General features: G+C 73.2%; 13 protein-coding genes (1 of these 13 running past the window's edge). 7 read left to right on the forward strand and 6 right to left on the reverse strand.

The window, feature by feature from the left end:
- Positions 1-124: 124 nt before the first annotated feature.
- Entirely contained in the window at positions 125-1189 is a 1065-nt protein-coding gene (locus AC07BS_RS27525; RefSeq protein WP_478934822.1) for a DMT family transporter, read from the reverse strand.
- A 74-nt stretch (positions 1190-1263) separates the two neighbouring features.
- Between AC07BS_RS27525 and AC07BS_RS27530 the strand changes: the two genes are divergently transcribed.
- Positions 1264-2193 (forward strand): LysR family transcriptional regulator, encoded by a 930-nt coding sequence (locus AC07BS_RS27530; protein ID WP_478647660.1) that lies wholly within the window; start codon positions 1264-1266, stop codon positions 2191-2193.
- Here the strand turns inward: AC07BS_RS27530 and AC07BS_RS27535 are convergent.
- Entirely contained in the window at positions 2190-2690 is a 501-nt protein-coding gene (locus AC07BS_RS27535) for a pyridoxamine 5'-phosphate oxidase family protein (protein ID WP_478934823.1), read from the reverse strand. The two genes, AC07BS_RS27530 and AC07BS_RS27535, sit on opposite strands and share 4 nt — an antisense overlap.
- Positions 2691-2794: 104 nt before the next feature.
- Here AC07BS_RS27535 and AC07BS_RS27540 point away from each other — a divergent pair, with 104 nt between their 5' ends.
- A complete protein-coding gene (locus AC07BS_RS27540; protein WP_478647656.1) occupies positions 2795-3439 on the forward strand; it encodes a cysteine hydrolase family protein in 645 nt (214 codons plus the stop codon).
- Positions 3440-3511: 72 nt separating this feature from the next.
- On the opposite strand, the gene AC07BS_RS27545 is transcribed toward AC07BS_RS27540, so the two are convergent.
- Together AC07BS_RS27545 and AC07BS_RS27550 are read right to left on the reverse strand one after the other, a co-directional pair.
- A complete protein-coding gene (locus tag AC07BS_RS27545) occupies positions 3512-4018 on the reverse strand; it encodes a Rieske (2Fe-2S) protein (protein WP_478934824.1) in 507 nt (168 codons plus the stop codon).
- A gap of 211 nt (positions 4019-4229) precedes the next feature.
- Positions 4230-4880: a 4'-phosphopantetheinyl transferase family protein gene (locus tag AC07BS_RS27550; RefSeq protein WP_478647652.1), complete on the reverse strand. Its 651-nt coding sequence runs from the start codon at positions 4878-4880 to the stop codon at positions 4230-4232.
- Positions 4881-5017: 137 nt separating this feature from the next.
- On the opposite strand from AC07BS_RS27550, the gene AC07BS_RS27555 reads away from it, so the two are divergent.
- Entirely contained in the window at positions 5018-6085 is a 1068-nt protein-coding gene (locus AC07BS_RS27555; protein WP_478934825.1) for a glucose-1-phosphate thymidylyltransferase, read from the forward strand.
- Positions 6082-7092, forward strand: a complete 1011-nt coding sequence (rfbB, locus tag AC07BS_RS27560) for a dTDP-glucose 4,6-dehydratase (RefSeq protein ID WP_478934826.1) — start codon at positions 6082-6084, stop codon at positions 7090-7092. The genes AC07BS_RS27555 and rfbB overlap by 4 nt, the downstream gene beginning before the upstream one ends.
- A 113-nt stretch (positions 7093-7205) precedes the next feature.
- On the opposite strand, the gene AC07BS_RS27565 is transcribed toward rfbB, so the two are convergent.
- Both AC07BS_RS27565 and AC07BS_RS27570 read right to left on the reverse strand, forming a co-directional pair.
- Entirely contained in the window at positions 7206-9275 is a 2070-nt protein-coding gene (locus AC07BS_RS27565) for a 3-hydroxyacyl-CoA dehydrogenase NAD-binding domain-containing protein (protein WP_478934827.1), read from the reverse strand.
- A gap of 70 nt (positions 9276-9345) precedes the next feature.
- Entirely contained in the window at positions 9346-10536 is a 1191-nt protein-coding gene (locus AC07BS_RS27570) for a cytochrome P450 (protein WP_478647646.1), read from the reverse strand.
- 659 nt (positions 10537-11195) lie between these two features.
- Here AC07BS_RS27570 and AC07BS_RS27575 point away from each other — a divergent pair.
- The 3 genes in view from AC07BS_RS27575 to AC07BS_RS27585 are tightly spaced (each overlapping or abutting the next) and all read left to right on the forward strand, a layout consistent with a single transcriptional unit that may run on beyond the window.
- Positions 11196-38999, forward strand: a complete 27804-nt coding sequence (locus AC07BS_RS27575) for an SDR family NAD(P)-dependent oxidoreductase (protein ID WP_478934828.1) — start codon at positions 11196-11198, stop codon at positions 38997-38999.
- Positions 38996-52696 (forward strand): SDR family NAD(P)-dependent oxidoreductase, encoded by a 13701-nt coding sequence (locus tag AC07BS_RS27580; RefSeq protein ID WP_478934829.1) that lies wholly within the window; start codon positions 38996-38998, stop codon positions 52694-52696. Before AC07BS_RS27575 ends, AC07BS_RS27580 begins: the two co-directional genes overlap by 4 nt.
- Positions 52693-57671, forward strand: partial view of an SDR family NAD(P)-dependent oxidoreductase gene (locus tag AC07BS_RS27585; protein WP_478934830.1) — the 5' portion only. 12433 nt of this gene lie beyond the right edge of the window; the window shows 4979 of its 17412 coding nt (coding positions 1-4979); it begins with the start codon at positions 52693-52695; its stop codon lies off the right edge, out of view. Before AC07BS_RS27580 ends, AC07BS_RS27585 begins: the two co-directional genes overlap by 4 nt.

Consider the following 57671-nt stretch of genomic DNA (forward strand, 5'->3'; position numbering starts at 1 on the left):
CCCCCCCCCCCCCCCCCCCCCCCCCCCCCCCCCCCCCCCCCCCCCCCCCCCCCCCCCCCCCCCCCCCCCCCCCCCCCCCCCCCCCCCCCCCCGGTTCCGGCGGGCCGCTACGACTGAGGGCGGGCTACGACGACCGCGCGGCCCCGGCCTCCGCGGTGTCCGCCCCGACGGCCCGCGCGGCATCGTTCGTCGCGGCGTCGCCCGTCGTGGCGTCGTCCTCCGCCGTGGTGTCGGCCGAGCGGGCCGCCGTCCTGGAGGCGCCGCCCGCCGTGCCCCGGCTCTGGGTGAGCGCCGCTCCGGCCAGGACGATCAGCGCGCCGACGGGCGTGTTCCAGGACAGGTCCTCGCCCAGGAGGCTGACGCCCGCCGCGGTCGCGACGACCGGGATGAAGTACGTGGTCATGGTGGCCGTCGTCGGCCCGACCTCGGCCACCAGCGCGTACTGCAGGAGGAAGGCGAGGCCGGTGCCCAGCGCGCCCAGCGCGAGGACGGCCAGCAGCGGCACGACGGGGAAGGAGGTCGGCAGCGGGCTGATCATCGGCGCCACCACGGCGAGCTGGGCGGCGCCCAGCAGCAGCTGGCCGCCGGACATCGACAGGTGCGAGTCGCCGGTGTCCGACAGGGTGCGCCGGACGTAGATCCAGCCCACGGCGTAGCTGAGCGAGGCGATCAGGGCCAGCAGGGTGCCCTTCGGGTCCTGACCGGAGAAGCCCTGCCAGGCGCCGAGCACGGTGAGCACGCCGATGAAGCCGAGGCCCAGCCCGGCGAAGCGGCGCCGGGTCGGCCGGTCCTCGGAGAGGGCCACGAGCGACAGCACCATGCCCCACAGCGGGGTGGTGGCGTTGCAGATGCCGGCCAGCGTGGTGGAGATGGTCAGCTCGGCGTAGGCGAAGAGCGTGAACGGCAGCGCGTTGCACAGGAAGGCCGCGACGGCCAGGTGTGCCCAGGTCCGGCCCCGGCGCGGCAGCCGCCCGCGGGTGACGAGCAGCGTCAGCAGGAGCACCACCGCGCCGAAGAACATCCGGCCGAAGGAGACGTACGCCGGGGCATAGCCGTCGGTTCCGAGCTTGATGAAGAGGAAGCTGAAACCCCAGATGAGGGACAGGACGCCGAAGCGTACGCGCCAGTCGACGGTGGGTCGGGCGGGGGAGGGAGGGGCGGAGGATCCGGATCCGGCGACGCTGCTCATGCCGTCCACCATGCCGGGTCGAACAAGTTAGAACAAGCAAGAATATTTACGGGAGAACGCGTAGCATCGCTTACATGTTGAACCTGGAGCGCCTGCGCACCCTCAGTGCCGTCGCCCGCCACGGCTCCGTCAGCGCCGCGGCCGACGGGCTGCACGTGACCACCTCGGCCGTCTCCCAGCAGCTGGCCAAGCTGGAGCGTGAGACCGGTCAGCGGCTGCTCGCCAAGAACGGCCGCGGAGTGCGCCTGACGGACGCCGGACGGCTGCTCGCCGATCACGCCTCGCGCATCCTCTCCCAGGTGGAGCTCGCCCAGGCCGATCTGGAGGCCCAGCAGGGGCAGGCCGTCGGGGAGCTCCTGCTGGGCGCCTTCCCCACCGCCGCCCGCGGCTTGCTCCCCGCCGCGCTCACCGCGCTGCGCCGCGAGCACCCCCAGATGAGCCCGCGGCTGGAGGAGATGGAGCAGGACGAGGCCGTGCCGCGCGTGGTGCGCGGCGACATCGACCTCGCCGTGGTCCTCGACTGGTACAACAAGCCCCTGCCGGTCCCCGCCGGGCTCGCCAAGGAGCCCCTCCTCGACGACCCCGTCGACGTCGTCGTGCCCGCGGACCACCCGCTCGCCGACCGGGAGCACGTCGCGCTGGAGGACTTCGCGGACGACGAGTGGATCTCCTGGCCCAAGGGCGAGTTCTGCCACGACTGGCTGCTGCTCACCCTGCGCGGCAGGGGCGTCGAGCCCCGCATCTCGCACATGGCCGAGGAGCACCACACCCAGCTCGCCCTCGTCGCCGCCGGCCTGGGCGTCGCCGTCGCGCCGCGGCTCGGCCGGGGGCCGGTGCCGGAGGAGGTGCGCGTGGTGCCCGTACGGCACACGATCTGCCGCCATGTGTTCGCGATCTGGCGCACCGACGCGGGCCGGAGGCCCTCGATCCGGGCCGCCGTCGCCGCGCTGCGGGAATCCGGAGCCGCCGTGGCCCGCCGCGACGGCGCCGCCGTCACCGGCTAGGGGACCGGTCCCGTCGGGCCGGCGGGGGAGGGCGGTGCCGGGAGCTTGCGGAAGTCCCAGGAGGCGACGGCGTCCGGCACCAGCCGGAGCCAGGCGTGGCGGCCGTCGTGCGGAAGGGTGGTTCCGCCGAAGTACTTGGCGGCGAAGAGCCGCTCCGCCTCCTCGGCCTCCGGGCACGGCGCCCCCGAGCGCGGTGCCTCGCCGACCCGGGTCACCGTGCCGGACAGCTCGGCCCCGCGCAGCTCCCCGTACGCGTGGCCGTCGTCGACCACCACCGCCGCGCGCGGGTCGCGCCGCAGGTCGGCCCACCGCCGGCTGCGGACGAGGGAGTACAACCACAGGGCCCGGCCGTCCCACGCGAACCACAGCGCGCCGACGTGCGGGCGGCCGCCCGGGCCGGCCGTGGCCACCCGGCAGACGCGCTGCCCGGCGAGGAACGCGTCCAGCTCGGCGGGCGTCATCATGATCCGGCGGCCCCGCCGCTGTGTGCCCGTCATCGCGCACCCCGCTTCCCGTGTGCCCTGGCGCCATTCCTGACGGAACGTCAGAAGAATGGCTCCTCTTCCCCCGCCGCGCAATGCCCGTTACGCTCGCGCGCACCATGGCGCCGCAGGAACCGCCCGCCGGCGAGAGCGACCCGGCGACCACCGTGCTGCTGACCGTCGAGTGCCAGAGCGGCGTCGTCGGTCCCGACAGCGCCATGCCCGAGCTGGCGGCCGTCGCCCGCGCCTCGGGCGCCCTCGTCAACGTCGCCCGGCTCGTCGCCGGGGCACACCGGGCCGGCGTCCAGGTCGTGCACGCGATCGCCGAGCGCCGCCCCGACGGCCGCGGCGCCGGGCGCAACGCGCCGCTCCTGCGCGCCGTCGAACGGCTGCCCGTCCAGCAGCTGACCGGCAGCCTGGCCGTCCGGGTCGCCGACCCGATCCCGGTCGGGGACGGCGACCTGGTCGTACGGCGGCTGCACGGGCTCTCCCCGCTGGCCGGCACCGGCCTGGACGCCCTGCTGCGCAACCTCGGCTGCCGCACCCTGGTCGTCACCGGCGTCTCGGCCAACGTCGCGGTCCCCAACGCCGTCTTCGACGCCGTGAACCTCGGCTACACCGCCGTCGTCCCCTCCGACGCCATCGCCGGGGTGCCCGCCGACTACACGGCGGCGCTGGTCCGCCACACCCTCGCGCTGGTGGCCGCGGTCACCACCACCGACGCCCTGCTCCGCACATGGCGGCAGCGGCGGCCGCGCGGCTGAACCCGCCGCCGGCCGCCGCCCAGCCCATCGAGAGCCACGTCCCGTCCTACCGGGGAGGGCCCGGGGCCGGCCTCAGTCCAGGGTCAGCGAGTCGCCCTTCACCTTCACCTGCCGCGCGGGCAGCGGCGCGCGCGCCGGGCCGCCGCGCACGCTGCCGTCGGTGACCGAGAACCTGCTGCCGTGGCAGGGGCAGTTGATGGTCCCGTCCGCGACGTCCTTCACCAGGCAGCCCTGGTGGGTGCAGACCGCGGAGAACGCCGTGAACCGGCCCTTCGCCGGCTGGGTGACCACCACCTTGCGGTCCGGGAAGACCTTCCCGCCGCCCACGGGGATGTCCGACGTCTTCGCCAGGGCCGCGCCGGCCCCGCCCGGCGCCGCCTGCCCGGTGGCCTGCCCGGGCTGCCCGGGGGCCGTGGAGCCCTGACCGGACGTCCCGGGCGGCTCCGTCCGTTCCGGGGTCTTCTCCTGGCCGTCCGAACCGCCGCAGGCGGCGAGCAGAGCGGCCAGGCCGGTCACCCCGGCCGTCGCGACGACCGTGCGGCGGGCCGGTCCGGAGGGTGCCGATGCGGATTGCGTCATGATCGATCCTTTGCTGTGTCCGGTGGGGCAGCTGGGTCGAGGACTCATACGGACCGGAGGGCCCCGGCGTTCAGGGGCCGGGCGACCCGCCGAGCAACCCGGTACGAATGCTCCCCCACGGCACGGCCCCCCGCCATGTGGCACCCCTGTGCGAGGGCGGACGTTCCCCCGGCGCGGACGGCTCTTTCAGCGCTCCGTCTCCCCGGCTCTTTCAGCGCTCCACGGCGATCGCCGTCAGCACCAGCCCGTTCCCGGCGGCCCAGCGGCCCGAGAAGCCGGTCAGCGGCCTGCCCCGCAGGTCCGGTGCGGGCACCAGCACACGGGCCGTGAAGGTGCCGTCCGGAAGGATGGCGACCGAGGCCTCGTGGAAGTCCAGGAGCCGCCGGCCCACCGGGAACCACGCCTTGTACACGGACTCCTTGGCGCTGAACAGCAACCGGTCCCAGGCCGGGCCCCCGGAGGGCAGGGCGGCCAGCGCGGTGAGGTCCTCGGGGCGGGCGATGCTCGCCAGCAGACCGTCCGGAAGGGGTTCGTCCGGCTCCGCGTCGATGCCGAGCGCGGCCACCTCGTCGGCCCGGGCCACAACGGCGGCGCGGTAGCCCGGACAGTGCGTCATGCTGCCCACGACACCCTCCGGCCAGCGGGGCGCACCCCGTTCTCCCGGCAGGAGCGGCGCCGGCGGGTGTCCGAGCTTCGCCAGCGCGTCCCGCGCGCACGCGCGGACCGTGGTGAACTCGGCACGCCGCTTGGCGACGGCCCGGGCGATCACGGCCTCCTCCTCCGGGAACAGCGGGGTGTCGAGCCGATCGGTGAAGCTGTGGACGTACACCGCGCCCGGCGGCAGCAGGCTCTCGATCGTCATCCGGCCAGCATAATTCGGTGCCCTCCGGGCACTTGAACGGGTCGGGTTCCGTAGGTCAGTTAGATGATCCAACAAGAAAAGACCTCATGGGAGCCATAAGGCCAGCACGCGTGTTCGGCGGCCTAGACTGCGCCGGTATGAAGGCTCTCGTACTGTCCGGCGGGGCCGGAACCCGCCTGCGGCCCATCACCCACACCTACGCCAAGCAGCTCGTCCCCGTGGCCAACAAACCCGTTCTCTTCTACGGGTTGGAGGCCATCGCGGAGGCCGGTATCACCGAGGTCGGCATCGTCGTCGGTGACACGGCCCCCGAGATCCAGCGGGCGGTCGGCGACGGCTCCGCCTTCGGCCTCGACATCACCTACATCCGGCAGTCCGCACCCCTCGGCCTCGCCCATGCCGTCCTGATCGCACGGGAGTTCCTCGGCGACGAGGACTTCGTCATGTATCTCGGTGACAACTTCATCGTCGGCGGCATCGCGGATCTCGTGGACGAGTTCCGGGACAACCGCCCCGACGCGCAGATCCTGCTCACCAAGGTGGCCGACCCCTCCGCCTTCGGCGTCGCCGAACTCGACATCTCGGGAAAGGTGGTGGCCCTGGAGGAGAAGCCGGCCGCCCCGCGCAGCGACCTGGCCCTGGTCGGCGTCTTCCTGTTCACCCCGGCCGTGCACGAGGCCGTACGGGGGATCGAGCGGTCCGCGCGCGGCGAGTTGGAGATCACCGACGCCTTGCAGTGGCTCATCGACCACGGACGTGACGTCCGTTCCACGACCATCTCCGGTTACTGGAAGGACACCGGGAACGTCATCGACATGCTGGAGGTCAACCGCGCCGTCCTGGAAGGCGTCGAGGGCCGCGTCGACGGCTCGGTCGACGGGACCAGCGAGGTCATCGGCCAGGTCATGATCGAGGCCGGCGCCGAGATCCGGGGATCGCGGATCGTGGGGCCGGCCGTGATCGGCGCGAACACGGTGATCGTCGATTCCTACGTCGGCCCGTCCACCTCGATCGCGTCGGACTGCCGGATCGAGGCCAGCGAAATAGAGTTCTCCATCGTCCTGGCCGGGGCCACGATCCAGGGGGTCCGCCGCATCGAGAGCTCGCTGATCGGGCGGGACGTCGAGGTGACCCCCGCCACCGGGGTACCGGCGGCCCACCGGCTGGTGCTCGGGGACCACAGCAAGGTGCGGATCTCGTCATGACCACCACCAGGATCCTCGTCACCGGCGGTGCCGGCTTCATCGGCTCCCACTACGTCCGCACCCTGCTCGGCCCGCACGGACCGGCCGGGGTACGGGTCACCGTGCTCGACAAGCTGACCTACGCCGGCAACCCGGCCAATCTCGACCCGGTACGCGAACACCCCGGTTTCTCCTTCGTCCAGGGGGACGTCCGCGACGCCGCGACCGTGGACCGGCTGGTCGCCGAGCACGACCAGATCGTGCACTTCGCCGCGGAGTCGCACGTGGACCGATCGATCCTGGGCGCCGCCGAGTTCGTCCGGACCAACGTCGGCGGGACGCAGGTGCTGCTCGACGCGGCGCTGCGCCATCACGCCGGCGGCCGGGGCGTCTTCGTCCACATCTCCACGGACGAGGTGTACGGCTCCATCCCGCACGGGTCCTGGCCGGAGACGCACCCGCTGTCCCCCAACTCGCCCTACGCGGCCTCGAAGGCGGCCGCCGACCTGATCGCCCTCTCGTACCACCGCACCCACGGACTCGACGTCCGGGTGACCCGCTGTTCGAACAACTACGGCCACCACCATTTCCCCGAGAAGCTGATCCCGCTGTTCATCACCCGGCTGATGCGGGGCCGCACGGTCCCGCTGTACGGGGACGGGCTCAACGTCCGCGACTGGCTGCACATCGACGACCACGTCCAGGGCATCGAACTGGTCCGCACCAAGGGCCGTCCCGGCGAGGTCTACAACATCGGCGGCGGCACCGAACTCACCAACAAGGAGCTGACCTCCTTGCTGCTGGAGGCGTGCGGGGCCGGCTGGGAGTCGGTGGAGTACGTGGCCGACCGCAAGGGCCACGACCGCCGTTACTCGGTGGACTGCGCCAAGATCACCCGGGAACTGGGCTACCGGCCGCGCAAGGACTTCGCCACCGGGCTCGCCGAGACGGTCTCCTGGTACCGCGAGAACCAGCACTGGTGGGAGCCGCTGGAGCGGCGCGCCGAGCTGGGAGCGGGAGCCCGGTAGCCGCCCCGGCACCCGGTCGCCGGGTGCTACGGGACCGCCCCGGCGGCCGGCGGTGAGGCCGGTTGCCGGGGCGGCACGGTGGAGGCGCGGAGGGTTGCCCGGGTCCGGGGCGGCTACTCCTCGGGGACGCCGGCGACGCCCGGCGGCAGGAACCGCCGGCCGGTCACCCGCTCCGACACGCCGGCCCGGTCGAGGTACGGAGTGATCCCGCCGAGCCAGAACGGCCAGCCGACGCCCAGGATCAGGCACAGGTCGACGTCCTGCGGTTCGGCCACCACACCCTCGTCCAGCATCCGCCGGATCTCGTCGGCGAGCGCCGCCGACGTACGGTCCAGCAGCCCGGCCCCGGTGGACGGCGACGAACCGGCCCGCCACAGCGCCGCGACCTCGGGGTCGAGGGTCCTGGTGCCCTCGGCGTCCCGGAGCCACACGGAGGTCTTTCCCGCTTCGGCGAGCCGCCGCAGGTTCCCGCTCACGGTGAACCGGTCGGGGAACGCCGTGTGCAGGGTCTCGGCGACGCGCAGGACGACCGCGGGGCCGACGAGCCCCAGCAGGTCCAGCGGCGCCATCGGCAGCCCCAGCGGGTCGAACGCCCGGTCCGCCACTTCGAACGGCGTCCCCTCGTCCAGGGCCGCGACGACCTCGCCCAGGAACCGGGCGAGCACCCGGTCGACCACGAACGCGGGCGTATCCGCCACCAGTACGCAGGTCTTCCCCAGGCCCTTGCCCAGCGCGAACGCCGTCGCCAGCGTGGCGTCGTCGGTCCCGTCGGCGCGTACGACCTCCAACAGGGGCATGGCGGCGATCGGGTGGGCGAAGTGGAGGCCCACCACCCGCTCCGGGTGCCGCAGTTCGCCAGCCGCATCCGCGACCGATACGGAGGACGCGGCGGTCGCCAGAACGCATCCGGTCGACACGTACTCCTCGATCTCCGCGAACCCCCGCCGCTTCTCCGGCAGATCGCCGTCCGGGGCCTCGACGACGACGTCGGCCCCCCGGAGCACCTCCCGGCCCGGCGAGCCGGACACCAGGGCCTTGACGCGGTCAGCCGCGTCCCGCGACAGCTGCCCGCCGCCGAGCAGCGCGTCGACCTCGGTGCGCACCCGGGCCACGCCGTCGTCCACGCGTGCCCGGTCGGTGTCGGCCAGCACGACCGGGACGTCCAGCTGCCGTGCGAACAGCAGGGCCAGCCGCGAGGCCTCGGGACCCGTACCGAGGATCCCGACGCTGTTCACGGGACGCGCCAGTGACGCGTCGGGTACGCCCGGCTGCTGGGTCGCGCGCCACTGCACCAGGCTGAACGCGTACAGACTGGCCCGCGACTCGTCGCCCATCAGGACCTCGGCCATGGCCTCGGACTCGGCCGGGTAGCCGCGGTCCAGGTCGTTGTGGCGGGCGAAGTCCAGCAGCTCCACGGCCCGCAGCGGTCCCGGCGACGCGCCGTGGGTCCTGGCGTCGACGAGGGCGCGCGCCCGTGCGATCGCCGCGTCCCAGCCCGCGCCGCGGTCGAGTTCGGGGCGGGACACCGCGATCTCACCGTTGACCACACCGGCGAGCCAGCGCAGTGACGCGTCGAGGTAGTCGGCCGGGTCCAGCAGCACGTCCGCGATGCCCAGCTCGACGGCCTCCGCGGCCTGGAGCATCTTGTTGTCGAACGCGTTCTCGATGATCACGGTGACCGCGCGGTCCGGACCGATCAGGTTCGGCAGCAGCTGCGTGCCGCCCCAGCCCTGGAACAGGCCGAGGGCGCACTCCGGGAAGCCGATCGCGGGGACGTCCGCCGCCACCGTCCGGTACTGGCACGACAGGGCGAGTTCCAGTCCGCCGCCGATCGCCACCCCGTTGACGAACGCGAACGTCGGGATCGCGGAGTCGGTGAAGCGGCGGAACGCGTCGTGGCCGAGCTTGCCGACGGCCAGCGTGGTCTCGCGGTCCATACCGACGGCGGCCAGGTCGGCGCCGACGGAGAAGCAGAAGGGCTTGCCGGTCACGGCGATCGCCGCCGGGTCTGCGGCCAGCGCCGCGTCGAAGGCGGCGTCGATGCCGATGATCCCCTCGCGGCCGAAGGTGTTCGGCTTGGTGGGGTCGAGCCCGTTGTCCAGGGTGATCAGCGCGACCGGCTTCGCCAGCCCGGGCACCGGGACCACCCGGGTGGTCGCGCGGGTCACGACTTCGTCTCTCACTTGCCCCTCCAGTGTGGGTTCTGCCTGATCATGGTGGATCCCCGGACGGCCGGCTCTGTCGCCGGCCGCCTCACCAGGCGATCGGGAGGGAGAGCGGCCCCTGGATCGTGTCGCCCGGTGCGAACGGGATCTCGTCGATCGGGGCGGCCAGACGCAGGCCGGGCAGGCGGGTGAACAGGGCCCGCAGCGCGATCTCCATCTCGACGCGCGCGAGATTGTGACCGAGGCAGAGGTGGATGCCGTGGCCGAACGTGAGGTGGTGGCGCGCCGAGCGCGTCAGGTCCAGCTCGTCGGGGACCGGGTAGACGGACGGGTCCCGGTTGATCAGCGAGGTCGCGAAGAACACCGCGTCGTCGGGGCGGATGACCACCCCGCCGATCTCTATCTCCTTGGTGGCCACCCGGGCCAGCCCCTCCACGATGGAGAGGAACCGCAGGAGCTCGTTGACGGCGTTCGGGAACAGCGTGTCGTCGGCCCGCAGCGCGGCGAGCTGCTCGGGGTGCTCCAGCAGCGTCAGGGTGCTCAGAGTGATCATGCTGGCGGTCGACTCGTGACCGGCGACGAGCATGAAGATCGCCAGGCTGACCGCGTCCTGGCGTTCCAGCTCGCCCGCCCGCACATGGGCGACCAGGGTGTCCAGCAGGTCGTCGCCCGGCTCGCTCTCCTTGCGGGCGATCAGCTCTCCCATGTAGCCCATGAGCCGGACGGCGGCACCCGCGGCCTCCTCGCCCGTCGTGGCGCGCAGCAGGAGCGAGGACTGCTCCTCGAAGAAGTCGCGGTCGGAGTACGGCACGCCGAGCAGCGCGCAGATGACGCTCGACGACAGCGGCAGCGCGAACTGCGCGACCAGGTCGGCGGTCGGGCCCTTCTCGACCATGGCGTCCAGCAGTTCGTCCACGAGCCGCTGGATCCGCGGGCGCAGGTCGGCGACGCGCTGGTTGGTGAACCTCGGCATCAGCATGCGGCGCTGGGCGTGCTGCTCAGGACCGTCGGCGCCGAGCAGCGGGGTGCGGCGCTGTTCGAGGGGGATGGCCGCGAAGCGCGGCGAGGTCACCGGGAAGGCGGGGTTCTCGCGGACCGACGACAGTCGCTCGTCGGTGAGCAGCTGCCGTGCCTCGGCGTGGCCCGTCACGATCCACGCCTCGCGCCCGTCGTAGAGCTTGACGCGGGTGATCGGCCCCTCTTCGCGTAACGGCTGGTAACCGGTGGGCGGGTGGTAGGGGCAGGAACGAGCCTGCGGGAAGGAAACGGCTTCTGTCACGTCTGAACCCCTTGGCGAATGTCGGTCCGGCAACAACCGGCCACGAACTGGATCATCCCGGTGAGCCCCTGGCGGGTCAACCGTCGTCGCTCGTACGCGGGTTCATGGCGGGGCCGGGCCGGCCGGTGCGCCGCCGCGGGCAACTGCCGCGACCTGCGACGACGCGTCTTTCGGTCGTCAACGGCGCCCAACTCGCGCTCATGGGAAACGCCGTTCGCATCAATAACGATCATGCATATTCAACTGCCTTGACGCTCAAGTCTTGTGGGGTAGCGTGTGTCCGAACGAACATACGCATCGTGGGTTGGGGGAGGCGATGAGAGCATGTCCGGAAACGGCCACGGCACGTCCGGCGGATCCCCGGCCCCGCCGATGAGTTCGTTCGCGGTACACGTGCCGTTCGTTGTCGTGCAAGGATCCCGCTCGCCCTTCGGTGCCACCGTGAACGCCACGCGGCTTCGAAGAGGATCACGCTGAGAGCGTGATCCGGCGGATGCCGGTGGGCGACGGAGCCCACGCGGCAGGTGGTGGTGCCGCCGTCCCGATCCGCTGTCGGACCACACATGAAGTTCGAAGTTGAAGTCCTTTCCTGATCGCCGCCCCCTCTCGGTTGTGGCCTGTCGCGATCGGGAAGCCGGGGTTTGAAAGAGGGCTTTTCTGTGCAGAGCAACGACAACGACATCGCCATCATCGGTATGGCCTGTCGGTTCCCCGGAGCTGACGACTACCACCAGTTCTGGACCACCGTGGAGAGCGGTCGCTCGCACATCGGCGAGGTGCCCGGCAGCCGTTGGGACTGGCGGGCGTACGCGGACACGGAGGGTCCGGGCACCAGCAGGTGGGGCGCCTTCCTGAAGGACGTGGAGTCCTTCGACGCCGCGTTCTTCCGGGTGTCCCCGCTGGAGGCGGAGAGCATGGACCCGCAGCAGCGGATCATGCTCCACCTCGCCTGGTCCTGCCTCGAGGACGCCGCCGTGCGCCCCGGTGAGCTGGCCGGCAGCGATGTCGGGGTCTTCATCGGCGCCTTCAACCTGGACTACAAGGGGTTACAGGAAGCGGAGGCGCGCGAGCCCGCGGCGCACCACGCCACGGGCACGGCGGGCGCCGTCATCGCCAACCGCGTGTCCCACTTCTTCGACTTCACCGGCCCCAGCGTGACCGTCGACACGGCGTCCTCCGCGTCGCTGGACGCCGTGCACCTGGCGGTGCAGTCCCTGCGGCAGAAGGAGTGCGGCGTCGCGATCGCGGGCGGCATCAGCCTGGTGCTGACGCCCGAGCGGACCGTCTCGTTCTCCAAGGTCGGGATGCTGTCCCCGACCGGCTCCTGCAAGACCTTCGACGTCCGCGCGGACGGGTACGTGCGTGGCGAGGGCGGCGGACTGGTGCTCCTCAAGCCGCTCGCGGACGCCGTTCGCGACGGCGACAGCATCCACGGCGTCATCAGGGGCAGCGCCGTCAGCCACGGCGGGCGGACCCGCAGCCTCACCTATCCCAGCGCCGACGCGCAGGCCAGGGTCATCTCGAAGGCCTTCGCCCAGGCGGGAGTCCCGCCGGAGACCGTCGGTTACGTCGAGGCGCACGGCACCGGTACGCCGACCGGCGACCCGATCGAGGTCCGCGGACTGGTGGAAGGGTTCCGCAGGGCCCGGGGTGACGGCAAGGGGAAGGGCAAGGGCAAAGGCAAGGGATCCGGGCCGTACCACTACTGCGGAATCGGCTCGGTCAAGCCGAACATCGGCCACCTCGAAGCCGCCGCGGGGATCGCGGGCGTCATCAAGGTCCTGCTCTCGATGAAGCACAAGAAGATGCCCGGCCTGCCGGACTTCACCGAGCTGAACCCCGCCATCACGCTGGACAGGACGCCCTTCTACGTCGTGGACTCCCCGCGGGAGTGGGACGCGCCGCGCTCGGCGGCGGGCGAGCGGCTCCCGCGCCGCGCCGGGGTCAGCTCGTTCGGCTTCGGCGGGACGAACGCGCACGTGATCCTGGAGGAGGCGCCGGCCGGCGAGCCGGTCGCGCCGCGGCCCCGCCCCGCCCACCTCGTCTGTCTGTCCGGCCGGACCGGGACGGCGTTGCGGCGCCGGGCCGCGGACCTGGCGGACTGGCTCGGGCGCGCGGGCACCGACGTCGACCTGATGGACCTCAGCGCCACGCTGCTGCTGGGACGGGAACACTTCGACGTCCGCGCGTCGTTCGTCGTGCGGAACGTCGACGAGCTGCGTGACGCGCTGGACGACCTGGCACGCGAGGGCGCCGCCGCCGGCTGCTTCCACAACCTCGGTGCGGACCGCGGAGAAGAGGCCGCGTCCGCGCCCCGGCCCGAACTCCCCGGCTTCCACCTCGGCGCGGACGTCCCCGACCCCGAGTACGTCCAGCACCTCTCCGCCCTGGCCGAGTCCTTCGCCGCGGGCGCCGACCTCCGCGGGCGCGACCTCTTCTCCGCGGTCCGTACCGAGAAGCTCCGGCTGCCGACGTACCCCTTCGACGCGCGGCGGTACTGGATCACGGCCGACTCCGCGCCCGACTCCGCGCCCGACCTCCCGGCCGGGCAGCTCCCCCCGGAGCGGAGCGACCGACCGGAGGTCGCGGACCTGGTCCGGGCCGACCTCAGCCGCATCGCCTCCGGCGTGCTCAAGCTGCCGGCGGACGGCGTCCGACCGGCGGACAAGCTCTCCGACCTGGGCTTCGACTCCGTCGGCAACACCCGGCTGGCCGCCGAGCTGAGCGAGTACTACGGGATCGACCTCACGCCGTCGGACCTCTACACCCACTTCACGCTCGGCATGATCCAGGATCACTTGGTGCGGGATCACGGCGAAGCCGTGGCGCGGACGTACGAGGGGGCCGAGGGGACCGAGGCCCGGCCGTCCGTGCGGCGGGACAGCGCCGGGTCGCCGCGTCCGGAGCCCGTCTCCGTACCGGCCGCCGTTCCCGGCGAGGACGACATCGCCATCATCGGTCTGAGCGGACGCTTCCCGCAGGCGCGGACGGCCGACGACCTCTGGGACATCCTCGCGGGCGGCCGGGACGTGGTCGGGCCCCTTCCGGCGGAACGGCGGCGGGACTGGGCCGGGGCACCCGGCGACCACGCGCCCAGGGGCGGCTGGCTGCCGGGCGCCGCCGAGTTCGACCCGCTGTTCTTCGAGATCGTCCCCAGCGAGGCCGAGGCCATGGACCCGCGGCAGCGACTGCTGCTCCAGGAGTCGTGGCGGGCGCTGGAGGACGCGGGCTACGGCGCTGGGAAGCTCCGCGACAGCACGACGGGCATGTTCGTCGGCGCCGAGCAGGGCGACTACCAGCGGGTCGCCGGCAGCGGTGAGACCCTCACCTCCGCCCACGACGGCATCCTGGCCTCGCGCCTCGGGTACTTCCTGAACTTCTCCGGACCGGTCCTCGCGATCAACACGGCATGCTCCGCCGGGCTGGCCGCCGTGCACCAGGCCTGTGCGAGCCTGCGCACCGGCGAGTGCGACACCGCGCTCGCCGCGGGCGTCAACATCCTCGCGACCTCCCAGTTCCTCCAGCACGCCGACCGCGCCGGGATGCTGTCCGACGACGGCGTCTGCCGCCCCTTCGACAAGCGCGCCAACGGGATGGTCGTGGGCGAGGCGGTCGCCGTCGTGGTGCTGAAGCGCCTCTCCAAGGCCCTGGCGGACGGGGACCGGATCCACGCCGTCATCAAGGGCAGCGGCATCAACTACGACGGCCGTACGAACGGCATCACCGCGCCCAGCAGGACGGCGCAGTCCTCGCTGCTGCGCTCCGTGTACGAGCGGTTCGGCATCGACCCGAGCGGGATCGAGCACGTGGTCGCGCACGGCACCGGCACCCGGCTCGGCGACCCCATCGAGGTGAACGCCCTCGCCGACGCCTTCGGCCCGTACACGGACAAGAAGCAGTACTGCGCGCTGACGTCGGTCAAGAGCAACCTCGGGCACACCCTGGCCGCGTCCGGGGTGGTGAGCCTGATCGCCCTGGTGCAGTCGCTGCGGCACGAAACCCTGCCCGCCAGCCTCCACTGCGAGCAGGACAGCGACTACATCGACTGGGCGCGGAGCCCCTTCTACGTCAACAAGGAGACCCGCCCCTGGAAGAGCGGGCCCGGCGGGAGGCGGCTGGGGGCGGTCAGCTCCTTCGGGATCAGCGGAACGAACGCCCACGTCGTCGTCGAGGGGTACGAGGCGCCCGAGGCCGCGGACACCGGTGACCCCGCGCGTCCCCACCTCCTCGTGCTCTCGGCCAAGACCGGCGAAGCGCTGACGGCCAGGATCGCCGACCTCCTGGCCTTCCTGGAGAACAGGGGCCAGGACACGGCCGGTCTCGCCCGGATCAGCGCCACGCTCCTGGTCGGCAGGCACCACTTCGCGCACCGCTGCGCACTGCTCGCGGCGACGCCCGAGGAGGCCGCGCGACTGCTCCGCCGGATCCTCGAAGGCCAGGAGGGGCCCAACACGTTCCAGGGCGTGCGTCCGCGGGACTTCGCGCCGCAGGCCGCGCTCGCCGAGTACGCCGAGCAGCTGGTCGCGCGCGCGGGCGGCCCGACCGGCGACCGGGGCAAGCACCAGGACACCCTGCGCGCGCTGGCCGACCTGTACCGCCAGGGCTATGACCTGGAGTGGGAGGGCCTGTTCGGCGACCGGGTGCCGCCGGTCACGTCCCTGCCCACCTACCCCTTCGCCCGCGAGGAGTTCTGGATCGAAGGGCGGGACGAGCCCGAGGCGGCGCGACCGCGCGGCGCGGGCCACGGGAGCGAGGACCTGCACTTCTACGTGCCGCGCTGGGTCGCGGCGGACACCACGGCGGACACCACGACGGAACCGGGCCCCGGTCCGACCCTGCTGCTCCTCGACGACGAACCGGCGCGCGTCGCGCTCTTCCGCCGGCACCACGCGGGAGCCGTGATCCAGGTGAGCTCCGGCGCGTCGTTCGAGGAGCGCGCCGCCGACCACTACGTCGTCGACCGGCTCGGCCAGGCGGACTTCGACCGGCTGCTGGCCGCCGTGGGTCTCCCGGGCCGGACCCCGCTCGCCGTCGTCAACCTGTGGCCCCTGGCATCGGACGGCTCCCACCGCACGGTCGAGCTGGAGAGCCTGCTCCACTTCTTCCGGGCGGCACACCGCACCGGGCTGGAACACGAAGTCCAGCACCTGTCCGTCGTCCCGGGGGAGCTGGGGCCGGCCGGAGCGGCGACGCAGTCGCTCTCGGGGTTCGCGCGGGCCATGACCCCGGTGAACCACCTGATCCGGATGAACACGCTCCAGCTGGACGGGGCGCCGGACGCCGAGTCCGTGGTGGCCGGCGTCCTCGACGAACTCCGCGTCCTGGAGGGGACGTCCGCGCGCGGGCAGGAGGCCCGGCGTTCCGGTGGCGTCCGTTCGACGAGGGTGCTGCGACGGTGGACCGCCGGCGTGGACGCCGTGCCGTCCGGCCTGCCGCTGAAGGAGAACGGCGTCTACGTCATCAGCGGTGGGGCGGGCGAACTCGGCCGGCACCTCGGCACGTACCTCGCCGAGCGGTGCCGGGCGCGGCTCGTCCTGCTCGGCCGCAGGGCCCTCGACGCGGGCCTGCGGGAGAGGATCGCGGCGCTGGAGGCGGCGGGCGCGCAGGTCGCGTACCTGCGGTGCGACGTCGCCGACCGCGACGCGGTGCGCGCCGCGATCGACGCGGCCCGGGCGCGGTTCGGCCGGCTGGACGGGGTCTTCCACAGCGCGGGCGTCATGGGCGGCAGCGACGTACTGACGGCGACGAAGGCCGACTTCGACGGGGTCCTGGCACCCAAGGTGCACGGAACCGTTCACCTGGACGAGATGACGCGCGAGGAGTCGCTGGACTTCTTCGTCCTGTTCTCGTCGATCGCCGCCCACGTCGGCGACTTCGGGCAGGGCGGCTACGCGGCCGCCAACCGCTTCCTCGACGCCTACGCCCACCACCGTGAGGCGCTGCGGGCCGGGGGCGAGCGCAGCGGCCGGACCGTCTCGGTCGACTGGCCCTACTGGGACGAGGGCGGCATGCTCGGGGACATCGAGCGGGACGCCACGTCGAAGGCCCTCTACTTCGACCACTCCGGCCTGCGCGGCCTCGGGACGTCGGAAGGCATCGGGGCGCTGATGACGATCCTGGCCTCGGACGAGACGCAGGTCGTGGTGGCCAAGGGCGACCGGGAGAGGATCGAACGGGTCCTGCGTGTCGCCGAGCGCGAGTCGGCACCGGTGTCCGCCCCGCGCGAGCAGCCGGGCCCGGCCGCCGAGCCGGCCGCGACGGCCGCCCCCGACCTGTTCACCGGGGCCGTCGACCACCTCAAGGGCATGATCTCCCAGGTCTTCAGGATCAAGCCGGAGCGCATCGACGCCGCCGCCGAACTCGGCGAGTACGGCATCGAGTCGATCCAGATCCTGGAGCTGCTGCGACTGCTGGGCAAGGACTTCGACTCGGTCCCCGGCACGCTGTTCTTCGAGTACCGCACCATCCGCGACCTGGCCGGGTACTTCGTGCGCGAACACGCGGAGCGGATGACGGCACTGCTCGACACCGGCCGGACGACCGCCGCGGCGACCGCCACCGCGGCGATCCCCGCCGTGCCGGCGGCCACGACCGGGCGGGCCCGGGTGACCGCGCGCGTCGAGCCGTCGAGCCCGTCCGGGAGGTCCCGGGACGTGGCCGTCATCGGGATCAGCGGCCGCTACCCCCACGCCGCCGACCTCGACCGGTTCTGGGACGTGCTGCGCGAGGGCGAGGACTGCATCGAGGAGATCCCGCCGCACCGGTGGGACAAGGACGCGTACTACGCCCCCGGGGCCAGGCCCGGCAGGACCACCAGCAAGTGGGGCGGCTTCATCGACGGGGCCGAGAATTTCGACAGCATGTTCTTCGGCATCCCGCCCAAGCGGGCCGCCGCGACCGACCCGCAGACGCGCCTCGTCCTCCAGGCGGCCTGGGCCGCCATGGAGGACGCCGGATACACCCGGCGGGGCCTGAACCCCGACGGGTCCGGGAAGGTCGGCGTGTACCTGGGCATGACCTGGAACGAGTACCAGCTCTACAGCGGCCAGGACGTGTCCGACCGCGCGGAGGCCGCCAACCTCGTCTCGTACTTCCTCGACCTCCACGGGCCGAGCCTCACCGTCGACACGGCCTGCGCGTCCTCGCTGTACGCGGTCGCCATGGCGTGCGAGAGCATCAGGAGCGGCGAGACGTCGATGGCCTTCGCGGCGGGCGTGAACCTGTCGCTGCACCCGAACAAGTACGTGGCGCTCAGCCAGCTGAACTTCCTCGCGGCCGACGGACGCTGCCGTTCGTTCGGGGAGGGCGGCACCGGTTATGTTCCCGGGGAGGGCGTGGGCTGTGTCCTGCTCAAGTCCCTGGACCGGGCCGTCGAGGACGGCGACCACATCCACGCCGTGATCCGGGGCGTGGCGACGCGGCACGGCGGACGGACCAACGGCACCACCGTGCCCAACCCGTCGGCGCAGGCCGACCTGCTGGTCGCCGCGCTGCGGGACGCCGGGATCTCCGCGGACGACGTCAGCTACGTCGAGGCGCACGGGACCGGTACGTCGCTGGGCGACCCGATCGAGATCACCGGTCTGACCCGGGCGTTCCGCGAGGACACCGACAGGACGGGGTTCTGCTCGATCGGCTCGGTCAAGTCGAACATCGGCCACCTGGAGGCCGCGGCGGGCATCGCGAGCATCACCAAGGTGGTCCTGCAGATGCGGCACGGGATGATCGCGCCCTCGCTGCACGCGCGGAAGCTCAACCCCTACATCGACTTCTCCGCCTCGCCGGTCCGCGTCCAGCAGGAGCTGGAGCCGTGGAAGCGGCCCGTGCGGACCGTCGCCGGGGTGACCACGGAGGTGCCCCGCATCGCCGGCGTCTCCTCGTTCGGCGCCCATGGCGCCATCGCCCACGTGCTGCTCGAGGAGTACGACCGGCCGGACGACCGGCCGGTCCCCGCCCCGGCACCGGAGCTGGTGGTGCTGTCGGCGAAGAACGCCGAGCGCCTGCGTGAGAAGGTGCGCGCGCTGGTGCACTGGCTCCCGGAAGGGGGCCGGACCGCCCGGCTCGCGGACATCGCGTACACGCTCCAGGTCGGCAGGGAGGCCATGGAGGAGCGGCTCGCCCTGCTGGTGGGGAGCCGGGACGAACTGCTCGAGAAACTCCGGGCGTTCCTCGACGGCGACCGGGACATCGACGGTGTGCGCCACGGCCGGACGCGGGTGACCCGCGAGGCGCTCGCGGACTTCGAGGCCGACGAGGACAAGCAGCGCACGGTGCGGCGCCGGCTCGAGCACGGTGAGCACGGCGAGCTGATGGACCTTTGGGCGGACGGCCTGAGCGTGGACTGGGAGCTCCTCGCCCGCACCACGACGCCGCGCCGCGTCCCCCTGCCCACGTACCCCTTCGCTCCCGAGCGCCACTGGGTCACCGCCCCGAGCGCGGCGGGAGCGGCCGTGGACGGCGGCGCCCGGTCGCACCCGCTGGTGCACACCAACACCTCGACCCTGGAGGCCCAGCGGTTCGACTCGGTGTTCTCCGGCGACGAGTTCTTCCTGCGGGACCACGTCGTCAAGGGCGACCGCGTGCTGCCGGGCATGGCGTACCTGGAGATGGCACGGGCGGCAGTGACGGCGTCCGTCGAGAACCACCCGGGTGGGCTGACGCTGCGCAACGTGGTGTGGGCGCACCCCGTCAAGGCCGGGGAGCGGCCCGTCCGCGTCCGCACGGAGCTGTACGCCACCGGGGACGGCGAGGTCGCCTTCGAGATCTCCGGTGTGCCGGAGACGGCCGGTGAGGAGGCCGGTGACGAGGCGGTGCCCGTGGTGCACAGCCAGGGCGTGGTCTCGCTCGGCGAGCCGGCGTCCGCCGACCCGGTGGACCTGGCCGGCCTGCGGGCCGCGTGCGCGGAGACGCGGCTCGACGCGGAGCACTGCTACCAGGCCTACCAGCGGCTCGGCCTGGCGTACGGGCCCGCGCACCGCGGCGTCGAGAGCGTGTGGGCCGGGGACGGCCAGGTGCTCGCCCGGCTGCGGCTGCCCGCCGAGGTGCACGACTCGCTCGACGCGTTCGTGCTCCACCCGAGCCTGCTGGACTCGGCGTCGCAGGCGGCGATCGGCCTGGGCCTCCAGGACGCGGCCCACATCCCGTTCGCCCTGGACGAGCTGCGGGTCCTCGGACCGTGCCAGGAGGTGATGTGGGCCTGGGTGCGTCGCAGCGCCGACGACCGGCCCGGGAGCCGGGTGCGCAAGCTCGACATCGACCTGTGCGACGGATCGGGCGTCGTCGCCTGCCGGTTCAAGGGGTTCTCCGCCAGGCCCTACGAGGCCGGGGACGCGACCACGCGGTCCCGGCCGGAACCGCCCGCCCTGGAGGCTCCCGAGCCGTCGGACGCCGCTGCCGCCGCACCGGCCGGGCCGGCCGTGAGCGGGGACGGGCTCGACGAGGGGACCTCCCGGTACCTCATCGGGCTGCTGGCGTCGGAGCTCGGCATGGCGGCGGACCGGATCGACGCCGACGACGCGTTCGAGGTCTACGGCATCGACTCCGTCATGACGCTGGCCCTGACCACCAGGCTGGAGCAGGTCTTCGGCTCGCTGCCCAAGACCCTGTTCTTCGAGTACCAGAGCATCCGCGCCCTGACGGGGTACTTCCTGGAGGCCCACGAGGACGAGCTGCGGAACCTGCTCGGTGCGGACGCGCCGGTGCCGGCGACCGGTTCCCCGGCCGCCCGTCCCGTCCCGGCCTCCCGTCCGCGCTTCGCGCGGGTGACCCGGAGGGTGACGCGGCCCCGCCCCGGGAGCGCGGCGGGCTCCGTCGACGTGGCCGTCGTCGGCCTGGCGGGGCGCTACCCGCAGGCGCGGTCGGTCCAGGAGTTCTGGCGGAACCTGGCCGAGGGCAAGGACTGCGTCACCGAGGTGCCGCGGGACCGGTGGGACCACAGCCGGTTCTTCGACCCGGACGTCAACGCCGCCGGGCGGACGTACTCGAAGTGGGGCGGCTTCCTGGAGGGGGCGGACCGCTTCGACCCGCTGTTCTTCAACATCTCTCCGCGCGAGGCGGAGTACATGGACCCGCAGGAGCGGCTGTTCCTGGAGTGCGTGCAGGAGACGTTCGAGGACGCGGGCTACACCCGTGCGGCGCTGGGCCGCGATCGCGGCGAGGGCGGCCCCGGCGGGAACGTCGGCGTGTTCGTCGGGGTGATGTACGAGGAGTACCAGCTGTACGCCGCCCAGGAGCAGGCCAGGGGCCGCAACCTCACGCTGGCCGGCAGCGCGTCGTCGATCGCGAACCGCGTGTCGTACTTCTTCGATCTCCACGGGCCGAGCATGGCCGTCGACACGATGTGCTCCTCGTCGCTCACGGCGATCCAGCTGGCGTGCCAGAGCCTGCTGACGGGCGGCTGCGAGCTGGCCGTCGCGGGCGGCGTGAACCTCTCCCTGCACCCCAACAAGTACCTGATGCTCGCGGGCGGCAGGTACCTGTCGAGCAAGGGGCAGTGCGAGAGCTTCGGCCGGGGCGGCGACGGTTACGTCCCCGGCGAGGGCGTCGGCGCCGTCCTGCTGAAGCCGCTGGCGAAGGCGGAGGAGGACGGCGACACGATCTACGGCGTCATCCGGGGCGTGGCCGTCAACCACGGCGGGAAGACGAACGGCTACTCGGTTCCCAACCCCCGCGCGCAGGACGACGTCATCGGCCGGGCACTGCGGGAAGCGGGCGTCGACGCGCGGTCGGTGAGCTACGTCGAGGCGCACGGCACCGGCACGTCGCTCGGCGACCCGATCGAGGTCGCGGGCCTGACGCGGGCGTTCCGCGCGTACTCGGACGACAAGCGGTTCTGCGCGATCGGTTCGGTGAAGAGCAACATCGGCCACGCGGAGAGCGCCGCCGGCATCTCGGGTCTGACCAAGGTGCTGCTGCAGATGAAGTACGGGCAGCTGGTGCCCTCGCTCCACTCGGACGTGCTGAATCCGCACATCGACTTCGAGAACAGCCCCTTCTACGTGCAGCGCGGGCTGACGGAGTGGAAGCGCCCGCTGTCGGCCGACGGCACGGAGCTGCCGCGCGTCGCCGGGGTCTCCTCCTTCGGCGCGGGCGGCTCCAACGCCCACCTGATCGTCGAGGAATACGTCCCCGAGCCGGTGCGCCAGGGCCACCAGGAGGGCCCGGAGGTCGTCGTCCTCTCCGCGAGGACACCGGAGGCCCTGCGAGAACGGGCCGAGCGGCTGGTGCGGTGGCTCGACGACGAGGACGGCGCCGGGGCTTCGCTCGCGGACGTCGCGCACACCCTGCGGACGGGCCGGGAGGAGTTCGAGGAGCGCCTCGGTCTGGTGGCGGACACGACCGCCGACCTCGTCGCCAAGCTGACGCGCTTCCTCGGCGACGGTGACGTCCCCGGTCTCCACCGGGGGACGGTCAAGCGGCGCGGGGACGACGCGCTGCGGCTCTTCGCCGCGGACGACGACATGGCCGGCACGCTGGGCGCCTGGGCCGAGAAGGGCAAGTTCGACAAGCTGCTCAAGCTGTGGGTGACGGGCGTGACGGTCGACTGGGGCAGGCTCCCCCGGCGGGGCGTGCCGCGTCGCATCCCGATGCCGACCTACCCCTTCCAGCGCGAGCGCTACTGGCCCACCACGAGCACGGAGACCGAGCGGCCGCCGGCGGCCGCGGCGCGGCTCCACCCCTTGGTGCACACGAACACGTCCGGTCTGAGCGGGCAGCGGTTCACCTCCGTGTTCACCGGGGACGAGTTCTTCCTGGCCGACCACCGCGTGCGCGGTGAGCGTGTGCTCTCCGCCGCGGCCTGCCTGGAGCTGGTACGTGCCGCTGTCGAGGCCTCACTGGACGAGCCGCACGGCGCGCTGACCATCGCCGACACCGTGTGGGCGCGGCCGGTGACGGTGGGGGAGGGGCACCGGGCCGTCGAGGTGCGGCTGCTGCCCAGGGGACAGGACGAGATCGGCTACGAGATCGTCGGCCCGCGCGTCGACGGGGACCCGGTGGTCCACGGCGAGGGCGTGGTGCGGGTGCCGCTGGAGCCCGCCGCGGCCCCCACGGACGCCGAGGTGGACATCGCGCGCCTGCGCACGGAGTGCGGGAGCACCGTGGTGGACGCCGACCAGGTCTACGACTGGTTCCGGGCGCAGGGCATCGCGTACGGCCCCGGTCACCGGGGCGTCGAGCGCCTGTGGATCGGTGACGGCCAGGTCCTGGCCCGGCTGACGCTGCCGGAGGCCGTCGGCACGACCCTGCGGACCTACGGGCTGCACCCCGCCCTGCTGGACTCCGCGCTCCAGGCCTGCGTCGGCATGGTGCCGGGGGAGGGAGCGCCGCGCGAACTGCTCCTGCCGTTCGCCGTGGACGAGGTGCGGGTGCTCGGCGCGTGCACCGCGTCGATGTGGGCGTGGGTGCGCACCGGCGCCGACGCGCCGGCGTCCGCCGGTGCCGCGGTCCGCCGTCTCGACATCGACCTCTGCGACGACGCGGGGAAGGTGAGCGTGCGGCTCCGGGGCGTCTCGCTGCGGGCGCTCCCGGCGGAGCGGCCCACGGGTGAGCTGCTCGCCGCGCCGCGCTGGGTCGCCCACGAGCGGACGCGGGACGCGGAGCAGGCGGAGGGCACGCCGGCCGGGCTCGCCCTGCTCATCGGTCTTCCCGAGGTCGCGGAGGCGCTGCGGGCCCGGGGAACCGGGCGGGTCGTGCTCCTGGACTCTCCGTCGACGAGCGTCGACGGGCGGTACTCCGACCACGCCCGGCAGGTCTTCGCGACGGTCAGGGAACTGCTCGCCGAACGGACGCACCACGCCGTCCACGTCCAGCTGGTCGCCCCGGCCGACGCGGACGCGTGGCTGCCGACGGGCCTGGCGGGCATCCTGAAGACGGCTCAGCTGGAGAACCCCCGTGTCTCGGGGCAACTGGTCCTGGTGGACCCGCAGGACGGTCCGGAGCGTGCCGCGTCCCAGGTGGAGGCCGACCGGGCCGCGCCGAAGGACGCGGCGGTCCGGTACCGGTCCGGTGTGCGCGAGGTGCTGCGGTGGCACGAGTTCGAGGGCGACCCCGAGCCCCCGCTGCCGTGGAAGGACGGCGGCGTCTACCTGATCACCGGTGGTGCCGGTGGGCTGGGCGCGCTGTTCGCGCGGGACATCGCCACGAAGGTGGACCGGCCCCGGCTCGTGCTGACCGGACGTGCCGCGCCGGACGAGGGCAAGGAAGAGCTCCTGGAGCGGCTGCGGCTGCTGGGCGCCGAGGCGGAGTACCGTCAGGCGGACGTCGGCGTCGAGGAGGACGTCACCGCGCTCGTGGACCGGATGCGCCGGACGTACGGCGGCGTGGACGGGATCCTGCACTCCGCCGGGGTGCTCAGGGACGGCTTCATCCTGAAGAAGTCGACCGAGGAGTTCTCCGCCGTTCTCGCCCCGAAGGTCTCCGGGCTGGTGCACCTGGACACCGCGACCCGGGACGCGGACCTGGACTTCCTCGTCCTCTTCTCGTCCTTCACCGGTGCGTTCGGCAACGTGGGACAGGCCGACTACGCGGCGGCGAACGCGTTCATGGACGCCTACGCGGCGCACCGGAACGGGCTCGTGGCACAGGGCGCGCGCCGGGGCCGGACGGTGTCGGTCAACTGGCCGCTGTGGGCCGACGGCGGGATGCACGTCGACGCGGGCGTCGAACGGTGGCTGCGGGAGCGGTTCGGCCTGATCCCGCTGCGCGAGGACACCGGGGTGCGGGCCCTGTACCGGGCGCTGGCCGCGCCGGAGGACCAGGTCCTCGTCCTCGAAGGCGAGCGGGCCCGGATGCGGCACACCCTGCTGGCCGCGCCCGAGCCCGAGCCCGGGTCCACGCCCGCACCGCGGGGCACGGAGGAGCGTCGCTCGGCGCCCGAGGTGTCGGCGGCGCCCGAGGTGTCGGCGGTGTCGGCGGTGCCGGAGAGGACGGAAGGCCTGGCCGGCCGGGCCGAGGCGTACTTCAAGAAGCAGCTGTCGTCGGTGATCAATCTGCCTCCGGCCAAGATCGACGCGGAGGCGACCCTCGACGACTACGGCGTCGACTCCGTGATGACCATGGACATGACGCGGGCCCTGGAGGAGGTCTTCGGGCCGCTGTCGAAGACCCTGTTCTTCGAGCACCGCACCATCGAGGCGCTCGCCGCACACTTCCTCGAAGCCCACCCCGACCGCATGCGCGAACTCCTGTCCGCGGGGGAGAACGGTCCGGGTGGCGGCGGAACGGCCCACGCCACCTCGTCGACGAACGCCGGCTCCTCGACGAGCGCCGCCGAACAGCAGCGCGCGTGGCGGGTCTCCGTACCTGTCTCCACCGCGTCCCCCGCGCGGGCCGTCGCTCAGGAGGCGGTCACCGAGGGGCGGATGGACATCGCGATCGTCGGCCTGGCGGGCCGTTACCCGCAGGCGCGCGACGTGGCGGAGTTCTGGGAGAACCTCGCGGCGGGCAGGGACAGCGTCACGGAGATCCCCGAGTCCCGTTGGGACCACGGGCAGTTCTTCGACCCGCGCAAGGACGCCGCCGGAAAGTCGTACAGCAAGTGGGGCGGGTTCGTCGACGGCGCGTACGAGTTCGATCCGCTGTTCTTCAACATCTCCCCGCGCGAGGCGGAGATCATGGACCCGCAGGAGCGGCTGTTCCTCCAGTGCGTCCACGAGACGCTGGAGGACGCCGGCTACACCCGGGGTGGCCCGAAGAGCCGGACCGGCAACGTGCCGGCCGGCCGGGTCGGTGTGTTCGTCGGTGTGATGTACGAGGAGTACCAGCTCTACGGCGCCCAGAACCAGCTGCTGGGCGGCGCCTCGGCGGTCGCGGGCAGCTCGGCCTCCATCGCCAACCGGGTGTCGCACGTCTGCGGCTTCCACGGTCCGAGCATGAGCGTCGACACGATGTGCTCGTCCTCGCTGACGGCCGTCCACCTCGCCTGTCAGAGCCTGCGGACCGGTGAGTCCGACATGGCGGTCGCGGGCGGTGTCAACCTCTCGCTGCACCCGAACAAATACCTGCTGCTGAGTCAGGGCAAGTTCGCCTCCACCGACGGCCGGTGCCGGAGCTTCGGGGCCGGCGGTGACGGCTATGTGCCCGGCGAGGGCGTGGGCGCGGTCCTGCTGAAGCCGCTGGCGAAGGCGATCGCCGACGGGGACAGGATCCACGGCGTCATCAAGGGCACCGCGGTCAACCACGGCGGCGGCGCCGGCGGTTACACCGTGCCCAACCCCAAGGCGCAGTCGGAGGTCATCGGCCGCGCCCTGGACACGGCCGGGGTCGGCGCGCGTGCGGTGAGCTACGTCGAGGCGCACGGCACCGGGACCGCGCTGGGCGATCCGATCGAGATCACGGCCCTGTCGAACGCCTTCCGGGACCACACGGGTGACAAGGGGTTCTGCGCCATCGGTTCGGTGAAGAGCAACATCGGCCACGCCGAGAGCGCCTCGGGCATCGCGGGCATCACCAAGGTGCTCCTCCAGATGCGGCACGGCAAGCTGGCGCCGTCCCTGCACGCCGAGACGCTGAACCCGCACATCGACTTCGCGGACACCCCGTTCGTCGTCCAGCGCGAACTGGCCGACTGGGACCGGCCCGTCCTGCCCGGTGGCGGCACGGGTGCGCGCGTCGCCGGGATCTCGTCCTTCGGCGCGGGCGGATCCAACGCCCATGTCGTCATCGCGGAGTACGTGCGGGACGGCCACGAGGAGGCGTACCCGCTCGACCCAGCGCTCGGTGCCGTGGTGCCGCTCTCGGCGCGGACCGAGGACGGGCTGCGGGCGCGGGCCGAGGGCCTGCTGGAGTGGCTGGAACGGCCGGAGAACGCGGCCGTGGAGCTGGCGGACGTGGCCTACACGCTGCAGGTCGGACGGGAAGCGATGGAGGAGCGCCTGGGCGTTTCCGCCGCGTCCCTGCCGGACCTGGTGGCGGCGCTGCGCGCCTTCCTGACCCCGGACGGCCCGGACGGCGGCGCCGCCGGGACCGCGGTGCGCGGCTCGACCAGGGGCGAGAGCGGCGTACGGACGCTGTTCTCCGCCGACGCCGATCTGAGCACGATGATCTCGTCCTGGGCCGGCAAGGGGAAGTACGACAAGATCCTGGAGCTGTGGGCGAACGGTGTGCCCGTCGACTGGAACGTTCTCTACGACGGCCGCAGGCCGCGCCGCATCGGGCTGCCGGCCTACCCCTTCGCCCGCGAGCGCTACTTCCCCTTCGACGGCCAGCCGCTCGTCGTGGGAGAGCGGGCCGATCGGGGCGAGCCCCGGGCCGTCGCGCCCGCGGAGCGCGCGCGGCCCCTCGTCTTCACCGAGGCCTGGGAGCCGGAACCCCTGACGGAAGGCCCGGCGCGGCGGCTCGGCAGCGTCATCTGCCTGTGCAGCGGTGCCGAGCGCCAGGCCGAGGTCGCGCGGGCGGTCCGCGCGCTCGACCCCGGAGCGCGCGTCGCCTTCGTCGGGCGGGGCACCTCCTTCCGCCGGGTCTCCCCGGACGCGTACGAGGTCCGTCCGGAGGAGGGCGGCGACTACACGGCCGCGTTCGGCGCCATCGCCGCGAGCCACGGCGCCGTCGACGCCGTCTGGGACCTCTGGAAGCTGGAACCGGGTTCGCGCCCCGACGACGTCGGCGAGGTCGTCCTCGCCCTCCAGGCGCTGGCCCGGGCCGAGGTCCCCGCGCGGCGGTTCGTACTCGCGGGCCGGTACCGCGACGGCGTCGAGCGCGCCCACCTCGAAGCGGCCGTCGGTTTCGAGCGCTCGCTCGGGCTCGTACTGCCGCGGACCGCGTTCACGGTCGTGCTCCAGGACGCCGCCGATCCGCGGCGGCCCGGCGGCCTCGCGGACTGGGCCGGGCGGCTGGCAGCCGAAACGCACCAGGAGACCGCGTCCAGCGCCCTGTACCGGGACGGCGGGCGCTACGTCAGCCGCGTACGGGAGACGGAGGTGACCGAGGCTCCCAGCGCCTTCAAGCGCGGCGGGACCTACCTCGTCACCGGCGGTCTCGGCGGCCTCGGGCTGCTCGTGGCCGAGCACCTCGTCCGCACCTACGGGGCCAACACCGTGCTGACCGGCCGCTCCGCACCGGACGCACGCCGGCAGGAGAGGCTGCGCGCACTCGGCGCCGACAAGGTCCTGTACGTGCGTGCGGACGTCTGCGACGCGGGCGACATGAAGCGCGCCCTGGCGCAGGCACGTGAGCGGTTCGGAGCCGTCCACGGCGTCATCCACGCCGCGGGAGTCGAGGGAGAGGGAAGTGTCCTCGACAAGAGCGTGGCCTCGTTCGAGCGGACGACGGCCGCCAAGGTCGCGGGCACCCTCGCGCTCGACGAGGCACTGGCCGGCGAAGTCCTCGACTTCGTCTGCTACTTCTCCTCGACCTCCGCGGTGATCGGCGACTTCGGCACCTGCGACTACGCGTTCGGCAACCGCTTCCAGACGGCCTACGCCGCCCACCGCGGCGAACGCGGCGCCGCCGGGGAGGTCTCCGGCAGGACCGCGGTGATCAACTGGCCGCTGTGGCGCGACGGGGGCATGGGCCTCGACGACGACGCGACCGACCTGTACCTGCGCTCCAGCGGTCAGGGCCTCCTGGAGACGGAGGACGGACTGCGGCTGTTCGAGACCCTGCTGGCGCAGGACGCCGTCCAGCACATGGTGGTGGTCGGGGAGCCGGGCCGGGTGCACCGCTTCCTCGGTCTGCTGCCGCCACCGTCGTCGGTGGTCGCCGCCGCGGAGCCCGCCGTCAGGTCGGTCACCGCGTCCGTCGCCCCGTCCGTCGCGCCGTCCGTCGCGCCGCGTCCCGGGCCGTCGGGGACGGGCGTCGACGAGGGCCTGGCCCAGGACCTCCGGGACATCGTCCGCCGCGTCGTCAAGGTCTCGCCCGACAGGATCCACGAGGACGACAACCTCTCCGAGTACGGCTTCGACTCGGTGAGCCTCGTCGAACTGGCCACCGGCATCGGCGAGCGCATCGGCGTCGAGATCACACCGTCGGTCTTCTTCAGCCACCCCACGCTCAGGAAGCTGCGGAACCACCTCGTCGGCAAGCACCGCGACGTCCTGGAGGCGCTGTACGGCGCGGCGCCCGCGCCGACGGTGGTCGAGCCCGCCGACGTGCCCGTTCGCAAGGACCGGGAGGAGACGACGCCGGCCGCACAGGCGGTGGGGTCCGCGGGCGACGACGAAGCCGTTGCCGTCATCGGCATGAGCGGGCGCTTCCCCGGCGCGGGCGACGTCGACGAGCTGTGGTCCGTCCTCGCGGAAGGCCGCGACGTCGTCGGCCCGGTCGGTGCCGAACGGCTCGCGCTGTGGGGCGAGCCGGCGGACAGCCCGCTCGGTGCCTTCCGCTGCGGACAGCTCACGGGGCCGGAGGAGTTCGACCCGCTGTTCTTCGAGATCTCCCCCAGGGAGGCCCGCGCCCTGGACCCGCGTCAGCGGCTGCTCCTGCAGGAGTCCTGGCGGGCGCTGGAGGACGCGGCGTGGAAGCCCGGCTCGCCGGGCAGGGTCGGGATGTTCGTGGGCGTCGAGCACGGCGACTACGAGGGTCTGGCCGGGAGCACGGGCAGCATCACCGCCAACCACGACGGTGTGCTCGCCGCGCGGCTCGCCCACTTCCTCGACTTCAACGGCCCGGTCATGGCGATCAACACCGCCTGCTCGTCCGGGCTCGTGGCCGCCCACCAGGCCGTCCTGAGCCTGCGCGCCGGCGAGTGCGACACGGCCCTCGCGGCGGGCGTCAGCCTGATCACCACGCCCCGGCAGCTCACCGACATGCGGCAGGCGGGAATGCTGTCGGAGGACGGCGTCTGCTACGCCTTCGACGAGCGGGCCGACGGCATGGTGCTCAGCGAGGCCGTCGCCGTCGTCGTGCTGAAGCGGCTGTCGGCGGCCATCGCGGACGGGGACCGGATCCACGGCGTCATCCGCGCCAGTGGGATCAACCACGACGGCAGGTCCAACGGCATCACCGCCCCCAACGGTGCCGCGCAGGCCGAACTCCTGCGGTCGACCTACGAGAAGCACGACGTCGACCCGGCGGAGATCGACTACCTGGTCGCCCACGGCACGGGCACCCGGCTCGGCGACCCGGTGGAGGTCAACGCGCTCAACGACGTCTTCACCGGCCTCACCGACAGGCGCCGGTACTGCGCGCTGACCTCGACCAAGCCCAACGTCGGCCACACGCTCGCCGCGTCCGGGCTGGTCAGCCTGATCGGGATCCTCCAGGCCATGCGCCACGAGACCATCCCGGCCAGCCTCCACTGCGAGCGCGAGAGCACGTACATCGACTGGCAGGACAGCCCGTTCTTCGTGAACCGGGCGAACAGACAGTGGCCGCGCACGGCGGGACGCGAGCGCGTCGCGGCCCTGAGCGCCTTCGGAATGAGCGGAACCAACGCACACATGGTGGTGGAGAGCTTCGTGACGCCCGAGACCGAGCACGACACGGCGGTGCCCGCCCACCTGTTCGCCGTGTCGGCCAAGGACCCGGAGGCGCTGCGGCGACGGGTCGCCGACCTGGTCGACTTCCTCGACGGCGGTGCCGGCGGGCACGCCCCGCGTGAGATCAGCGCGACGCTGCTCGACGGCCGGGCCCACTTCCGGCACCGGTGCGCCGTGGTGGCCCGCGACACGGGTGAGGCCGTGCGCCTGTTCCGCGACTGGCTGGGCGGCGCGACGGTGCCGGGCGCCGTCGACGGCAGCGTGTCCAAGGGCTTCGCCCCGCGGGCCGATGTGCTGGAGTCCGGCAACGACCTGGTGCGCGAGGCGTACCCGCTGCGCCACGACCGGCAGGCGTTCACGGAGGCGCTGCGCGCCGTCGCGAAGCTCTACTGCCAGGGATACGACCTGGACTGGCGGGAGCTGTTCGGCGGCAGGCGCCCGGCTCCCGTGTCGCTGCCCGGTTACCCGTTCGCCAAGAGGCCCTGCTGGCCCACCGACGTCGCGCCCCAGCCGGCGCCGGTACGTGCCGAGGCGGTCGGGGGCGGAACCGCCGAGGGCGGGACCGTCGACGACGCCCGGCTGCGACGGGTGATCACGGACTCCGGGAGCGGCCGGGGCTTCGACGACGATCTCCTGTGCGGGCTGCTGGTCGCGCAGTTACGGGAACTCGGCATGGCGGCGGACGGCAGCGGCTCCGTCGCCGCCCTCCGGGACGGCCTGAAGCCGGGCCGGGTCCACGGCCGCTGGCTCGACGAGAGCCTCCGCTTCCTGGCGGAGCACGGCTACCTGGAACTGGACGCGGACCGCTACGCGCCGACCCCGGGGGCGGCCGAGGCCGGTGCCACCGCGTGGCGCCGCTGGGCGGCCGTCCGCCGGGACAGCGGAGACACGAACCCCTACGTCAACCTCATGGACCAGGCGATCCGCGGGCTCCCCGACGTCCTCTCCGGACGCCGCAGGGGAACCGACGTGATCTTCCCCGATGCCTCGACGGCGCTGGTCGAGGGCGTCTACCGGCGCTGCGACAGCGCCGAGGCCCTCAACGAGATCGTCGCGGAGCAGGTGGCGGACCGCGTCGAGGCCCTGCTGGCCGCCGGTCCCGGCCGCCGGGTTCGCGTACTGGAGATCGGCGCGGGCACGGGTGGCACCACCGAGAAGGTGCTGAACGCACTGAGCCGGCACCGGGACGCCATCGCGGAGTACTGCTACACCGATGTCTCCGCCCACTTCCTGCGCGCCGGGAAGAAGGAGTTCGGCGCCGAGCACCCGTACCTGCGCTGCGAGCACTTCGACGTGGAGCGGAGCCCGGCGGGACAGGGCCTGGCCGAGGGGGCCTACGACATCGTCCTCGCGACCAACGTCCTCCACGCCACCGGCGACGTCCGGGCGGCGGTGCGCCACGCGCGGGCCCTGCTGGGGCACGACGGCACGCTCGTGCTGAACGAGCTGTCCGCCCGCACCCTCTTCTCGCACCTGACCTTCGGCCTGCTCGACGGGTGGTGGCTCTACCGGGACCCGGAGCTGCGCATCGACGGGTGCCCCGCGCTGGAGCCCGGCCGCTGGCGGGAGGTGCTGCGCGACGAGGGCTTCGCGGCCGTCTCCTTCCCCGCCGCCGCGGCCCATGACGCCGGGCACCAGGTCGTCGTCGCCCGCACCGGCGCCGGGGCGACCGCGCCGGACCCGGGCCACCAGGACCGGGACGCGAACGGCCGTGACGCGAACGGCCACGACGCGCGCGAACTCGACGCGCACGTGCGGCGCGCGATCGTGGCACAGCTGCGGAAGGCCCTGGAACTGGAGGAGCACGAGATCCACGTCGAGGACTCGTTCGCGGACTACGGCGTGGACTCCATCGTCGGCGTCCAGCTGGTCCGGGACCTCAACGAGATCCTCGGCGGGGTGCTGGAGCCTGTGGATCTGTTCGACCACAGCTCGGTCCGGCGGCTGGCGGCCTACGTCACCGAGAACTTCCCGGAGCGGGTCGGCGCCCTCCTGACGCGACCCGGTCGGGCCCAGGACGCGGCACCGGCGGCACCGGTGGCACCCCCGGCGGCCGCGGCCGGCGCCGACGCGGTGCGGGCCGGGGCCACCCCACCCCCGCACCTGGAGCCGATCGCGATCGTCGGCATGAGCGGGCGGTTCGGCCGGGCGGAGAGCGTCGACCGGCTGTGGGAGCACCTCGCCCAGGGGGAGAGCCTGGTCGGCGAGATCACCCGCTGGGACATCTCGCGGTTCGCCGAGCCCGGCGCCGACGTCCCCCGTCACGCGTCGCTGATGAACGACATCGACCTGTTCGACCCGGCGTTCTTCCAGATCTCCGGCGTCGAGGCGACCTACATGGACCCCCAGCAGCGCATCGCCCTGGAGGAGTCCTGGCGGGCGCTGGAGGACGCGGGCTACGCCGGAGCGGGGGCCCGGAGCACCGACTGCGGCGTCTACATCGGTACGCAGCCCGTCGACTACCTGCCGTCGCCCGGGGCGGACACCCCGGCCCAGGCCATGTGGGGCAACGCCGAGTCGATCATGCCGGCCCGCATCTCGTACCACCTCGACCTGCGGGGCCCCGCCATCGCCGTCGACACGGCGTGCTCGGGTTCGCTGGTCGCCGTGCACCTGGCGTGCCAGGCACTGCGCGCGGGCGAGATCGACATGGCCCTTGCGGGCGGGGTCTCCGTCCAGTGCGCGCCCCACTACTACCTCCAGGCCCACCGGGCGGGGATGCTCTCCCCGACCGGGCAGTGCCACACCTTCGACGAGCGGGCGGACGGCTTCGTACCCGGCGACGGCGTCGGCTTCGTCGTCCTCAAGCGCCTGAGCGACGCGCTCGCCGACGGCGACCACATCCACGGCCTCGTCCGAGGCTCCGGCCTCAACCAGGACGGCACGTCCAACGGCATCACCGCGCCGAGCGCGAAGTCCCAGGAGCGGCTGGAGCGGGCCGTCTACGACAAGTACGGCGTCGACCCGGCCGACATCGGGCTCGTCGAGGCGCACGGCACCGGCACCCGGCTCGGCGACCCCATCGAGTTCCAGGCGCTGACCCGCGCCTTCCGCGGCTACACGGACAAGCGGGAGTACTGCGCCATCGGCTCGGTGAAGACCAACATCGGTCACACGTCGCCGACGGCGGGCCTGTCCGGGCTCATCAAGATCCTCCTCGCGCTGCGGCACCGCGAGATCCCGCGCTCCCTCAACTTCGAGCGGGGCAACGCGCTCATCGACTTCGCGGCGAGCCCGTTCTACGTCAACACGGTCCACCGGGAGTGGACCACCGAGGAGGGCCGTCCGCGGCTCGCGGCACTGAACTCCTTCGGGTTCAGCGGCACCAACGCCCACATGGTGATCGAGGAAGCGCCCGAACGGCCGCGCGGTGGGGCGCGCCCGGCCGCTCACCTCGTCGTGCTCTCCGCCCTCTCCCACGAGCAGCTCCGCACCCAGGCCCAGCGGCTGACGGAACACCTGAGCGCCCACCCCGGCACCGACCTGGGCGACGTCAGCCTGACGTTGCTGCTCGGGCGCAGACACTGCGCGGTCCGGCTGGCCTGCGTCGCGCGGACCACCGGCGAGCTGGAGGACCGGCTGCGGGAGTGGCTGTCGACCGGACGCGAGGAGCACGTGCGCGTCGCCGACCTCTCCGAGGGCCGCCGGGGCGGGGACATCGAGCAGGAGCGGCACGGCGACTCCCTCATCCGGCGGTGCGCCGCCGGTGCGCCGGAGAGCGAGCGCGCCGAGCACCTCGCGGTCGTCCGCGACCTCTACCTCCAGGGCTGTGAACTGGAGTACGCGGAGCTCTTCGCCGGCGGCGAGCACCGGCGGACCCCGCTGCCGACGTACCCCTTCGAGCGCCGGCGGTACTGGCTGCCCGAGGCGGTCGAGGCCCCGAGCAGGCCCCCCGTCGCGCGCGTGGAGCCCGTACCCGCGAGCCCCGTACCCGCTGAGCCCGTACCCGCTGAGCCCGTACGCGCGGAGCGCCCGGCGCTCCCGGCGGACGGGAACCACCTGACGCTGGCCCCCGTCTGGGTCCGGGACCAGGCACCCGCGGAGGAGCCCTCCCCGCGGGCCGGCGTGGTCGTGTTCGGCGCGGACGCCACCGAACGCGCCCGTCTCGCCGAGGTGTTCGGCGCGCCCTCCTTCCTCGACGTCGAGCCCACGGCCGGCGTGGACGAGCTGACCGCGCGGCTGCGGGCCGTCGGGGACATCCGGCACCTCGTCTGGATCTCGCGGACGGGGGAGGACTCGGACGCCACCGCGCTGCTGCGGCGGACCGACGCCGGGGTGATCGCGTTCTTCCGCCTCGTCAAGGCGCTGCTCGCGCTGGGGCACGCGGGTTCGGACCTGACCTGGACCGTCGTCACCCGGCAGACGCAGCCCGTACGGCGCGGCGAGCGGGTCCACCCCGCCGACGCGGGCGTGCTGGGCCTGGCCGGCGTGATGGCCAAGGAGCTCCCCAACTGGCGGGTGAACGCGCTCGACCTCGGCGTGGGCGACGCCCTCCCCGTGACCGCCCTGATCGGTGCCGACGCGCGGCCGGTGCGGGCGCTGCGGGGCGGGCAGTGGTTCCGCCGGCGGCTGGCGCCCGCCGCGCTCGCCGAGCCGTCCGGCAGCCCGTACACCAGGGGAGGCGTCTACGTCGTCCTGGGCGGGGCCGGTGGTCTCGGCGAGATCTGGAGCGAGGACGTGATCCGGCGCTTCGGGGCCCAGGTCGTGTGGATCGGCAGGCGGGAGCTGGACGACGACATCCAGCGCAAGATCGACAGGCTGGCCGCCCTCGGTCCCGCGCCCTGGTACGTCCGCGCCGACGCCGCCGACCGGGAGTCGCTCACCGCCGCCCACGCGCGGATCACGCGGCGTTTCGGCAGGGTCAACGGCGTCGTCCACTCCGTGTTCGGCCTGGTGGACCAGAGCCTGCCCAACACCGAGGAGCGGCGGTTCCGGCTCGGCCTGAGCGCCAAGCTCGACGCCGGCGCGTGGACGGCCGAGGTCTTCGACGCCGACGACCTGGACTTCATGCTGTTCTTCTCGTCGATCTCCTCGCTCAACCCGGCCATGGGCTATTGCAGTTACGTCGCCGGCAGCGCCATCGAGGACGCCCTCTCCCACCGCCTGTCCGCCGAGCGGTCCTACCCCGTGCGGGTGGTCAACTGGGGGTACTGGGGTGCGGTGGGCAGCGGTCTCGACGTGCCGCAGCACATCAGGGAGCGGCTGTACGAGCAGGAGGGGCTGGCCGACATCGACCCTGCCCTCGCCATGGACACCGTCGAGCGGCTCCTGGCCTCGCCGCTGGTGCAGGTGGCCCACCTCAACACGCGCAAGCCGGAGAAGTTCGAGTCGTTCGACGGCCGGGAGTCGGTCCGCGTGCTGGGGTCCGCGGTGCGCGGGCCCGCGCTCGCCCCGGCCCTGCCGTCGCGCGCCGACCAGGTGCGGGCCGTCCGTACCGGCACCAAGGCCAAGGCGATGGAGCTGGACGAGGTCCTGGCCCGGCTGCTCTGGTGCGACCTGCGGGAACGCGGCTGGTTCGACAGGCGCGTCTTCGACGTGGCGTCCTTCATGCGGGACAACGGGGTCCTGCCCGGGTTCGACCGGTGGGTCGGGGAGTGCTTCGCCGTCCTGACGCGCTTCGGCCACATCCAGGAGACCGGCGACGGGTCCTTCACCGCCGTCGGCGACCGGTCCGACGCGCGGGCGGCCGAGCGGGAGTGGGAGCGCGGCAAGCGGGTGTGGCTCGCCGATCCCGAGCTGCGGGCCACGGCCGTGCTGGCCGACCGGACCTTCCGGGTGGTCACCGGGATCCTGACGGGGACGACGTCGGCCGTCGAGGTCATCTTCCCCGGCTCCTCACTGGAGTTCGTCGAGGGCATCTACAAGCACAACATGATCGCGGACCACTTCAACGACGTCGCCGGCGACTGCGTGGTGGAGCTGGTCGAGCGCAGGATCGCCGAGGACCCCGACGCCCGGGTCCGCCTCTTCGAGGTGGGCGCGGGCACGGGCGGCACGACGGCCACGCTGATGCCGCGGCTCAAGCCGTACGCGCGGAACATCGCCGAGTACTGCTACACCGACATGTCGAACGCCTTCCTCATCCACGGCACGCGCGAGTTCGGCGCGGACAACCCCTTCCTGCGCTGCCGGCTGTTCGACGCGAGCAGGCCCGTGGCGGAGCAGGGCTTCACCGAGGGCGCCTACGACATCATCGTCGCGACCAACGTGCTGCACGCCACCCGGGACATCCGCGAGTCGCTGCGCAACGCCAAGGCGCTGATGAGGCCCGGCGCCGCGGTGGTCATCAACGAGATCTCCGAGTACACGCCGTTCAGCCTGCTCACGTTCGCGCTCCTGGACGGCTGGTGGCTCTACGACGACCCGGAGCTCCGCGCCGAGGGCGGCCCCGCCCTCGAGCCCGCGATGTGGCGGTCCGTGCTGGAGTGGGAGGGCTACGAGCCGATCGAGTTCCCCGCCGCCGACGCCCACCTGCTCGGCCAGCAGGTCGTCGTGGCCTACAGCGACGGGGTGATCCGGCAGACCCGCGGCGGCGAGCGGCCGGACGCCGTCGAGGCACCGGCCGCCGCGACGCCCGCCGCGCCGCCGGCGACCGGTGCGGACCCGGAGCCCCGTACGGAGGCCCGGGTGGACCCGGGAGCGCTCAAGAACGCCGTGGTCACCTACCTCAAGGACCTGGTGGCGCGCACGTTGATGATCCCGGCGGACTCCGTCAAGGCCGGAGAGCCGCTGTCGACGTACGGCATCGACTCCATCCTGATCCTCCAGCTGCTCAACGGGCTCCAGAAGGACCTCGGGGAGGTCGGCAGCACGCTCTTCTTCGAGTACCGCACCGTCGGCGCGCTGGCCGACCACTTCGTCACCGAGCGGCAGGAGGACATCGCGCGCGTCGTCGGCTTCGCGCCGGCGCCGCAGGACGTTCCCGCTCCGGCGCCCGTCGAGCCCCCGGCCGCGGCTCCGGTTGCGGTTGCGGCTCCGGCTCCGGCTCGCGTGGCGGAGCCGCGCCGGCCGGAAGGCACTGTGCGGCCGCGCGGTGGTGGAGACATCGCGATCATCGGCATGAGCGCGCGGTTCCCGCAGGCCGAGACGCTGGACGAGTTCTGGGCCGGCCTGCGGGACGGCAGGGACTCGATCACCGAGATCCCCGCGGACCGGTGGGCGCTCGACGGCTTCTACGAGGCCGACAAGGACCGGGCCGCCGACGAGGGCAGGAGCTACAGCAAGTGGGGCGGCTTCCTCGACGGCTTCGCCGACTTCGACCCGCTGTTCTTCGCGATGACGCCCAACGAGGCGCTGGAGGTCGACCCCCAGGAGCGCCTGTTCCTCCAGGAGACGTGGAAGGCCTTCGAGGACGCGGGCTACACGCGGGCGCGCCTGGAGCGGGAGCACGGCGGGCGCGTCGGGGTCTTCGTCGGCATCACGCGCGCCGGTCACAACCTCCACGGCCCCGACAGGTGGCGGCGCGGCGACATGACGTCCCCGTACACCTCCTTCGGTTCGGTCGCGAACCGCGTGTCGTTCAAGCTGAACCTGAACGGCCCGAGCATGCCCATCGACACGATGTGCTCCTCGTCGCTCACCGCGCTGCACGAGGCGTGCGAGCACCTGCTCAGGGACGAGTGCGAACTGGCCGTGTCGGGCGGCGTGAACCTCTACCTGCACCCCTCGGGCTATGTCGGCCTCTCCCGGCTGCAGATGCTCTCGGACGACGGCAAGTGCCGCAGCTTCGGGCGGGGCGGCAACGGGTTCGTGCCGGGCGAGGGCGTCGGCGCGCTCGTCCTCAAGCGGCTCGAGGACGCGGAGCGGGACAACGACCGCATCCACGCCGTCATCCGCGCCACGAGCGTCAACCACGGGGGCACGACGAACGGCTACACCGTGCCCAACCCGGTGGCACAGGGGAACCTGATCCGCCGGGCGCTGGACAAGGCGGGCATCGACGCCGGCACGATCAGCTACGTGGAGGCCCACGGCACCGGCACCGCGCTGGGGGACCCCATCGAGATCAACGGCCTGAAGCGCGCGTTCGCCGGCGACACCCGGGACACCGGGTTCTGCGCGATCGGCTCGGTGAAGAGCAACATCGGGCACGCGGAGGCCGCGGCGGGCGTCGCGGGCGTCTGCAAGGTCGTGCTCCAGATGCGCCACGGCGAGCTCGCCCCCACGCTGCACGCGGACGAGGCGAACCCGCACATCGACTTCGCGTCGTCGCCGTTCGTCCTCCAGCGCGAGCGGGCCCCGTGGCGGCGCCCCGTCGTGGACGTGGACGGGGTCGCCCGCGAGGTGCCGCGCAGGGCGGGCGTCTCGTCCTTCGGGGCGGGCGGCGCGAACGCCCACGTGGTGATCGAGGAGTACCGCCCGGCCGAGCCCGACGCCCGTCGGACCCCGGACGCCGGACCGGCCGTGATCGTGCTCTCCGCGATGGACGGCGAGCGGCTGCGGGAGCAGGCGAGCGCGCTCCTGCGCCGGCTGACCGACCCGGAACGGCCGGACGTGCCGCTCGCCGATGTCGCGTACACGCTCCAGGTCGGCCGCGAGGCCATGCCCGAGCGGCTCGGGACGGTCGTCGGCTCCCTCGGTGAACTGGCGGACCGGCTGCGCGGCTTCCTCGACGAGCCGGAGCGCACCGACGGCCTCCACCGCGGCCGGGCGAACCGCGACGGCGGCGCCGCGTTCACCGCCGACGACGGCCTGGACGAGGTCGTCGCGGCGTGGATCGCCAAGGGCCGGTACGCCAAGGTGCTCGACCTGTGGGTGAACGGCTTCGACATCGACTGGCGGGCGCTGCACGCCGGCACGGACGTACGCCCGGTCTCCCTGCCGACCTATCCCTTCGCCCGGGAGCGGTACTGGGTCGGTGACGACACGACCGACCGGCCCCGCGGCCCGGCGGAACCCGACGGAGGCGGCCCGCGATCGCGGGTCGACGACGTCCTCGACGACTATCTGAACGGCTCACTCGACCTGGCTGCCGCGGCGGAGATGCTCGGCCCGGCCTTCACCACCGCGCCGGTGCGCGCCACGGACAACGGAGAGGCGGCCAAGTGAACGACGCACTGGTCGAGATGCTGCTGGACCTCAAGGCGAACCGCATCTCCAAGGAGCAGTTCAAGGAGGCGGTGAACAGCGGGGCGGTGAACAGCGGGGCGGTGCGGGCGAGCGAGGGCACGGGCCCGGAGCTCGTGCGCTTCGTTCCCGTATGGGAGCGGGCGGCCGACGGCACCGCCGCCGGGACGCCCGGGCACGTCGTGCTGCTCGCGGGGCCGCGACAGGCCGCGGAGGCGCTGCGGGCGCACAGCGGCGCCCCCGGCGTCCACCTCCTTCAGAGCCCGGCGGCCGGGCTCGCGGCGCGCTACGCGGACCTCGCCTGCCAGGTGCTCGAGGTGGTCAAGCGGCTGCTGGCCGACCCGGCGCTGCCCCCGACGCTCGTCCAGCTCGTCTGCCCGGAGGCCGGCGACGACGCGCCGCTGTCCGGTCTGCTCGCGATGCTGCGCACCGCGGCGCTGGAGAACCCCAAGGTCGTGCCGCAGCTGGTCCTCGTCGACGGGGACCGGGGCGTGGAGCGGGTGGTCGAGCGGGTCCTTCAGGCACGGGACCACGCGGACGCGTCGGCGGTGCGGTGGCGCGACGGCGAGCGGGAGACCCTGGTCTGGCGGGAGCTGCCCGCCCCCGCCCCCGCCGACCTGCCCTGGAAGGAAGGCGGCACCTATGTCGTCACCGGTGGTCTGGGCGGCCTGGGGCTGATCTTCGCCGAGGACCTGCTGCGGTCGGTCCGCCGCGCGACGCTCTTCCTGACCGGCCGTTCGCCCCTTGACGGCGAGCGGGCGCGGGCGCTGGAGGCGCTGAGCCGCCCGCACGCCCAGATCCGCTACGTGCGGCTCGACGTCGCGGACACGGCGGCCGTCGAGGAGTTCGTGGCCGGGGTCGTACGCGAGTGCGGCTCGATCGACGGCATCATGCACGGCGCCGGGGTGACCAGGGACGGCCTCCTCCGCACCAAGAGCACGGAGGAGCTGCGGGAGGTCCTCGCCCCGAAGGTGACCGGGACGGTCAACCTCGACCACGCCACCCGGGACCTCGCGCTGGACTTCTTCGCCACGTTCTCCTCGGGGGCCGCGGTCACGGGCAACACCGGCCAGGCGGACTACGCGGCCGCCAACGCGTTCATGGACGCCTACGCGCACCACCGCGACGCCCTCGTCACCGCGGGACGGCGCTCCGGGCGAAGCCTGTCCGTCAACTGGCCGCTGTGGGCCCGGGGCGGCATGACCGTCGACGAGGAGACGGCGCGCGCACTCCACGAGGACCTCGGCATGGTTCCGCTGCGGACCGGGAGCGGCATCCGCGTCCTCCACGAGTCCCTGCTGACGACCCACAGCCAGGTGATGGTGGTCGAGGGCGACGGCCCCCGGATCCGCAAGGCCTTCTCCGCCCCGTCCGCCACCGCGGCGCCTTCCTCGGCGTTCACCGCGGCGGCGGTCCCCGTGACCGCCGTCGGCGAGGACGAGCTGCGCGAGAAGGTGGTCGGCAGGCTCGCCGGGCTGCTCGGCGGCGTCACCGGCCTGCGGGCCGCGCAGATCGACCCGGGCGCGCCCATGGAGAGCTACGGGATCGACTCCATCGTCGTCACGCGGCTGAACCGGAAGCTCACGGAGGTCTTCCCCGGCCTCTCGGTGGCCCTGCTCTACGAGTACAACTCGCTGGACAGCCTCGGTGCCCACTTCGTGGCGGAACACCGGGAGCGGTGCGTCGCCTGGACCGGTGCCGACGCGGCGCGCCCCGCGGTCGCGGCCACCGTCGTGGAGCGGGACCCCGTCCCGGCCGCCCCCGTCCCGGCCGCCCCCGTCCCGGTCGCCCCCGCTCCGGCCGCCGTCGTGCGGGACACGCCCGAGGCCGCCGACGCCATCGCGGTCATCGGCGTGAGCGGGCGCTTCCCCCGGGCGCGCAACCTCGACGAGTACTGGGAGAACCTGGCCGAGGGGCGCGACTGCGTCTCGGAGGTCCCGCCGCAGCGCTGGGACCTGGCGGGCTTCTTCCACGCGGACCGCGACGAGGCCGTCGCGCGGGGGCTGAGCTACAGCAAGTGGGGCGGCTTCCTGGAGGGGTTCGCCGACTTCGACCCGCTGTTCTTCGCCATCTCGCCGCACGAGGCGATGAGCATGGACCCCCAGGAGCGCCTGTTCCTCCAGGAGTCGTGGAACGCGCTCGAGGACGCCGGCTACACCCGGCAGGGCCTGGCGGACCGGCACGGCGGCCGGGTCGGCGTCTTCGCTGGCGTGTCCAAGACCGGCTTCGAGCTGTACGGACCGCGGCTGTGGGAGCAGGGCGAGAACCTCCACCCCGTGACGTCGTTCGCGGCCGTGGCCAACCGGGTGTCCTACTTCCTCGACCTCAAGGGCCCGAGCCTGGCCGTCGACACCATGTGCTCGTCGTCGCTGAGCGCCGTCCACGAGGCGATGGAGCACCTGCGCCGCGGCGAGTGCGACGCGGCCCTCGCGGGCGGGGTCAACCTCTACGCCCACCCGTCGAGCTACGTCCTGATGTCCCGGGTGCGGATGCTCTCCGACGACGGGAAGTGCCGCAGCTTCGGCGCGGGCGGCACCGGATTCGTCCCCGGCGAGGGCGTGGCCGTCCTGCTGCTCAAGCGGCTGGCGGACGCCCGGCGCGACGGCGACGTCATCCACGCCGTGCTGCGCGGCAGCAGCATCAACCACGGCGGCAGGACCCACGGCTACACCGTGCCCAACCCGGCCTCCCAGGCCGAGGCGGTGCGCGAGGCCATGGACCGGGCCGGGGTGTCGGCGCACGACATCGGCTACGTCGAGACGCACGGCACCGGAACGGCACTCGGCGACCCCATCGAGATCAGCGGTCTGTCCCGGGCGTTCGCCAAGGACACCGACGACCGTCAGTACTGCGCGATCGGCTCGGCGAAGAGCAACATCGGCCACCTGGAGGCCGCGGCCGGCGCCGCCGGGCTGGTCAAGGTGGTGCTCCAGCTGCGGCACGGGAAGATCGCGCCCACCCTCCACGCGCGGGAGCCGAACCCGGAGATCGACTTCGGCTCGACCCCGTTCCGCGTCCAGCGGGAGCTGACCGAGTGGAAGCGCCCCACGGCCGGTCCCGACGGGTCCGCGGTGGAGCGCAACCGCGTCGCCGGGGTCTCCTCGTTCGGCGCCGGAGGCTCCAACGCGCACGTGATCGTGGAGGAGTACCGCGACACGGACCCGACGGGGATCGCCCCGGACGACCACGGCCCGCAGGTGATCGTCCTCTCGGCGAGGGACCGGGACCGCCTGCGCGAGCGGGCACAGGACCTGGTCTCCTGGCTCGGCCGCCAGGACCCCGCCCACCCGCGCCTCGCCGACCTCGCGTACACGCTCCAGGTGGGCCGCGAGGCGATGGAGTCGCGGCTCGCGCTGCGCGTCGACTCGTTCGCCGACCTCACGCGCCGGCTCACCGCGTTCGCCGCGGGCGACGACGACGTCGAGGGCCTGCACCTGGGCGACGTCAAGCGGCACAGGGAGACCCTGGCCCTGCTCACCGCCGACTCCGACATGGCGGCGACCGTCGCGGCGTGGATCGGCAAGGGCAAGTTCGCCAAGCTGATGGACCTCTGGGTCAAGGGGCTGGCGTTCGACTGGGAGACCCTTCCCCGCGCGGGCGCGGTGCGCCGGGTGTCCCTGCCGTCGTACCCGTTCGCCAAGGAGCGCTACTGGGTCGGTGACGTGGGCACGGCGGAGGCGCGCGGCGACGGTGCGCGGGGCGCGGTCGCGGTGCACCCGCTGGCGCAGGTGAACTCCTCGACCCTGGACGTGCAGCGTTTCGACTCGGTGTTCTCCGGTGACGAGTTCTTCCTGCGGGACCATGTCGTCCAGGGCGAGCGGGTGCTGCCCGGTGTGGCGTACGTGGAGATGGCGCGGGCCGCGGTCGAGGCGTCGGTGGACGGCGTCGGCGGGTTGAGGCTGCGCAACGTGGTGTGGGCCCGGCCCGTCAAGGTGGCCGACGAGCCCGTGCGGGTGCGGACGACGCTGGTGGTCGAGTCCGAGGGAGAGGTGGGCTTCACGGTCACCACCTCCCCCGACCCGGCGGACGGCGACGTGGTGCACTGCCGGGGCACGGCGGTGCCGGGCGGTTCGGGCACGGTGCCGGCGGTGGACCTGGACGGCGTGCGGGCCGCCTGCGACGGTACGCGGTGGGACGCGGAGCGCTGCTACGCCCTGTACCGGTCGCTGGGGCTCGACTACGGCCCCGGGCACCGCGGGGTGGAGAGCATCACGGTCGGCGGCGGCCAGGCCCTCGCACGGTTGCGCCTGCCCGCCGGGGCGGCGGATGTCCCGGGTGGGTTCGTGGTGCACCCGGGCCTGATGGACTCGGCGCTGCAGGCGACCGTGGGGCTGCTCGCCGGGAGCGGTGACGCCGAGGACGGCGCGCTGTTCCTGCCGTTCGCGGTGGACGAGGTGGAGATCCTCGCTCCGTTCCGCGACGGCATGTGGGCGTGGGTGCGCCACAGCGCCGACGACAACCCCGCCAGTGGGGTGCGCAAGCTCGACATCGACGTGTGCGACGACGACGGCGTGGTGTCCTGCCGGTTCACCGGGTTCTCCACGCGCGCCTACGGCACCGGCGACGCGCCCGAGCCGCGGGTCGCGGCCGAGGCGCCGCGCACGGCTCCCGTACCGCGGCCGGCCCCGGAGGCCGTGCCGGACGGCACGTGGGACGAGCGCGTGTGCGCCTACCTGGCCGGGGTGCTGGCGGCCGAGCTCCGGCTCTCCGCCGACCGGATCGACGTCGACGACGCCTTCGAGGTGTACGGCATCGACTCGATCACGACCATGAACCTGACCGGCAAGCTGGAGCGGGACTTCGGTTCGCTGCCCAAGACCCTGTGGTTCGAGTACCAGAGCATCCGTGCCCTCGCCGGGTACTTCGCGACGGCGCACGAGGAGCGGTTGGCAGCGCTGCTCGGCGTGGCCGGCGGGTCCTCCGGCGGGGAGACCGGGCACGCCGGGGCAGCGACCGCCGACGGTGCCACCACGGCCGCCGCCGAGGTCGCCCGGCCCGTCGCGGTGTCGGGGAAGCGTCCCCTGGTGCGGGCGCGCGACGTGGCGCGGCCGCGGGCCACGGGACGGGCCGATGTGGCCGTCGTGGGCGTGGCCGGGCGGTATCCGGGGGCGTCGGACGTCCGCGAGTTCTGGCGCAACCTGGTGGACGGCAGGAACTGCGTCACCGAGATCCCGGCGGACCGGTGGGACCACGGTCGCTACTACGACGCGGACAGGAACGCGGCGGGGAGGACGTACGCCAAGTGGGGCGGGTTCCTGGACGGCGCGGACCGCTTCGACGCGCTGTTCTTCAACATCTCCCCGCGCGAGGCCGAGTTCATGGACCCGCAGGAGCGGCTGTTCCTGGAGTGCGTGCAGGAGACGCTGCAGGACGCCGGGTACACGCGGCCGGCGCTGAGCCGCCACAGCGCCGACGGGCTCGGCGGCAACGTCGGCGTGTTCGTCGGCGTGATGTACGAGGAGTACCAGCTCTACGGTGCCCAGGAGCAGGCGCGGGGCCGCAACGTCGCGCTGTCCGGCAACCCGTCCTCCATCGCGAACCGGGTGTCGTACTTCTTCGACCTCCACGGTCCCTCGATGGCGGTGGACACCATGTGCTCCTCATCGCTCACGGCGCTCCACCTGGCCTGCCAGAGCCTGCTGAACGCCGAGTGCGAGGTGGCCGTCGCCGGTGGTGTCAACCTGTCGCTGCACCCCAACAAGTTCCTGATGCTGGGCAGCGGCAAGTGGGCGTCGAGCCGTGGGCTGTGCGAGAGCTTCGGCGCCGACGGCGACGGCTACGTCCCCGGTGAGGGCGTGGGCGCGGTCCTGCTCAAGCCGCTGGACCGCGCGGAGGCGGACGGGGACACGATCTACGGCGTCATCCGCGGCACGGCGGTGAACCACGGCGGGAAGACGAACGGGTACTCGGTCCCCAACCCGCGGGCGCAGGCCAAGGTGATCGGCCGGGCGCTGAGCCGGGCCGGCGTGGACGCCCGGGACATCTCGTACGTGGAGGCGCACGGCACCGGCACGTCGCTGGGCGACCCGATCGAGATCGCCGGCCTGAGCAACGCGTTCCGGGAGTACTCCGAGGACGACCAGTTCTGCGCGATCGGTTCGGTGAAGAGCAACATCGGCCACGCCGAGAGCGCGGCCGGCATCGCCGGGCTGACCAAGGTGCTGCTGCAGATGAAGCACGGCACGCTGGTTCCCTCGCTCCACTCCGAGGTGCTGAACCCGCACATCGACTTCGCGGGCAGCCCCTTCACGGTCCAGCGGTCCGTCGCCGAGTGGACCCGCCCCCGCGACGCCGACGGCAGGGAGACGCCGCGGATCGCCGGGGTGTCCTCGTTCGGCGCCGGAGGGTCCAACGCCCACGTCATCGTGGAGGAGTACCTCCCCACCCGCGTCGTCGGGCGGTCTGCTGACGAGCCGGACGCCGAGGCGGCGATCGTGCTGTCCGCGCGGACCGGACCCGGTCTGCGCGATGCCGCCGAGCGGCTCCTGGACTGGATGGCCCGGGACGGCGCGGCGGAGTCGCTGTCCGACATCGCCTACACCCTGCAGACCGGCCGGGACGCGTTCGAGGAACGGCTCGGCCTCGTCGTCGCCACCAAGGACGAACTCACCGAGGCGCTGCGGCGCTTCCTCGCGGGCGAGGACGTTCCCGGCCTGTACCGCGCGAAGGCCAAGCGCCGCGGCGACGACAGCCTGCGCGTGTTCGCCGTCGACGAGGACCTGACGCGGGCGCTGGACGCTTGGATCGAGAAGAGGAAGTACGGCAAGCTGCTCGAACTCTGGGTGGCGGGCCTGGCGGTGGACTGGACGAAGCTCCACACGACCGGCACCCGCCGCCGGCTCTCCATGCCCACCTACCCCTTCCAGCGCGAGCGCTACTGGCCCTCCCTGGACGAGGAGCCGGCGTCGCGGCCGGGCGCCGGGCAGCTGCACCCCCTCGTGCACACGAACACGTCCAGCCTGGCCGGGCAGCGGTTCAGCTCGGTGTTCACCGGGGACGAGTTCTTCCTGCGCGACCACCGGGTGAGCGGTGAACGGACGCTCTCCGGGGCGGCGTGCCTGGAACTGGTGCGGGCGGCCGTGGCGGAGTCCCTGGACGGCGAGCCGCACGGGACGATCCGTCTCACCAACGTCGCCTGGACGCGGCCCGTCATCGTGGGAGAGCCCTCCCTGGCGGTGCACGTGCGCCTGAGCCCGGGCGACGGGGACGACATCGCCTTCGAGATCTCCAGCCACCCCGGCCAGGACCCCACCGCGCGGCCGGTGATCCACAGCGAGGGCATCGTGCTCGTACCGCCCCCGGCCGCGGACGGCACCCCCCGGACCACCGTCGACCTGGCGGGCCTGCGGTCGGAGTGCCGGGACGCGGAGCTGGACGCCGAGCAGGTGTACGCCGCCTTCGCGGCCCACGGCATCGACTACGGTCCCGGCCACCGCGGCGTCCAGCGGCTGTGGGTGGGCGACGGCCAGGTGGTCGCCCGGCTGGTGCTCCCGGACACCGTCGGAACGACACTGGACGCCTACGGCCTCCACCCGTCCCTGCTGGACTCGGCCCTGCAGGCCGCCGTGGGCCTCACCGCGGACGGCGACGGGACACCCCACCTGCCCTTCGCGGTCGACGAGGTGGAGATCACCGGTGACTGCGCGCGGTCCATGTGGGCGTGGGTGCGCACCGGCGCCGCCCGTCAGGAGGGTTCGGCGGTCCGCCGTCTCGACATCGACCTGTGCCACGACGACGGAACGGTCGCCGTGCGGCTCAAGGGCCTGTCCTCGCGGGCCTACTCGGCCGGAGAGGCGGCCAAGGCCGGGGAGGCCGGCAAGGCGGGGCGGACCGGGGAGTTCCTCGCCGCGCCGCACTGGGTCGGCGACGACCACCGGGGCGGCGCGCGCGAGGGCGACCTCGCCGCGGTGACGGTGGTCGCCGGGCTGCCCCGGGTCGCGGACGCGCTCGAAGCGCGCGGAGGAGGCCGGGTCGTCCGGGTGGAGTCCGACGCGCCGGGTGTGGACGTGCGGTTCTCGGACTACGCGTCGCAGGTCTTCGACGTGGTGCGGCGGGTACTGGCCGAGCGCTCGCACGACGACGTGTGCGTACAGGTGGTCGTGGGCGCCGACGGGGAGTCCTCGGTGGGCTCGGGTCTCGCCGGTGTCGTACGGACCGCGGGGCTGGAGAACCCCCGTGTCACGGGCCAGGTCGTCCTGGTGGAACCGTGGGAGGACCCGGAGCGGGTCGCCCCGTGGCTGGCGGCCGACCGCGCCGCGACGGACGACGCGGTGGTGCGCTACCGCGGTGGAACCCGTGAGGTGCTGCGGTGGCGCGAGCTGCCCGGCGCCGGGGCCGGTGGTGACGTGGCGGCGGCCTGGAAGGACGCCGGGGTGTACCTGATCACCGGTGGTGCCGGTGGGCTGGGTGTGCTGTTCGCCCGCGACATCGCCGCACGCACGCGGGGCGCCCGGATCGTGCTCACCGGCCGCGGGGCCCTGGACGAGGGCCGCCAGGCGGTCCTCGCCGAGCTGCGGGCGTCGGGCGCGGAAGCGACGTACGAGCGGGTCGACGTCACGGACCGGGCCCAGGTGGAGGCGCTGGTGCGCCGCGTCCACGACGCGTACGGCCGCCTGGACGGCGTGCTGCACAGCGCGGGCGTGATCCGGGACGCCTTCCTCCTGAAGAAGACCCGGGCCGACTTCGACGCCGTCCTGGCGCCGAAGGTGACGGGCCTGGTGAACCTGGACGAGGCGACCCGGGACGTCGACCTCGACTTCCTCGTGCCCTTCTCGTCGGTCGCCGGAGTGTCGGGCAACGTCGGCCAGGCCGACTACGCGGCCGCGAACGCCTTCATGGACGCCTTCGCCGCGCACCGCAACACCCTGGTGGCCAGGGGCGAACGGCGGGGCCGGACGCTGTCGGTGAACTGGCCGCTGTGGGCCGAGGGCGGCATGGGCGTCGACGCCGGAACCGAGCGGGCGATGCGCGAGAACTTCGGCATGGTCCCGCTGCGGACCCGGACCGGGATCGACGCCCTGCACCGGGCGCTCGCCACCGACGAGGACCAGGTGATGGTCCTGGAGGGCGACACCGAGCGCTTCGCGTCCCTCATCGGCTCTCCGGCGGCCGGGCACGAGCCCGCGGCGCCGGCCGGGCCCGCCGCCGACGACCTCGCGATCGAGGCCGTCCCCACGGGCGAGGGCATCGAGCGCGCGGCGGTGGCGTACCTCGCGAAGCTGCTGTCGTCGGTGATCAACCTGCCGGCCGCCCGGATCGACCCCGAGGCGTCGCTGGAGGACTACGGCATCGACTCCGTGATGGCCATGGACCTCACCCGGGCCCTGGAGGAGGTCTTCGGATCGCTGTCGAAGACCCTGCTCTTCGAGTACCAGAGCATCGAGGCACTCGCCGGGCACTTCGTCACCGCCCACCCGGAGAAGGTGCGCGCACTCGTCCCCGACACGAGCGTCGGTACGCCGACCGTCGCGACGGACGAGCGGATCGCGCGCGGGACCGGGCCCGGGGAGACGGGCACCCGGCGGAAGCGCGCCGGGCGGCGGCGGGCCGAGCCGGCGGCGGCCGGAACGGCTCCGTCGGGGCCGGCCGACATCGCGATCATCGGCCTGGCGGGCCGTTACCCGCAGGCGCACGACGTCCACGCGTTCTGGCGCAACCTGGCCGCCGGCAAGGACTGCGTCACCGAGATCCCCGCCGAGCGGTGGGAGCACGAGCGTCACTTCGACACCGACCGGCAGGCCGCCGGAAAGACGTACAGCAAGTGGGGCGGGTTCGTCGACGGCGCCTACGACTTCGACCCGCTGTTCTTCAACATCTCCCCGCGCGAGGCGGAGATCATGGATCCGCAGGAGCGGCTGTTCCTCCAGTGCGTGTACGAGACCCTCGAGGACGCCGGGTACGTCCGGGAGTCGGTGAAGACCCGCGCCGGCAATGTGCTGGACGGCCGGGTCGGGGTGTTCGTCGGTGTGATGTACGAGGAGTACCAGCTCCACGCCGCGCAGAGCCAGGCGCTCGGCGATCCCGTCGCGGTCAGCGGCAGCGCCGCCGCCATCGCGAACCGGGTGTCGTACTTCTGCAACTTCCACGGCCCGAGCATGAGCGTGGACACCATGTGCTCGTCGTCGCTGACGTCGATCCACCTGGCGTGCCGGAGCATCCGGTGGGGCGACTGCGACGTGGCGGTCGCGGGCGGGGTCAACCTGTCGCTGCACCCGAACAAGTACCTGCTGCTGAGCACGGGCAACTTCGTCTCCAGCACCGGACGCTGCCAGAGCTTCGGCGCCGGCGGCGACGGCTACGTGCCCGGCGAGGGCGTGGGCGCGGTCCTGCTGAAGCCGCTCGCGAAGGCCGTCGCGGACGGGGACCGGATCTACGGCGTCATCAAGGGCACGGCGCTCAACCACGGCGGGAAGACCAACGGCTACACCGTGCCGAACCCGCACGCCCAGGCCGGAACCATCGCCGACGCGCTGAAGGCGGCGGGTGTGAGTGCCCGCGAGGTCGGCTACATCGAGGCCCACGGCACCGGGACCTCGCTCGGCGACCCGATCGAGATCACCGGGTTGACGAAGGCCTTCCGCGAGGACACCCAGGACGACCGGTTCTGCGCCATCGGGTCGGTGAAGAGCAACATCGGCCACGCGGAGAGCGCCGCCGGCATCGCCGGACTCACGAAGGTCCTGCTCCAGCTGCGGCACCGCAAGCTCGCCCCGTCCCTGCACGCCGAAACCCTGAACCCGAACATCGACTTCGCCGGCACACCCTTCACCGTCCAGCGCGAACTCGCCGACTGGCCGGCGCCCGACCCCGCGACCCCGCGGATCGCCGGGATCTCCTCCTTCGGCGCGGGTGGCTCCAACGCCCACGTCATCGTCTCGGAGTACCTCCCCGCCCCCGGGGAGCGCGCCGCGGCGCCCGCCGGCCCCGCCGCCGTGCCCCTGTCGGCGCGCACCGGCGACGAGCTGCGCGACGTGGCCCGCGACCTCGCCGCATGGCTGACGCGTCCCGGCGAGGCCCCGCTCGACCTGGCGGACGTGGCGTACACGCTCCAGGTCGGACGCGAGCCGCTGCCGGAGCGCCTCGGCATCGTGGCCACCTCCACGCCGGACCTCGTCGAGAAGCTCCACCACTTCCTCGCCGGCACCGCCGTCGACGACGTCGTGCGCGGCGGCCCCAAGGAGGAGAACACCGTCTCCGCGCTGTTCGCCCAGGACGCCGACCTCGACGTCCTGATCACCACCTGGGCCGAGAAGGGGAGGTACGCGAAGCTGCTCGAACTGTGGGTCAACGACGTCCCCGTCGACTGGCGCCGCCTCCACCCCGGCGGTGCGACACCGCGACGCGTCGCGCTTCCCACCTATCCGTTCGCCCGCGAGCGCTACTTCCCGTTCGAGGACCGGGCCGTGGACACCCGTGGGCCGGGCGTGCTCCACCCGCTGGTGCACGAGAACACGTCGGACCTGACGGAGCAGCGGTTCACCTCGGTGTTCACCGGGCACGAGCCGTTCCTGCGCGACCACGTCGTGGGCGGCGCGAAGCTCCTGCCGGGCGCGGCCCTGCTGGAGATGGCCGTCGCCGCGACCTGCGTCACCTGCCGGACCCGGGTCGAGCCCTCGGCGCCCGTGGCGCTGAAGAACGTCGTCCTGGCACGGCCCCTGCGGGTGGACGACAAGCCGCGGGAAGTGCACATCGGACTCCACCCGCAGGCCGACGGCGACATCGGGTTCCGGGTCTACAGCACCGCCGACGACGCGGAACCGGTCGTCCACGGCGAAGGCGCCGTCTACCTGGCGGAGGGAGCCGCGGAAACGGTGCTCGACCTCCAGGCCCTCCGCGACGCCTGCGACAGCGCGGAGCTCACCGCCGAGCAGTGCTACCAGGCGTACGAGGCCGCCGGCATCGCCTACGGCCCCTCGCACCGGGGTGTCCGGCACATCCGGATCGGGCGGGACCAGGCACTGGCGCAGCTCGTGCTGCCCGCCGCGGCCCACGGCACGCGGGGCGCGTACACGCTGCACCCGAGCCTCGTCGACGCGGCGCTCCAGGCGTCCGTCGGTGTGATCGGCAGCCTGGGGGAGCGGCCGGAAGGCGCCGTGCTCGTGCCCTTCGCGATCGACGACGTCCTCGTCCTCGACAGCGGCACCGCCGCCATGTGGGCGCTGGTCCGCCCCAGCGCGGACCGGCCGGGCGACGCGGACCTCCACAAGCTCGACATCGACCTGGCCGACGACCAGGGCCGCGTGCGCGTCCGGATCGGTGGCCTGTCCTTCCGCGCCCTCGACGGGCGGGCGGGGCAGGACGAACCGGCCGATCGCACCCGGGAGCCGGCCGACGTCCGGGCGCTGCTGCACCCCGAGTGGCAGGCGCGTCCCGTGACGAACGCCCCGCCGGAGGACGACGGCGTGCGGCGCACCGTGCTGCTCGTCGAGATGCCCGAGGTGGCCGCCTTGCTGCCGGCTGACGACAACGCCGTCGTGCTGACCTCCGGTGACAAGGAACTGGACCGGCGGTACACCGCGTACGGGCTGCAGGCACTCGAACACGTGCGTTCCGTGCTGCGCGGCGTGTCGGCGGGCCGGGCCGCCGTCCAGCTGGTCATCGGCGGGGGCCCCGCGTCCGCTCCGCTGGCCGGGCTCGTCGGGCTGCTGCGCACGGCCGCGATCGAGAACCCCAACGTCTCGACGCAGGTCATCCTCCTGGACGAGACGGACACGCCCGCGACCGCGGCCGAGCGGGTGCGGGAGAACCGCGCCCACCCCGACGACACGCTCGTGCGGTACGTGGACGCGCGGCGCGAGGTGTCGGTCTGGATCGAGGACGGCGACGGCACCGCCGACGTCGCCCCGGTTCCGTGGCGGGAGAACGGGGTCTACCTCCTGACCGGTGGGGCGGGAGCGCTGGGCCTGGCCTTCGCGCGGGAGATCGCCACCCGTACGAGCGGCACCGCACTGGTGCTCACCGGGCGCTCCCCGGAGAACCAGCGGGTGCGGGACGCCTTGCGGGAGCTGCGGTCCCACGGCGCGTCGGCGCGCTACGTGCGGCTCGACGTCGCGAACGCGGCCGAGGTCGACGCCGTGGTGGACACCCTGGTGGAGGAGCACGGCCGGATCGACGGCGTCATCCACGCCGCCGGGGTGACGCGGGACGGCTGGATCCTGACCAAGCACGCCGGGGAGTTCGCCGACGTCCTGGCGCCGAAGGTGTCCGGAGTGGTGAACCTGGACCGGGCGACGGCCACGTTGTCACTGGACTTCTTCGTGACGTTCTCGTCCACGACAGGGGCGTTCGGCAACGCGGGCCAGGCCGACTACGCGGCGGCCAACGCGTTCATGGACGCCTACGCCTGGCACCGCCAGGACCTCGTGGCCCGCGGGGAGCGCTCAGGGCACAGCCTCTCCGTCAACTGGCCGCTGTGGGAGGACGGGGGGATGGACGTGTCACCGGAAGTCCGGGCGATGCTGCGCTCGCGCCACGGCGTCGTCCCCCTCGACACGGCGGCCGGGGTGGCGGCCTTCCAGCGCGCCGCCGCCTCGACGCACCACCAGGTCATGGTCGCTTCCGGACCGGACCGCGCGGGAGCCGGGACCACCGGCTCGTCCGCTTCGCACCAGAGTTCTTCGCATCAGAGTTCTTCGCACCAGAGTTCCCCCTTCTCCTCTGCCGCCGGGACGAACCAGTGACGCACAACGACACCAGCACCCTCGAAGCCAAGGCGACGGCGTTCTTCACACGCGTCCTCTCCGAGGTCATCAAGCTCCCGGCCGACCGCATCGACGCCCGTGCGGCGTTCGACAGCCTGGGGCTGGACTCGGTGATGATGATGCGGATGACGGACGAACTGGAGGACGTCTTCGGGTCGCTGCCCAAGACCCTGTTCTTCGAGTTCCGCGACATCCGCGCACTCACCAGCCACTTCCTCACCACGTACGGGCCCGAGCTGGCCCGGCACCTGGGCGCGGAGCCCGGCAGCGGGCAGCCGGACGCCCCCGCGGCCCCCGTCCCGGCGCACACCCGGGGCCAGGACGCCGCGCCGGGCCGGGCCGCCTTCGCGCGCAAGCCGCTCAGGACGGGGAAGTGGGCGACGCGGTTCGACGCGCCGCCGGCGCTCCCGGCCGCGCCCGCGCCGCAGGACCCGGCGACGGACCCGGCGACGGACCCGGCGCCGGACCCGACGACGGGGCTCGACATCGCGATCATCGGGCTGGCGGGGCGCTACCCGAAGGCCCGCACGCTCGACGAGTTCTGGGCGAACCTGGCCGAAGGCCGCGACTGCGTGACCGAGATCCCGGCCGACCGCTGGGACCGGGACGTGTACTACGACGCCGACAAGGACGCGCCCGGCAGGACGTACAGCAAGTGGGGCGGATTCGTCGACGGCGTCGACGAGTTCGACTCCCTGTTCTTCCGCATCTCGCCGCCCGAGGCGCAGCTGATGGACCCGCAGGAGCGGTTGTTCCTCCAGTGCGCCTACGAAGCCGTCGAGGACGCGGGCTACACCCCCGAGCGGCTGAACACCCCGCCCGGTGACGGGACCCGGGCGCGCGTCGGCGTCTACGTCGGGGTGATGTACGAGGAGTACCAGCTGTACGGTGCGCAGGAGCAGGTCCTGGGCAACCCCGTGGCGCTGTCCGGCAATTCGTCGGCCGTCGCCAACCGGGTGTCGTACTTCTTCGACTTCCACGGTCCGAGCATGAGCGTCGACACGATGTGCTCGTCGTCGTTCACCGCCATCCACCTCGCGTGCCAGAGCATCGGGTCCGGCGCGTGCGACGTGGCGCTCGCGGGCGGGGTGAACCTGTCGGTCCACCCCAACAAGTACCTGATGCTCGGGCAGGGCAAGTTCGTGTCGAGCAAGGGCCGGTGCGAGAGCTTCGGCGCGGGCGGCGACGGCTACGTGCCCGGCGAGGGCGTCGGTGCCGTCCTGCTGAAGCCGCTCGCGAAGGCCGTCGCGGACGGGGACCGCATCCACGGGGTCATCAAGGGGATCGCGGTCAACCACGGGGGCCGGACCAACGGCTACTCCGTCCCCAGCCCGCAGGCACAGGCCCGGTCGATCTCCGATGCCTGGCGGCAGGCGGGCACCGACCCGCGCGCGATCGGCTACATCGAGGCACACGGCACGGGGACCTCGCTCGGCGACCCCATCGAGATCACCGGCCTCACGCGGGCGTTCCGTGAGCACACCCAGGACAACCAGTTCTGCGCCATCGGGTCGGTGAAGAGCAACATCGGCCACGCGGAGAGCGCCGCCGGCATCTCCGGGCTGACCAAGGTGCTGCTCCAGATGAAGCACGGGCAGCTGGCGCCCTCGCTCCACTCCGCGGAGCTGAACCCGCACATCGACTTCGAGAACAGCCCCTTCTCCGTGCAGCGGACGCTGGCCGAGTGGAAGCGGCCCGTGCTGGTGGTCGACGGCGCCGAGCGGGAGTTCCCCCGCATCGCGGGGATCTCGTCGTTCGGCGCGGGCGGTTCCAACGCCCACCTGGTCGTCGAGGAGTACCGGGCGGAGCCGCCCGTCGTCCGTACGCCCGAGGCGCCCGTGGCGGTCGTGCTCTCCGCGCGCGGCGCCGATCGGCTGCGGGCGAAGGCCGCCGACCTGGCCGACTGGATCGAGAAGCGGCGGCTCACCTCCGCCGACCTGCCCTCGCTCGCCCACACCTCGCAGGTCGGCCGGGAGGCCATGCGGGAGCGGCTCGGCATCGTCACGGACTCCATGGACGAACTCCTCTCCCGGCTCAAGGCCTTCGTCGCGGGAGAGGAGGACGGCATCGCGCGCGGCAGGGCGGCCCAGGGCTCCGAGAGCATCCTCGACGCCACGCCGTCCGGCGGCCCCGCCGAGCTGGTGGACCTGTGGGTGCGGGGTGCCGACGTCGACTGGTCCGTGCTCCACGGCGACGGGACGCCGCCGCGCATCGCCCTGCCGACCTACCCGTTCGCCAGGGAGCGGCACTGGATCGACACCTCCGCCACCGCCCGTGCCCTGCGGCGGGACGACACCCCCGGGGCCCATGTGTTCGAGGAGTTCTGGGAGCCCGCGGCCGCTCCGGCGCGGCGGCACACCGGACCGAGGACCCTGGTGTGCCTGTGCTCCGACCCCACGAACCAGGAGGAGCTGGAGCGGGCCGCCGCGGAGACCGACCCCGGGACGACGCTCGTCCTCGTCGCGCGGGCACCGGCACCGGCTGACGCCGAGCGGCGCCGCTGGTCGGTGGACGCGGCGGAGCCGGCCGACTGGATCCGCGTCCTCACGGAGATCCACGAGCGGTTCGGCCCCGTGGACGGCGTACTGAACCTGTGGCCGGTCGAGGAGGGGGTGGGACCGCGGTCCTCCACCGACACCGTCCAGCTGCTGCGGGCCGTGGCGACGGCGGCGCCGGGCGTCCGGTACGTGCTGCAGGCGGGCGCGTTCCGCGACGGGATCGAGCGCGCCCACGCCGAATCGTGGATGGGCTTCGAACGCTCCCTCGGCCAGGTCCTGCCCGGTGTGCGGTTCGCCGCGGTGATCGAGGACGCCCGGGGCACGAGCGCCCCCACGACCATGGCCGCCTGGTACGCGCGGCTGAGCGCCGGACTCGCCGAGCCCGTGAGCGCCCTGTACCGCGACGGGACGCGCCACGTCAGCCGGGTCCGCCCCGCCACCGCCGGTTCCGGCGACGACATGCTGAAGCAGGGCGGCACCTACCTGATCACCGGTGGTCTGGGGGCGCTCGGGCTGCTGTTCGCCGAGCACCTCGCCATGACCCGGTCGGCACGGCTGGTGCTGACCGGCCGTTCGCCCCTCGACGCGGACCGGGCGCGACACCTCGCCCGGATCGCGTCGCTGGGCGGCGAGGCCCACTACGAGCAGGCGGACGTCGCCGACCCGCGGGCCATGCGGGAGGTCGTCCGGTCGGCGCGCGAGCGCTTCGGCGGGATCGACGGCGTCATCCACGCCGCGGGTGTCCCCGGTACGGGCAGCGTGCTCGCCGGCGAGGCCCACGCCTTCCAGGGCCTGCTCGCCGCCAAGGTGGACGGCACGCTCGTGCTCGACGAGGTCCTCGCGGACGAACCCCTCGACTTCGTCTGCTACTTCTCGTCGTCCTCCGCGCGGCTCGGGGACTTCGGCGGCTGCGACTACGCCGTCGGCAACCGGTTCCAGACGCTGTACGCCCACCATCGCGACGAGCTCGTCCGCGAGGGAAAGCGCTCGGGCGCGACCGTCGCCATCAACTGGCCGCTGTGGCGCGACGGGGAGATGGGCTTCGACGACGCGCGGGCCACCGAGCTGTACCTCACCTCCAGTGGCCAGCGCCTGCTGGAGAACGCCACCGGCGTCCGGCTCTTCGAGCGGCTCATCGGCCGGGGTGTGCCGCAAGCACTGGTCATGGCGGGTGAACCGCGGCGGTTGCGCCGTCTGCTGGGGATCGACGAGGCACCCACGGAGCCGGCGGTCTCCGCAGTGCCCGCCGTGCCCGCCGTGCCCGCAGCGCCCGCGGTGTCCGCCGCGTCGGCGGAGCCCGGGCAGCTCGCCGCCCGCGTCCTGTCCGACCTCGAGACGCTGATCGTCGAGATCGTCCGGGTGCCGCGGGACCAGATCCACGCCGACGAGAACCTCGCCCAGCTCGGTTTCGAATCGATCACCCTGGTCCGGCTCGCCGACGCGATGACCACGCACTTCGGCGTCGACGTCGTCCCCTCGGCGTTCTTCTCCCACCCCACCCCGGAGATGCTGGTGGCGCACCTGGTGTCCGAACACGCGGACCACCTGGCCGACCGCTACCCGGCGGAGCCCGTGCCCGAGGCCGCACCGGCGGCGACCGCACCGGCGGTGACCGCACCGGCGGTGACCGCACCGTCCGCGACCGTTGTCCCGGCCGGCCCGGAGTCCGTACCGGAACCCATCGCCGTCATCGGCATGACCGGCCGCTTCCCGGCCGCCCGCACGGTGGACGAGTTCTGGCGGATCCTCGTGGACGGGCGCGACGTGCTCTCGGCCGTCCCCGACGACCGGCGTTCCGACTGGAGCGACCCGCAGGCCCCGGACCCGGCGACGGCCCGCTGCGGCTTCGTCCCCGGGATCGGCGAGTTCGACCCGTCCTTCTTCGAGATATCGCCGCGCGAGGCCCGCACCATGGACCCGCGGCAACGCCTCCTGCTGCAGGAGGCGTGGCACGTCCTGGAGGCGGCGGGCTACGGCGAGCGGAGGCTGCGCGACGAGCGGATCGGCATGTTCGTCGGCGCGGAGCAGGGCGACTACCTGCACCTGGGCGGCGGCGAAGGCACCCTCACGGGGCACCACGAGGCGATCCTGGCCTCCCGGCTGGGCTACCTGCTCGACTTCGCCGGGCCCGTGCTCGCGGTCAACACCGCCTGTTCGTCCGGCCTGGTCGCGGCCCACCAGGCCTGCACCAGCCTGCGCAACGGCGAGTGCGACGCGGCCATCGTCGCCGGGGTCAACCTGGCGGCGTCCTCCCGTGTGTTCGCCGAGACCAGCAAGGCGGGGATGCTCTCCCCGAGCGGTACCTGCCACGCGTTCGACCGGCGCGCGGACGGCATGGTGCTGGGCGAGGCCATCACGGTCGTGATGTTCAAGCGCCTGGCGCAGGCGGAGGCCGACGGCGACGACATCCTCGCCGTGATCCGGGGCAGCGGCGTCAACTACGACGGCCGTACGAA

This window comes from Streptomyces sp. NPDC044063 (genome assembly GCF_056434285.1).

Bases quoted from the DNA above. Each gene is read 5' to 3' on its own strand.
- AC07BS_RS27525 (WP_478934822.1), bottom strand. From the start codon at position 1,189: ATGAGCAGCGTCGCCGGATCCGGATCCTCCGCCCCTCCCTCCCCCGCC.
- AC07BS_RS27530 (WP_478647660.1), top strand. From the start codon at position 1,264: ATGTTGAACCTGGAGCGCCTGCGCACCCTCAGTGCCGTCGCCCGCCAC.
- AC07BS_RS27535 (WP_478934823.1), bottom strand. From the start codon at position 2,690: ATGACGGGCACACAGCGGCGGGGCCGCCGGATCATGATGACGCCCGCC.
- AC07BS_RS27540 (WP_478647656.1), top strand. From the start codon at position 2,795: ATGGCGCCGCAGGAACCGCCCGCCGGCGAGAGCGACCCGGCGACCACC.
- AC07BS_RS27545 (WP_478934824.1), bottom strand. From the start codon at position 4,018: ATGACGCAATCCGCATCGGCACCCTCCGGACCGGCCCGCCGCACGGTC.
- AC07BS_RS27550 (WP_478647652.1), bottom strand. From the start codon at position 4,880: ATGACGATCGAGAGCCTGCTGCCGCCGGGCGCGGTGTACGTCCACAGC.
- AC07BS_RS27555 (WP_478934825.1), top strand. From the start codon at position 5,018: ATGAAGGCTCTCGTACTGTCCGGCGGGGCCGGAACCCGCCTGCGGCCC.
- rfbB (WP_478934826.1), top strand. From the start codon at position 6,082: ATGACCACCACCAGGATCCTCGTCACCGGCGGTGCCGGCTTCATCGGC.